This is a genomic window from Streptomyces sp. NPDC007088 (assembly GCF_042869355.1).
Classification (GTDB): domain Bacteria; phylum Actinomycetota; class Actinomycetes; order Streptomycetales; family Streptomycetaceae; genus Streptomyces.
In genome coordinates this window covers 1-55813 of record NZ_JBIAFO010000008.1, presented here as the reverse complement: position 1 = coordinate 55813, position 55813 = coordinate 1, and the positions used below count along the sequence as shown (strand labels likewise).

General features: G+C 70.1%; 65 protein-coding genes and 1 pseudogene (1 of these 66 cut by a window edge). 61 read left to right on the top strand and 5 right to left on the bottom strand.

Annotation, left to right across the window (positions count from 1 at the left end):
• Together ACFYMP_RS14825 and ACFYMP_RS14820 are read right to left on the bottom strand one after the other, a co-directional pair.
• Positions 1-303, bottom strand: partial view of a hypothetical protein gene (locus ACFYMP_RS14825; RefSeq protein WP_093542764.1) — the 5' end (the start) only. Its footprint begins 480 nt before the window's first position; 303 of the gene's 783 nt are visible here — the first part of the coding sequence; its start codon is at positions 301-303; its stop codon lies off the left edge, out of view.
• 1 nt (position 304) lies between these two features.
• Positions 305-838 (bottom strand): hypothetical protein, encoded by a 534-nt coding sequence (locus ACFYMP_RS14820; RefSeq protein ID WP_141718436.1) that lies wholly within the window; start codon positions 836-838, stop codon positions 305-307.
• An 838-nt stretch (positions 839-1676) separates the two neighbouring features.
• Here ACFYMP_RS14820 and ACFYMP_RS14815 point away from each other — a divergent pair.
• The 10 genes from ACFYMP_RS14815 to ACFYMP_RS14770 all read left to right on the top strand — a co-directional run bounded on the left by ACFYMP_RS14815 (position 1677) and on the right by ACFYMP_RS14770 (position 11307).
• Positions 1677-2846 (top strand): ParB/RepB/Spo0J family partition protein, encoded by a 1170-nt coding sequence (locus ACFYMP_RS14815; RefSeq protein ID WP_093542768.1) that lies wholly within the window; start codon positions 1677-1679, stop codon positions 2844-2846.
• 217 nt (positions 2847-3063) lie between these two features.
• The gene (locus ACFYMP_RS14810) at positions 3064-3357 is read left to right on the top strand and encodes a hypothetical protein (RefSeq protein WP_093542770.1); all 294 of its coding nucleotides are present in this window, start codon (positions 3064-3066) and stop codon (positions 3355-3357) included.
• 150 nt (positions 3358-3507) lie between these two features.
• Positions 3508-3921 (top strand): hypothetical protein, encoded by a 414-nt coding sequence (locus tag ACFYMP_RS14805; RefSeq protein WP_093542772.1) that lies wholly within the window; start codon positions 3508-3510, stop codon positions 3919-3921.
• Positions 3922-4052: 131 nt separating this feature from the next.
• On the top strand, positions 4053-5387 hold the full coding sequence (locus tag ACFYMP_RS14800; protein WP_093542774.1) for a hypothetical protein: 1335 nt from the start codon (positions 4053-4055) through the stop codon (positions 5385-5387).
• 2 nt (positions 5388-5389) lie between these two features.
• Positions 5390-6292: a ParB/Srx family N-terminal domain-containing protein gene (locus ACFYMP_RS14795; protein ID WP_093542776.1), complete on the top strand. Its 903-nt coding sequence runs from the start codon at positions 5390-5392 to the stop codon at positions 6290-6292.
• 25 nt (positions 6293-6317) lie between these two features.
• Complete coding sequence (locus tag ACFYMP_RS14790; protein WP_093542778.1) at positions 6318-6851, top strand: hypothetical protein; 534 nt, start codon at positions 6318-6320, stop codon at positions 6849-6851.
• Entirely contained in the window at positions 6848-8341 is a 1494-nt protein-coding gene (locus ACFYMP_RS14785) for a terminase large subunit domain-containing protein (RefSeq protein ID WP_093542780.1), read from the top strand. Before ACFYMP_RS14790 ends, ACFYMP_RS14785 begins: the two co-directional genes overlap by 4 nt.
• A gap of 446 nt (positions 8342-8787) precedes the next feature.
• Positions 8788-9156, top strand: coding sequence for a hypothetical protein (locus ACFYMP_RS14780; protein ID WP_388856151.1), 369 nt, complete (start codon positions 8788-8790; stop codon positions 9154-9156).
• The gene (locus ACFYMP_RS14775) at positions 9138-9509 is read left to right on the top strand and encodes a hypothetical protein (RefSeq protein WP_093542784.1); all 372 of its coding nucleotides are present in this window, start codon (positions 9138-9140) and stop codon (positions 9507-9509) included. Before ACFYMP_RS14780 ends, ACFYMP_RS14775 begins: the two co-directional genes overlap by 19 nt.
• Before the next feature lie 40 nt (positions 9510-9549).
• Positions 9550-11307 carry a hypothetical protein gene (locus ACFYMP_RS14770; protein WP_388856146.1) on the top strand — a complete coding sequence of 586 codons (1758 nt, stop codon included), beginning with the start codon at positions 9550-9552 and terminating at the stop codon, positions 11305-11307.
• Positions 11308-11336: 29 nt separating this feature from the next.
• Here the strand turns inward: ACFYMP_RS14770 and ACFYMP_RS14765 are convergent, their stop codons facing one another.
• Positions 11337-12389 (bottom strand): nitrilase-related carbon-nitrogen hydrolase, encoded by a 1053-nt coding sequence (locus tag ACFYMP_RS14765; protein ID WP_093542788.1) that lies wholly within the window; start codon positions 12387-12389, stop codon positions 11337-11339.
• A gap of 2 nt (positions 12390-12391) precedes the next feature.
• Here ACFYMP_RS14765 and ACFYMP_RS14760 point away from each other — a divergent pair, with 2 nt between their 5' ends.
• The 6 genes from ACFYMP_RS14760 (at position 12392) to ACFYMP_RS14735 (ending at position 16083) form a co-directional block, all read left to right on the top strand.
• A complete protein-coding gene (locus ACFYMP_RS14760; RefSeq protein ID WP_388856142.1) occupies positions 12392-13024 on the top strand; it encodes a transglutaminase domain-containing protein in 633 nt (210 codons plus the stop codon).
• A 66-nt stretch (positions 13025-13090) separates the two neighbouring features.
• Positions 13091-13798, top strand: a complete 708-nt coding sequence (locus tag ACFYMP_RS14755) for a hypothetical protein (RefSeq protein ID WP_093542792.1) — start codon at positions 13091-13093, stop codon at positions 13796-13798.
• A 103-nt stretch (positions 13799-13901) separates the two neighbouring features.
• Positions 13902-14318 (top strand): K structural protein, encoded by a 417-nt coding sequence (locus ACFYMP_RS14750; protein ID WP_093542794.1) that lies wholly within the window; start codon positions 13902-13904, stop codon positions 14316-14318.
• 15 nt (positions 14319-14333) lie between these two features.
• The gene (locus ACFYMP_RS14745; RefSeq protein WP_093542796.1) at positions 14334-15383 is read left to right on the top strand and encodes a major capsid protein; all 1050 of its coding nucleotides are present in this window, start codon (positions 14334-14336) and stop codon (positions 15381-15383) included.
• Positions 15383-15676, top strand: coding sequence for a hypothetical protein (locus tag ACFYMP_RS14740; RefSeq protein ID WP_093542797.1), 294 nt, complete (start codon positions 15383-15385; stop codon positions 15674-15676). The genes ACFYMP_RS14745 and ACFYMP_RS14740 overlap by 1 nt, the downstream gene beginning before the upstream one ends.
• Before the next feature lie 68 nt (positions 15677-15744).
• Positions 15745-16083, top strand: a complete 339-nt coding sequence (locus ACFYMP_RS14735; protein WP_093542799.1) for a hypothetical protein — start codon at positions 15745-15747, stop codon at positions 16081-16083.
• A 157-nt stretch (positions 16084-16240) separates the two neighbouring features.
• Here the strand turns inward: ACFYMP_RS14735 and ACFYMP_RS14730 are convergent, their stop codons facing one another.
• Together ACFYMP_RS14730 and ACFYMP_RS14725 are read right to left on the bottom strand one after the other, a co-directional pair.
• Complete coding sequence (locus ACFYMP_RS14730) at positions 16241-16501, bottom strand: DUF397 domain-containing protein (RefSeq protein WP_176729192.1); 261 nt, start codon at positions 16499-16501, stop codon at positions 16241-16243.
• Positions 16498-17463 carry a helix-turn-helix transcriptional regulator gene (locus ACFYMP_RS14725; RefSeq protein WP_141718438.1) on the bottom strand — a complete coding sequence of 322 codons (966 nt, stop codon included), beginning with the start codon at positions 17461-17463 and terminating at the stop codon, positions 16498-16500. Before ACFYMP_RS14725 ends, ACFYMP_RS14730 begins: the two co-directional genes overlap by 4 nt.
• A 284-nt stretch (positions 17464-17747) precedes the next feature.
• Between ACFYMP_RS14725 and ACFYMP_RS14720 the strand changes: the two genes are divergently transcribed.
• The 45 genes and pseudogenes from ACFYMP_RS14720 to ACFYMP_RS14500 all read left to right on the top strand — a co-directional run bounded on the left by ACFYMP_RS14720 (position 17748) and on the right by ACFYMP_RS14500 (position 55658).
• Entirely contained in the window at positions 17748-18197 is a 450-nt protein-coding gene (locus ACFYMP_RS14720; RefSeq protein ID WP_093542803.1) for an ATP-binding protein, read from the top strand.
• Positions 18194-18718 carry a hypothetical protein gene (locus ACFYMP_RS14715; protein WP_141718439.1) on the top strand — a complete coding sequence of 175 codons (525 nt, stop codon included), beginning with the start codon at positions 18194-18196 and terminating at the stop codon, positions 18716-18718. Before ACFYMP_RS14720 ends, ACFYMP_RS14715 begins: the two co-directional genes overlap by 4 nt.
• Positions 18715-19107, top strand: a complete 393-nt coding sequence (locus ACFYMP_RS14710) for a hypothetical protein (protein WP_176729193.1) — start codon at positions 18715-18717, stop codon at positions 19105-19107. Before ACFYMP_RS14715 ends, ACFYMP_RS14710 begins: the two co-directional genes overlap by 4 nt.
• 126 nt (positions 19108-19233) lie before the next feature.
• Positions 19234-19848 carry a DUF6624 domain-containing protein gene (locus ACFYMP_RS14705; RefSeq protein WP_388856133.1) on the top strand — a complete coding sequence of 205 codons (615 nt, stop codon included), beginning with the start codon at positions 19234-19236 and terminating at the stop codon, positions 19846-19848.
• Positions 19845-20219: a hypothetical protein gene (locus tag ACFYMP_RS14700; protein ID WP_093542806.1), complete on the top strand. Its 375-nt coding sequence runs from the start codon at positions 19845-19847 to the stop codon at positions 20217-20219. Before ACFYMP_RS14705 ends, ACFYMP_RS14700 begins: the two co-directional genes overlap by 4 nt.
• A gap of 3 nt (positions 20220-20222) precedes the next feature.
• The gene (locus ACFYMP_RS14695; RefSeq protein WP_093542808.1) at positions 20223-20705 is read left to right on the top strand and encodes a DUF6082 family protein; all 483 of its coding nucleotides are present in this window, start codon (positions 20223-20225) and stop codon (positions 20703-20705) included.
• A gap of 200 nt (positions 20706-20905) precedes the next feature.
• Complete coding sequence (fxlA, locus tag ACFYMP_RS14690) at positions 20906-21085, top strand: FxLD family lanthipeptide (protein WP_093542810.1); 180 nt, start codon at positions 20906-20908, stop codon at positions 21083-21085.
• Positions 21086-21193: 108 nt separating this feature from the next.
• Positions 21194-21325 carry an FxLD family lanthipeptide gene (locus ACFYMP_RS14685; protein WP_093542812.1) on the top strand — a complete coding sequence of 44 codons (132 nt, stop codon included), beginning with the start codon at positions 21194-21196 and terminating at the stop codon, positions 21323-21325.
• Between the two features lie 37 nt (positions 21326-21362).
• Positions 21363-21542: an FxLD family lanthipeptide gene (locus ACFYMP_RS14680; RefSeq protein ID WP_093542814.1), complete on the top strand. Its 180-nt coding sequence runs from the start codon at positions 21363-21365 to the stop codon at positions 21540-21542.
• An 82-nt stretch (positions 21543-21624) separates the two neighbouring features.
• Complete coding sequence (locus ACFYMP_RS14675) at positions 21625-24726, top strand: lantibiotic dehydratase (protein WP_388856127.1); 3102 nt, start codon at positions 21625-21627, stop codon at positions 24724-24726.
• The gene (locus ACFYMP_RS14670) at positions 24713-25972 is read left to right on the top strand and encodes a lanthionine synthetase C family protein (protein WP_388856124.1); all 1260 of its coding nucleotides are present in this window, start codon (positions 24713-24715) and stop codon (positions 25970-25972) included. Before ACFYMP_RS14675 ends, ACFYMP_RS14670 begins: the two co-directional genes overlap by 14 nt.
• A gap of 18 nt (positions 25973-25990) precedes the next feature.
• Entirely contained in the window at positions 25991-28081 is a 2091-nt protein-coding gene (fxlM, locus tag ACFYMP_RS14665) for a methyltransferase, FxLD system (protein ID WP_388856121.1), read from the top strand.
• Between the two features lies 1 nt (position 28082).
• Positions 28083-29189, top strand: coding sequence for a hypothetical protein (locus ACFYMP_RS14660; protein ID WP_093542821.1), 1107 nt, complete (start codon positions 28083-28085; stop codon positions 29187-29189).
• Positions 29190-29230: 41 nt separating this feature from the next.
• Positions 29231-29602, top strand: coding sequence for a hypothetical protein (locus tag ACFYMP_RS14655; protein ID WP_141718440.1), 372 nt, complete (start codon positions 29231-29233; stop codon positions 29600-29602).
• Positions 29592-30023, top strand: coding sequence for a DUF6093 family protein (locus ACFYMP_RS14650; RefSeq protein ID WP_141718441.1), 432 nt, complete (start codon positions 29592-29594; stop codon positions 30021-30023). Before ACFYMP_RS14655 ends, ACFYMP_RS14650 begins: the two co-directional genes overlap by 11 nt.
• On the top strand, positions 30023-30451 hold the full coding sequence (locus tag ACFYMP_RS14645; protein WP_093542827.1) for an HK97 gp10 family phage protein: 429 nt from the start codon (positions 30023-30025) through the stop codon (positions 30449-30451). Before ACFYMP_RS14650 ends, ACFYMP_RS14645 begins: the two co-directional genes overlap by 1 nt.
• Positions 30448-30891 (top strand): hypothetical protein, encoded by a 444-nt coding sequence (locus tag ACFYMP_RS14640; RefSeq protein WP_093542829.1) that lies wholly within the window; start codon positions 30448-30450, stop codon positions 30889-30891. Before ACFYMP_RS14645 ends, ACFYMP_RS14640 begins: the two co-directional genes overlap by 4 nt.
• A 134-nt stretch (positions 30892-31025) precedes the next feature.
• Positions 31026-31682, top strand: coding sequence for a hypothetical protein (locus ACFYMP_RS14635; RefSeq protein WP_093542831.1), 657 nt, complete (start codon positions 31026-31028; stop codon positions 31680-31682).
• 2 nt (positions 31683-31684) lie between these two features.
• Complete coding sequence (locus ACFYMP_RS14630) at positions 31685-32239, top strand: hypothetical protein (RefSeq protein ID WP_388856114.1); 555 nt, start codon at positions 31685-31687, stop codon at positions 32237-32239.
• A complete protein-coding gene (locus ACFYMP_RS14625; protein ID WP_093542834.1) occupies positions 32182-32580 on the top strand; it encodes a hypothetical protein in 399 nt (132 codons plus the stop codon). The genes ACFYMP_RS14630 and ACFYMP_RS14625 overlap by 58 nt, the downstream gene beginning before the upstream one ends.
• Before the next feature lie 34 nt (positions 32581-32614).
• Positions 32615-36883: a phage tail tape measure protein gene (locus ACFYMP_RS14620; RefSeq protein ID WP_388856109.1), complete on the top strand. Its 4269-nt coding sequence runs from the start codon at positions 32615-32617 to the stop codon at positions 36881-36883.
• The gene (locus ACFYMP_RS14615) at positions 36883-37830 is read left to right on the top strand and encodes a phage distal tail protein (protein WP_388856106.1); all 948 of its coding nucleotides are present in this window, start codon (positions 36883-36885) and stop codon (positions 37828-37830) included. Before ACFYMP_RS14620 ends, ACFYMP_RS14615 begins: the two co-directional genes overlap by 1 nt.
• A gap of 13 nt (positions 37831-37843) precedes the next feature.
• Positions 37844-38770 carry a hypothetical protein gene (locus ACFYMP_RS14610; protein WP_388856103.1) on the top strand — a complete coding sequence of 309 codons (927 nt, stop codon included), beginning with the start codon at positions 37844-37846 and terminating at the stop codon, positions 38768-38770.
• The gene (locus tag ACFYMP_RS14605; RefSeq protein ID WP_093542842.1) at positions 38770-39876 is read left to right on the top strand and encodes a hypothetical protein; all 1107 of its coding nucleotides are present in this window, start codon (positions 38770-38772) and stop codon (positions 39874-39876) included. The genes ACFYMP_RS14610 and ACFYMP_RS14605 overlap by 1 nt, the downstream gene beginning before the upstream one ends.
• Complete coding sequence (locus tag ACFYMP_RS14600) at positions 39877-40311, top strand: hypothetical protein (RefSeq protein WP_388856099.1); 435 nt, start codon at positions 39877-39879, stop codon at positions 40309-40311. It abuts the gene before it with no gap.
• A gap of 148 nt (positions 40312-40459) precedes the next feature.
• A pseudogene (locus ACFYMP_RS14595) lies at positions 40460-41398 on the top strand (peptidoglycan-binding protein); the annotation flags it as partial.
• Positions 41399-41723: 325 nt separating this feature from the next.
• A complete protein-coding gene (locus tag ACFYMP_RS14590) occupies positions 41724-41969 on the top strand; it encodes a hypothetical protein (RefSeq protein WP_093542849.1) in 246 nt (81 codons plus the stop codon).
• Positions 41970-42051: 82 nt separating this feature from the next.
• Positions 42052-42498 (top strand): hypothetical protein, encoded by a 447-nt coding sequence (locus tag ACFYMP_RS14585; RefSeq protein ID WP_387551816.1) that lies wholly within the window; start codon positions 42052-42054, stop codon positions 42496-42498.
• A gap of 154 nt (positions 42499-42652) precedes the next feature.
• Complete coding sequence (locus tag ACFYMP_RS14580) at positions 42653-43225, top strand: hypothetical protein (RefSeq protein ID WP_093542853.1); 573 nt, start codon at positions 42653-42655, stop codon at positions 43223-43225.
• An 86-nt stretch (positions 43226-43311) separates the two neighbouring features.
• Positions 43312-43515: a hypothetical protein gene (locus tag ACFYMP_RS14575; RefSeq protein WP_093542855.1), complete on the top strand. Its 204-nt coding sequence runs from the start codon at positions 43312-43314 to the stop codon at positions 43513-43515.
• A 110-nt stretch (positions 43516-43625) separates the two neighbouring features.
• Positions 43626-43970 (top strand): hypothetical protein, encoded by a 345-nt coding sequence (locus tag ACFYMP_RS14570; RefSeq protein ID WP_093542857.1) that lies wholly within the window; start codon positions 43626-43628, stop codon positions 43968-43970.
• A 15-nt stretch (positions 43971-43985) separates the two neighbouring features.
• Entirely contained in the window at positions 43986-44969 is a 984-nt protein-coding gene (locus ACFYMP_RS14565; RefSeq protein WP_388856093.1) for a recombinase RecT, read from the top strand.
• Between the two features lie 60 nt (positions 44970-45029).
• On the top strand, positions 45030-46172 hold the full coding sequence (locus tag ACFYMP_RS14560; protein ID WP_093542861.1) for a PD-(D/E)XK nuclease family protein: 1143 nt from the start codon (positions 45030-45032) through the stop codon (positions 46170-46172).
• 283 nt (positions 46173-46455) lie between these two features.
• Positions 46456-47367 carry a helix-turn-helix domain-containing protein gene (locus tag ACFYMP_RS14555; RefSeq protein ID WP_093542863.1) on the top strand — a complete coding sequence of 304 codons (912 nt, stop codon included), beginning with the start codon at positions 46456-46458 and terminating at the stop codon, positions 47365-47367.
• A gap of 60 nt (positions 47368-47427) precedes the next feature.
• The gene (locus ACFYMP_RS14550; protein ID WP_093542865.1) at positions 47428-47754 is read left to right on the top strand and encodes a hypothetical protein; all 327 of its coding nucleotides are present in this window, start codon (positions 47428-47430) and stop codon (positions 47752-47754) included.
• 90 nt (positions 47755-47844) lie between these two features.
• Positions 47845-48465 carry a hypothetical protein gene (locus ACFYMP_RS14545; protein ID WP_093542867.1) on the top strand — a complete coding sequence of 207 codons (621 nt, stop codon included), beginning with the start codon at positions 47845-47847 and terminating at the stop codon, positions 48463-48465.
• A gap of 214 nt (positions 48466-48679) precedes the next feature.
• The gene (locus tag ACFYMP_RS14540) at positions 48680-50170 is read left to right on the top strand and encodes a DNA cytosine methyltransferase (RefSeq protein ID WP_093543364.1); all 1491 of its coding nucleotides are present in this window, start codon (positions 48680-48682) and stop codon (positions 50168-50170) included.
• Positions 50171-50201: 31 nt separating this feature from the next.
• Positions 50202-50930, top strand: coding sequence for a hypothetical protein (locus ACFYMP_RS14535; protein ID WP_093542869.1), 729 nt, complete (start codon positions 50202-50204; stop codon positions 50928-50930).
• 19 nt (positions 50931-50949) lie between these two features.
• Positions 50950-51357, top strand: coding sequence for a hypothetical protein (locus ACFYMP_RS14530; protein ID WP_388856086.1), 408 nt, complete (start codon positions 50950-50952; stop codon positions 51355-51357).
• A gap of 33 nt (positions 51358-51390) precedes the next feature.
• Positions 51391-52200, top strand: coding sequence for a hypothetical protein (locus tag ACFYMP_RS14525; RefSeq protein ID WP_093542872.1), 810 nt, complete (start codon positions 51391-51393; stop codon positions 52198-52200).
• A 160-nt stretch (positions 52201-52360) separates the two neighbouring features.
• Complete coding sequence (locus ACFYMP_RS14520; RefSeq protein ID WP_161275612.1) at positions 52361-52708, top strand: HU family DNA-binding protein; 348 nt, start codon at positions 52361-52363, stop codon at positions 52706-52708.
• 61 nt (positions 52709-52769) lie between these two features.
• Positions 52770-53270: a hypothetical protein gene (locus tag ACFYMP_RS14515; RefSeq protein WP_237541496.1), complete on the top strand. Its 501-nt coding sequence runs from the start codon at positions 52770-52772 to the stop codon at positions 53268-53270.
• Positions 53267-54094 (top strand): phosphoadenosine phosphosulfate reductase family protein, encoded by an 828-nt coding sequence (locus ACFYMP_RS14510; RefSeq protein ID WP_256088742.1) that lies wholly within the window; start codon positions 53267-53269, stop codon positions 54092-54094. The genes ACFYMP_RS14515 and ACFYMP_RS14510 overlap by 4 nt, the downstream gene beginning before the upstream one ends.
• Entirely contained in the window at positions 54091-54720 is a 630-nt protein-coding gene (locus tag ACFYMP_RS14505) for a hypothetical protein (RefSeq protein WP_256088743.1), read from the top strand. The genes ACFYMP_RS14510 and ACFYMP_RS14505 overlap by 4 nt, the downstream gene beginning before the upstream one ends.
• A 299-nt stretch (positions 54721-55019) precedes the next feature.
• Complete coding sequence (locus ACFYMP_RS14500) at positions 55020-55658, top strand: hypothetical protein (RefSeq protein WP_093542878.1); 639 nt, start codon at positions 55020-55022, stop codon at positions 55656-55658.
• Positions 55659-55813 lie beyond the last annotated feature (155 nt).

The following is a 55813-nucleotide window of genomic DNA, read 5'->3' as shown; positions in this document are numbered from 1 at the left end:
CGGCAGGTCGCGGTACTCCCAGTCGATGATCATGACCTGGAGGCTCGCGCAGAAGATGATGGCCGCGATGTCCGAGATGAGAGAGGACAGTTCGGTCATCGTCGCCCGGTCCACGACCTCGGCCACAGCAGGGACCGCGAGCGTGGAACCGACGAAGCTGCTGCCCAGCGCCATGACGTGCGCGCGCCGCGCCGCGCGGAACACGTCGATGTTGCGTCTGCGCTGCGCGACGGCTCGACAGAGGGCGATGGCTGTGCTCAGCAATGTGAGCACGGAGCACAGGCCGAAGATCGGGCCGTCCACGTCAGCGTCCTTCCAGGTAGTCCGCTGCCCGCTCAGCGGCGTCGTGCAGGCTCAGACGGCGCGGTCGCCCCTCGCGGGGCTGGTCGACGCCGGGGGGAGGTGGGGGGATCGTCGGGACGTCTTCGGACAGTCCTCGTTGACGACGGATCTCCTGGAGCCGTGATCTGATTGCAAGAATGTCCTGCACTTCAAGACCCTGCATTAAACGCAGGACTTCGCGTGCCTCGGGTCTCGACACGAACACGGTGAGCGCCGTCAGGTCGTCCCACTCGGCCCCCTGTAGGAGGAAGGCGGCGGGAGCGCCGAGGGCGCTGGCCACCGAGCCGAGGGTGCCGGCAGTGGGGTTGCCGCTGGACCCGTTGAGCAGGCTGTTCACCTGACTGTGAGAGAGGGCGGGCCCGGACCCAGTTCGGGTGGCCTTGGAGATGTCCCGCGCACTGGGCGTGAAGCCGTCGCCGTCTCGGCGCAGCCTCAACAGGGCGAGGAGTTTCGCTCGAAGGCTCAGTGCCTGCCCGGTGTCGTGGGTGTCTGCCATGTCCGTCATCTCTGGCTGTGTCGTATGCTCCCGGCGGGTGTGACCGACCGGTAACAACCGCGAAGATCACACTACATCGCAGGTCGCGAGGGTTATAGGGTTTGTCGCACAGTTTCTCGGCGGAGCGACGACCGGTGAGCGGGCACCGGTTGCGCTCCCCTGCGCCTGCCAGTGGCGGGCGCCCCGAGGGAGTCGCATCAGGGCGGGCGGAGCGGCGCGCACGCCGTGCACGGGAGGAACCGCATTTCATGTCCGAGGTTGACGAGCGCCGGATTGCCGAGATTGCGAAGGAGGCCCCGCGGGTTCTGAGAGGCGTGCCGGGCAAGGCGGCGCGGGACGTCGCACGGAGGGCGGTCGAGGAGATGGCGTTCATGCGACGGGCGAAACGAGGTACCGGTGGCGGCGGGGGTGAGCCCTAACCCCGCGATGAGGGCGACAAGCCCTTGCCGATCGAGATAGGTGACATTCTTGATGAGCTGCTGTACGTTCTGTCGTGCCGGGCGGGTACAGCAGCCGCAGGAGCCCGCCTGGCAGCGTCGCGTGAGCGGCGTCCTTCCCTACTCCTCGCCGGGTGGCCGACCCCCCGCGCCCCGCCCGGCGAGGAGTCGGCCGTCCGGTGCGGTCGTCGGGGTGCGTGACGGGAGTCGGCCCGTCGTGACCGTTCGGTCGCGGCGGGCCCTCTCGCGTTCGCGCACCGAATGAGAAATACAAATGCGCCCCGAATTCATTTTCTGAATTCCTTTGAATTAAAAGAGTTCTGAACTTGCTTTGGCGGTATTCGCCATTAAGATATAAGTGTAAGAACAAAGGGAAACACCTTAACGGAAGGCGCGGGGAAATGACCGACACCAACAAGATTGAGTTCATCAACCTCAAGGTCAGCGAGATCGCTCCCAACCCGGAGCAGCCGAGGAAGTTCTTCTCGGAGGAGGCGCAGGACGAGCTGACCAACAGCATCAAGGCCAACGGCCTCCTCCAGCCGGTCGTCGTCCGGCCGGTCGAGGGCGCGAAGGTCCCCTACATGCTGATCGCGGGCGAGCGGCGCTGGCGCTCCTGCCAGGCGGCCGGCCTGGAGTTCATCCCGGCGAAGCTGGTCGAGGGGGCCACCGAGGAAGAGGCGTACGTCCTCAGCATCGCGGAGAACGTCAACCGCGCGGACATGACGATCATGGAGGAGGCCGGTGCGTATGCCGACCTCAAGGCGGCCGGGTGGGAGCCGGGCAAGATCGCCAAGCAGTTCGGGAAGACGGAGACGCACATCACCTGGCGGCTCGGCCTGCTGACCCTGCGGCCCGAGGTGGCCGAGATGGTCGACCAGAAGCAGATCAAGAGCAACTTGGCCTGGCACATCGCCCAGCTCAACCCGGCCAACCAGATGGTGGCGGCGATGCGCTACGTGCGCGGCGACTTCGACTCCGAGGCGGAGGCGCAGCACTTCGCCAACGGCCTCAAGATGATGGAGGCCCAGACCTCCCTGACCGGCGAGAAGGCCCCGACAGCCGAGGAGCAGGAGAAGCAGAAGAAGGCCAAGGCCAAGGCGAAGGACGGACTCGGCAAGGCCGAAGAGGTCCTGATCCCGCTGCTGGAGGAGCTGGCCGAGAAGAAGCCGGAGGACCTGGCCGTCATCCTCGGTGACGACCTCGCCCGCCACCTGCGGGTTGTCGGTCGCCTGTACGCCAAGGTCCAGATGGTGCGGAACCTGCTGTCCAAGGCGCAGGGCATACAGCGGGCTCAGGCCGAGGCGTTCAACAAGGCGGCTGTCGAGGTCCAGCAGGAGGCGGCGGCGAAGAAGCCCGAGGCCAAGCCGGAAGAGGCCGAGGCCGCGAAGCCCGCGCCCAAGCCGCGGCCGACGGCGAAGAAGGCGGCGGCCAAGCCTGAGGCGGCCCAGTCTGCGGCCGCCAAGCCCGCCGCCAAGCCCGCCGCCAAGCCTGCGGCGAAGACGGCCACGCCCGCCAAGCCCGCCGCCCGCCGGGCGCCCGCCAAGAAGGCCGACGCGGCGGCGAAGTAGGAAAGAGGAGGGGGCGCGGCGGAGCCCGCGCCCCCTCCTCCCCTTCCCGGAGGGCGGGGTGGGCGTAGCTGGAAGTTCCGGCTGCGCCCGCTTTCATGTGAATCCCTTTCCGTATCCATGTTCATGGAATTGCAATTGTCATAAGATATAAGTACGGGAAAGGGAAATTCCCTCCGAGAATGGAGATCTGGAAATGACAGAAAAGGAAACAGTCCCTGTGGACCTCTCTCAGGTCAGGCCGGAATACGTGGACTGGCAGTCCCACTCGGCCCACCCGGCGATCCGGCAGATCACGGACCACCTCTCCTCCCTCATGGCGGAAGCGCGGGAACTCGTACCCGGCCCTGCGTCGGAAGTGATCGGGGACGTCGAAGAGACCACGGCCTCCTCGTACGCCAACGAGACCAACCGGGTCATCCGGTTCACGGCCAACTGTGAGCAAGGCCCGGTGGAGTTCGACCTCATCGTCCAGTTGGCGGCCCGAACCCGCTACGTCTACACGGACGAGTAAACAGACTGGCCCGGACCCACAGGGACTTCCCGCGTGGGTCCGGCGCCCTCCGGCTCCCCGCTCCCGGACACGGGCGGGGCCGGCAAGCCCCCGGCCGCCAGCGTCACGCCACCACGGCCGGGGGGATCAGCAGTAAGGAAGGAAGCAAGAGTGCTCACCCTGTTCACCAACCGGATCCAGGAGTTCCAGCCCCCGCAAGGAGTGCCGGTGCGCATCACCCTGGGCGGCGTCCGGTTCAAGCTCCCCTATTCCCTCACCCACTCGGTGCGGGAGCTCGCGCCACGTCGCGACTACCTCCACGCGCCCGAGCCCGAGTTCACAAAGGCGTACCGCAGCGACCTCGATCAGCTCGGCCCCGAGCGGATCGCGGCGCGCCTCCAGCAGATCGCGGACGCCGAGGGCGACCACCGCCTGGTGCTGCTCTGCTTCGAGGACCTGGCCAAGCCGGGCCTGTGGTGCCACCGCCGGACGTTCGCGGCGTGGTGGAAGGACCGCACCGGGGACGACGTGCGGGAACTGTCCCCGATGGAGGACGACCACTACCAGCAGGGAACCTTGATGTGAGCGTCGGAACCGCGCTCCTGAGATAGGTGACATGATTCCAAGGGGCTGCGTGCTCCTGATGTAGGTTCCAGCGCAGCGCCCGGCCCGGCACCCCGCCGAGGCCGGGCGTTGTCGTTCGTTGGGAGGCGAAGATGTTCCAGGGCACCATCCCGGGCCCGATGCGCTCGATCGTGCGCGAGACGGCGAGCCTGTGGCCAAGCGGCCCGGTGTACGTCCCGTGCTGCGGGAACTTCACCATCGAACGGTCGCTGGCCGGCATGGGCTTCGGCCTCCACTCCTCCGACGTGTCCATCTACACCAGCGCGGTCGGCCGGTGGCTCACCCGGCAGCCGGTCGGCATCCGGCTCCGCGAGGAGAGCGCGGACGAACTCGGCTGGCTCGCGGACTCCTTGGACGACGGTGTCGGCACCGTGGCCACGCTCATGCTCGGCACACGGTTCCTGGCCAGCGTCGGCCGCGAAGGGCTGTGGCACGAGCGGGTGGTGCGCTCCTACCGGGAGCAGTGGAAGGCCAAGCACGCGGAGACCGTGGAGCGGCTGTCCGGCTCGGACGTCGAACTGGCCTCGTACGAGGTGGAGGACGTGCGCTCCTGGCTCCAGAAGGTCCCTGGCGACGCTCCCGTGTGCTCCTTCCCTCCCTTCTACGGCGGCGGCTACGAGAAGCTGTACGAGCCGCTGGAAGCTCACTTCACCTGGGACGCACCGCAGTACGAGCCGCTGTCGGACGACGACGTGGTCAGCGTGCTCGGCGCGATCACGGACCGGCCGTACTGGCTGACGGCCTCGAACCACAGCGTGCCCGAGCTTCAGCCGTACCTGCGCGGCGTGATCAAGGCGACGCCGCGCGCCGCTCCCTTCTACGTGTACGCCAGCGAGGCCCGGACGCGGATCGTCGCCCCGCGCCAGCCGATCGACCCGGTGAAGATCCCGCGCCTGCGCGAAGGCGAGGAACTGGTCGGCCCGCTCTCGCTCAGCCTGCTGAAGCCGGGCCAGTTCAACGCGCTGCGCTCCCGCTACCTCAACCCGAGGATCGCTCCGGGCGCGGCGAACCTGGCGGTCGCGGTGCGCGACGGCGGCGGGCGGCTGCTGGGCGTGTTCGCGATGGCCCCGAGCACGTTCACCCCGGACGAGGCGTACGTGCTCTCGGACTTCGCGGTCGCGCCGACGGACTACCCACGGTTGTCGAAGCTCATCGTGATGGCGGCCATGAGCGCCGAGACGCAGTTGCTGTGCCAGCGGGCGTTCTCGCGGCGCATCCGGCGGGTGGCGACGACCGCGTTCAGCAACAACCCGGTGTCGATGAAGTACCGCGGGCTGCTGCGGCTGAACAAGCGCAGCCCGTCGAACGAGGACGGCTGGCGATTCCAGCTCCAGTACCAGGGACCGATGGGCCAGCACACGCTGGCCGAAGCCCTTCAGATGTGGGTGAAGCGGTGGGGCGCCCCGACGACGAAGACGGGAGTCTGACCATGACCGAGTCCATTCCGCTTGCCCCGCCGCAGATGGTGCAGGGCGACCCGCGCACGCTGACGCTCCTCGACCACAACGCGAGGTTCCTGCCCCACGAGCAGTTCCGGCAGCTCGTCGCGAACATCGAGCGCGACGGGCACCTGACCTCGACGCCGCTGGTGTGGAACGACCGGGAGACGGGACGGCTGGTCGTCCTGTCCGGGAACCACCGCACGCTCGCCGCGGTCGAGGCCGGCCTGTCCACGATCTGGTGGATGCAGATAGACGAGCCGCTGCCCCGGCAGCGGCAGATCGCGCTCCAGCTCTCGCACAACGCGATTGCGGGTCAGGACGATCCGGCGATCCTCAAGGAGCTGTACGACGAGCTGGAGAACGTGGAGTGGCGGCAGTACACGGGCCTGGACGACAAGACGCTTGACCTGCTGGAGAAGGTGGACGTCGCCTCTCTGGGCGAGGCGAATCTCGACTTCGCGTCCGTGCAGTTCATGTTCCTGCCCGCCGAGCTGGAGCGCGCAGAGGCAGCGTTCGACGCGGCCCGCTCCACGGCGACGGCGGATGAGCGGTGGGTGGCCGGGCTGGAGCAGTACGAGCCGGTGCTCGATGCGCTGGAGACCTCCCGGGCCGCGTACAAGATCGGCAACTCCGCGACCGCGCTCGGGGTGATCCTCGCGGTGTTCGAGCGGCACCTGGGCGAGTTGGCCGAGGGCTGGTTCGACGCGGACACCGGGGAGCCGACGCGGGCGGGGACTGCGCCGCTGGAGTCGGTGTTCGGCGTGCGCGATCTGCCGGTGGAGACGGCGGCCGTCGTACGGGCCGCGATCGACCGGATGGTTCGGGATGGCACCGTGCCCGCCGACGAGCCGTGGCGGGCGCTGGAAGTCCTGGCCACCCAGAGCAACTAGACGGCCGTCGGCCAGGAGGTGAGCGGTGGCCGAGGGCACCGTGGAGCCCTGGGAACGGCAGAGCGGGGAGTCGCCCCAGGCGTTCGAGGCGTTCGCCGTGTACCGCGATCTCGGCCCGGCGCGCAGTGTCACGAAGGTGGCACGGGAGTTGGATAAATCCCGCGCGCTGGTGGGCCGGTGGTCGCGGCAGTTCGCATGGGTAATGCGGGCGATGGCGTACGACCGGGACCAGGACCGGGAGTTCCGTGCTGAGCTGGCGCAGGCGCAGCGGGATATCGCCCGCAGGCACGCGAAGTTGGCACAGGCTGCACAGAGCAAGGCCGTTGCCCGGTTGCAGACCCTCGACCCGCGGGAGCTGTCGCCTTCGGAGCTGCTGCGCTACATCCAGGTCGCCACCGAGATCGAGCGGCGCGCCGTGGGCGAGGCACCGGTGACCGGGCCCGCCGAGGACGGGGACCAGGGTGCGGACGTGGCCGGGCTGTCGGACGAGGATCGCCGGGCCCGGATGGAGCAGTTGCGCCGGGAGCTGGAGCGGCGGCTGTCGGAGGGCGGTTCGTGAGCCGGGGCCGGGCCAAGCGCGGCTTGGTCGAGGGGTTCGCGGACCCGTCGGTGATGAGCGAGGAGCAGCTTCGGGCCGAGGTCGCCGCGCTGGTGCGGGCCGATGAGGTGTCGGCGCGGCGGTGGGCGTGCGAGGTCCCGGACTGCGACGGGCTGCCCCATCCGGGGTGGCTGCACCACCATGCTCGTGCGGCGCAGCGGCGGCCGTTGTGGCTGTGGACGGTGTGGATGCTGCTCACGGGCCGTGGCTGGGGGAAGTCGCGGACGGCGGCGGAGGCGGTACGGGATTGGGCGAGGACGCCGGGGCAGCAGATCGCGGTGGTGGCGAAGAACGCCACGCTGGTGCGCGACATCTGCTTCGAGTCCCCCAAGAGCGGGTTGCTGTCGGTGTTCCCGCCGGAGGAGATCGTCAAGTACAAGTCCGGCTTGGGCGAGACGACGCTGTGGTTGACCAACGGGACCGTCATCAGGGGGTTCGGCGCGGAGACGCCGGACAACCTGCGCGGGTGGGCGTTCGACAAGGCGTGGCTGGACGAGTACGCGGCCTGGAACCGGATCGTGGCGCAGGCGGTCTACGACATGATCTGGTTCTGCCTGCGCGAGGCGGACGCTCCGCAGGTCGTGATCTCCACGACGCCGAAGCCGCTCCCTCACGTCAAGCGGCTCGTCGAGCGCGGCCGTGCGCAGGAGAAGAAGCACCGGGAAGGCGGTGCGCCGCCTCGGGTGGTGCTGACCCGCGGGCACATGCGGGAGAACGACGCGAACCTGAGCATGGCGGCCCGGGAGGAGCTGGAGGAGGAGTACGCCGGCACGCGCCTGGGACGGCAGGAGCTGTCCGGGGAGCTACTCGAGGACGTGGAGGGCGCGCTGTGGAAGGGCTGGATGCTGGAGGTCGAGGGCTTTAGGCCCCGCCCCGAGCACCTGCCCGACCTTCAGCGGGTTGTGGTGGCCGTGGACCCGGCGACCAAGAGCCACGAGAACGCCGACATGACGGCCTTCACCGTGGCCGGGCGCGGCTTCCCGGTGGAGTCGATGTTCGGGGACGACCGGCCGCGCGGGTATCTGCTGCACGCCGAGCAGGACCGGTACACGCCGACGCAGGCGATGAAGCGGGCCGCGCAGCTGTATCACGAGCACCGCGCGGACTGCGTGGTCATCGAGGCGAACAACGGCGGCGACTACCTGCCCGCGCTGCTGGAGCAGGTGGACCCGACGGTGAACTGGCGAATCGTTCATGCGACGCGGGGGAAGCGGGCGCGGGCGGCTCCGGCTGCGCAGTTGTACGAGCAGGCTCGGGTGTCGCACGTCGGTCCGGCGCGGGTGTTCGCTGAGTTGGAGGAGCAGATGACCACGTTCGTCGGTCAGGGTGAGACGGAGGACTCGCCGGACCTGTTGGACTCGGCGGTGTGGGCGTTGTGGGACCTGTTCCTCGATCCGGCGATGCCGCCTCCACGGGGCGGGAACGATCAGCGGTTGAGCGGTCGCCGGTGAGCTGGGTGCACCACATGCACTCCTTGGGGTTGTGGAGCGGCGAGCCGCTGAGCCAGTAGGCGCCGTTGAGTTGTGCGGTGGGCGCGGGTGGCGTGTCGGGGGCGTGGAGGGAGCGCATGTCGGGGTAACGACGAACGGCGTGGCGAGGAACGGGCGTTGTCACCGTGGGCGTGGGTGGTTCACCCGCTGTTGGGGTTGTTCTGGGGTTCGGGTTGCGTGCTGGCGGGGTGTGCGTCCGGACGCAAGCACATAGGGGTCATTCCTGCACGTAAGGGCATGATCTGGGTGTTTGGTTCCGCAACTTCTGGCAATTCTGAGGGAGTTCTCGGGAAACGCCCGCAAGTCTCGGCAATCGTCTTACGCCTGCTGTTACGCCTGGTCAGACTGCCGGTTGACTTGCCGTCTGAGACGAGGGGCGAATGGTGAACCGTGCTGCGATAGCGGGCGTGGTGTTGGTGGTGGTCGGGGCCTGGGCCGTCAGCGGCTGCTCGGAGGGTGGCCCCGCTCCGGCGGCGGAGGTGCCGTCGTACGGGCCGAGGCCGCCTGGGTACGTCGATCCGGTGACGGCGGCGAGTCGGCAGTTCAAGTGCTTGAAGGGCACGGAGTTCGACGCCCTCGAAGCGACGTTGACGACCACCCGCGTCGGTGATCCGGGCCGCGATGCACAGGAGATCGAGATCGGGGGCTGGGTGGTGGATGGCAAGCCCGAGCCGTCGCTGAAGCTGCGCCGCGCGTCCTGGAAGAGCGAGCTGAAGCCGATGGACGCCGAGTCGAAGCGCATCCTCACCGACCACAAGTGCCCGGTGACCTGGTGATGGCCGACGGCAGTACGGAGGCCAGGAAGGAGCTGACGAGGCGGCTCGACCGGATGCGCTCGGAGATGACCGCCACGGAGTGGGACCTGTCGGCGGGGCTGCTGCGGATGTGGGCGGTGCATGGCGGTGGGCGTATCCAGTTCCGGCTGGAGGCCGAGGACCGGCGCGTGTTCACCCCGGCGGTTCAGGCTGCGGTGCTGGAGGCGTGGGAGCTGGCACGGCCTGTGGTCAAGGAATCCGGCGGGGTGGCCGAGCTGCTGCTTCTGCTCGATCAGGTGGCCGGAGAGGCCGAGCGGGACGCGGCTGCACTGGAGGGTATCGCGCAGGTGAGCGGGATGGACGGGGACGCTTAGGCTGATGTGACGGCGCGGGGCCGAACTTCCTGGAGTGGACGTGGGCCTGCGCCAACTGGTGATCGACGCGTGGTCGTGGCTGAACTACAAGCCGGTGGTCGCTGAGGCCGGCCGCCCCGGTAGCCGCGCGTTTCCGGAACTGGCCAAGACGTGGATGCCATCGCACGAGTTGCGGCGGCTGGCCGCGTACAAGGTGTTGGCGTCGTACGACAACAACCAGGCCGGGCAGCTCGCGGCCTTCGGCGGCGATGAGAGCGCACTGGAGCGTCGGGAGCTGGGCGACGCGGCGAACCTCGTGGACACGGCGCTGGGCTACCTGCTCGGTTCGGAGCAGAAGGTCTCGGTTGAGGGCGCTGAGCACGCCGACGAACAGACGCCGACGCCGGGCGCGGCGGAGGCCGCCGCCGTGCAGAAGCGGCTGCGGGCGTGGGCGGACAAGGAGCTGCTGACGTTCCGGGTCCAGCAGGCCGAGCGGGCAGCGGTGCTCCTCGGGGACAGCGTGATGGTGCTGGCGTGGAACCCGGACAAGCAGCGGCCGACGCTCAGGGTGTACGACCCCGGGTTCTTCTTCCCGCAGTGGGACGACGACGCGGACGACGACTTCCCGACCCGGGTGCATCTGGCGTGGGAGCTGCCTGCGGACGACGACGCCGGACTCAAGGCGCGGGTCCGTCGGGTGACGTACGAGCTGGGCCCGATCTCCGAGGGAGACGAGGAGGGCTTGGCGGGGGCGCGGACATATCCGTGGGAGCCGGGCCGGGCGTCCAACGTGACGTGCTACCTCACGGACGCGGAGTGGCTGCTGGAGGACCTGAAGAACGGCGAGACGCTGGACCGGCTGCCGATGAGCAAGGCGAGCTTCCGGCTCGGCGCGGACGGCACGGAGCTGAACCGGCTCGACTTGCTGATCGACTTCGTGCCGGTGGTGCACATCGCGAACACCATCCCGGACGGCGGCGAGCACTGGGGCCGGTCCGTGCTCGCTCGGGTTCTACAGGCGCTCGATGAGCTGGCGGCCACGGACTCCGACGGCTCGGCGGCGTCCGCGACTACGGGCACGCCGATCATCGGTCTCGCCGGTGCGCGGCTGCCGGTGGACCGGGCGACGGGCAGGCCGCAGGAACTGGAGGTGAAGGCCGGGGCGGTGTGGCAGCTCGGTGAGACGGGACGGATGGATGCCCTGGACACGTCGCCGCAGTTGGCCGAGTTGCGGGCGCGGGTGGATCACCTGCTGGAGCGGATCGCCTCCAACTCGCGGGTGACGGCGGCCGGGCTGGGGACGCTGGACGCCACGGAGGTGCCGTCGGGGTACGCGTTGAAGTTGGCGCTGGGGCCGCTGGATGCGCTGATCGGCATGATGCGGCTGGCCAGGGAGCACAAGTACCGGCTGCTGTTCAAGATGGTGCAGAGGCTGTACCAGGCCGGGCGGGCAGAAGGCTGGACGGCCGGGGAAACGCTGCCGGCACGCCTGGCATGGGCGCCGCACACGCCGACCGACCGCGGGGCGGTGCTGGAGGAGGTCGTGAAGGCGTACGGGGCCGGGGTGCTGTCGCTGGAGACGGCGGTGACGATGCTGCTGGAGGCCGGGTACCCGATCAAGGACGCCTCGCAGGAGGTGGAGCGCATCCGGGCGAAGGCGCAGCAGGAGGCCGAGGTGCGGATGGCGGAGGCGGCTGCGCGGCGCGGGCGCGACGAGGATGAGGAGGACCAGGCAGACGACGCCGGTCCGGGCGCGGGCGAGGAGCGGAAGTCGGTGAAGAGGGAGAGCGAGCGGGAGCCGGTGGGCTCGGGCCGGTGACGCGGACGCCGGGGTGCGTGGGCGGGGAGTCAGCGCCAGATGCCGCGTGCGCGCATCAGCTCGATCTGGGGTTCGGTGACGTTCTCGCGGTACTCGGCGTGGTCGTACGGCGGTCGGTCGGCGTAGAGATTGGCCGGGTAGATGCGCTGGTCGTACAGGGCGCGGTACAGCTCGGTGCGCAGGTCCTTGGGCCAGTTCGTCCACGCGGCGGTGGTGCGCTGTCGGCGCAGGGCAGGCAGATCGATGGTGGCGGTGACGAACGAGGCGACGCCGCCGTGGTCGAGGTGGCCGACAGTGCGGCCGGCGTGGTCGGTGATCGTGGAACGGCCCCCGAAGAAGTCGACGCGCTGCCCGTCGCCGCCGGTGTAGGAGGCCGGGTTGGGGGCGAGGACGTACATGAGGTTGTCGAGGGCGCGGGCCCGGTTCTGGATGTCGAAGGCGTCGGAGGCGACGCCGGGCAGCGGGTAGCTGGTGCGGTAGGCGATCTCGCACCCGCTGAGAGCGAGACCGCGGGCGTTCTCCGGGTAGGACGCCTCGTTGGCCATCATGACGCCGAGGCGGCCGATGGCGGTGTCCGCGACGGGCCAGTAGGCGTCGGGGCCGTTGCCGTTCAGCTCGGTCCACTGGTCGAGGACGTCGTGCGGGCTGAGGCTGTGTTCCATCGGCGGTAGCGGGGTGAGCTTGTAGTGCCGCAGGACGATCGCGCCGGTCGGGGCGATGACGAAGCCGATGTTGAAGTACCGGTCGGGGAAGGCCGGGTGGAGGGCCTTGGCCTGCGCCATGATGTGGACGCCGAACTCGCGAGCCCAGCGGCTGAGTTCTTCGCTCTCCGCTCCGGGGAGGGTGATCGCGCAGGTGCGGGCGTAGGTGGCGTGGTCGAGGTCGTGGATCTCGTCGGTGAACCCCTGGAGCGCGCCTTCGGGCAGGGCGACCAGACGGACAGGGTGGTCCAGGCCGCCGAGGGCGACGGCGGTTCGGGTGAGCGAGTACAGGTGGTCCAGGTTGGTGGCGATGTCGTCGCGGTCCTGGATCTCGGTGATCTCCGGGATGAGTCCGACCGCGGTGTACGGGTTGATCGTCATGGGTGTGGCCTCCTTGTTCGACGCCATCCTGCGAGGGCAGTCGGACAACGGAAGTTGCGCCGGAGGGTATCGAGGTAGTCAGCGATGAGGGGGTGCCGGTGCAGGTTTCCAGGAGGGAATCATCCGAAGAGGGGCGTGTGCGGCTGTATGAGCAGGTGAGGGCAGTGCCGTACGCGACGGACGGTGCGCACGACGGTGAGTCGCTGCTCGTGGTCGGCCGTGGAGACTGCCTGGCGAAGGCCGGGTACTTGCTCGCTGGGCTCCGCGCACAGGGCTTGGTGGCACGCCCCGTTCGCTGGCTCTATCTGCTGCCGCCGAGACCCGACGAGGTGTACGGGCTCCGTTCTCGTGAGGACGTGCACACGGCAGTCGAAGTGTGGCTGGCGGGACGGTGGGTGATGGTGGACGCGACGTTCGATCCGCCTCTGGCGGCTGCGGGTTTCACCGTCGGACAGTGGGACGGGGCGACGGATACCGCTCCCGCCTGTGAGCCTGCCGGACCTTTGTGGCGTCCGGGTGAAGGACCGCCGCCTATGCCGAGAGGCCACGGGACGGGGCCCGACCCAGGAGGCCCCGCGTACCGCACCGCGTTCAATCGGTGGTTGCGCGATGTTCGGGCTGCGGGCGAAGCCTGAGCGGGGCGTGTCGGTAGTGGTGGCTACACTGATCGGCAGCGCGGGGGCGCGCTCTGGAGGAGATGCATGGTCCGGCCCCTGCCGCCTCGCCGTCCTGTCGGCCACCGCCGTGACGGACGGCCGATCTATCCCATCCTCGGTGCCTCCTCGGAGGACGAGACGAACGACCAGCTCGATGACGCCAACGACGACGGCGGGCAGGAGCAGCAGGTCACGTTCTCCCAGGACCGACTGGGCAAGATGCTCACCCGCGAGAAGGCCCAGGGCGAACGCGCGGCCATCAAGCGGCTGTTGAGCACACTCGGGTTCGACAATCCCAAGGCACTGACCGAGTTCGTGACCACGCAGCGGGAGGCCGAGCAGGCCGCGCTGTCGGAGATCGAACGCCGCGAACAGGCCGCGCAGGAGCGTGAGTTGCAGGCGGCGCGTCGGGAGGAGCTGGCCGCCGAGCGCGAGCGGGCGGCGCTTCGCCGGGCCGCGCTGGTCGCCCTCGGTGCCGAGGGCGATGACCTGGTGGACGCCGAGCGTCTGCTGGCCGTGGACGACGAAGACGCCGACGAGGCGCAGATCCAGTCGGCGGCCGAAGCCCTGCGTACCCGCCGTCCCGAGCTGTTCGGGGAGGTCCGTACCCCGGTGCCGGCGGCTCCCGCCGGTGCACCGGCCGGACGCGGCCCGACCCGTACGACGCCCGTGTCCAAGCCCGGCTCCGCAGGGCTGGAGATGGCCAAGCGCCGGGGCCTGATACCCGAGTTCAGCGACACAGCCGCCCGGTAGTTCCGGGCCCGCATCCAGGGGACCACGCCCCGCAACTTCGTGGACGTCACCGCCTCCGTGGGCGGTGTGCGGAAGTCACCGCAGCGTCCATGGAGACACGCACATGACCATCCAGCCCGTCTCGAAGTCCGAGTACACCACCGCCAATCGCGAGTGGCTGGCTTCCCTGCACGGCACCGACTCCGTCGACACCATCACCCTCGACCTGAACCTGTTCTGCGAGGGCACGCACTACGTGTGCGGCGACGGCTGCGACCCGTACGGCCGCGTCCTGTCCGGCGTGCCGGTCGGCCGCGTTGCGGAGTCCGGCCTCTACGGCCCGTACGACCCGGACGCCCACTGCGGCCGCCAGATCCTGCGCGGCTTCGTGATCGCTGAGGCCCCGTTCGCTCCGGGCCAGACCCGCGTCCCGGCCGCCCTCCTGTGGCACGGCGCGGTCAAGGCGTCGAAGGTCCCCGGCGGCATCGACGTGTCCCAGCTCGTGTGGCACCCGCGTGCCGCCCAGATCCGCTTCGTCTGAGCGGGGGCCTGAGCTGTGACGATTCAGGACCTCCTCAAGGACGTCTCGGTCATGGACCTGACGACGTTCGCCAGGGCGATCCCGTCCCCGAAGGACTTCCTCCTCACCCAGACGATCTTCCCGACCGTCGAGCTGCGCGAGGTGAAGTGGCGGACCAAGGACTCCGGCCGCTACGTCAACGTCGCCAAGTACCGGGCGTTCAACGCCTCCGTCCCGTTCGCGACCCGTGAGGCGTGGCAGACCTCCCGCGAGGGCGCGCTGCCTCCGCTGGGGCAGAAACTCGTCGTCTCCGAGCAGGAGCAGATCCTGCTGGAGGCGTCGCACGGCTCCGATCAGGACCGGCTGATCGAGCTGCTGTACGACGACGTGGAGCGGCATGTCGAAGCCATCCGCTCCCGGCTGGAGCTGGCCGCCGGCGACGTGCTCGCGGACGGCAAGTTCGAGCTGGAGCAGGAGAACGGGCTCACCCTCGAAGTCGACTGGGGCGTGCCGGTGGAGAACCGGCCGGTCGCCCGTATCCCGTGGTCGGACCCGGCCTCCGACCCGATCGCGGACGAACTGCGGTGGATTCAGCAGCTCGACGACATCGGCGCCCCGGAACCGGAGCTGGTGATCACGAGCCGGAAGGCGTTCTCGTACCTGGCGGCGAACAACGCGTACAGGGCGGCGTACTACGGGAGCGTGAGTCCGTCGACTACGCCGACGGCGACGCTCACCCCGCAGCAGATCAACGTGGTGCGCGGCAACTACTCGCTGCCGCCGATCACGTTCTACAAGGCGCAGGTCCGGGTCGACGGCAAGCCCCGCAAGGTGCTGCCCGAGGACCTGTGGATTCTGGTGCCACCGGAGCGGGAGAAGTGGGCGCAGACCATGTACGGGGTCACCGCCGAGGGCCTGGTCCTCTCGCGCGGCACGAACCCCGAGATCGTCCGCGAGGACGCGCCGGGCCTGATCATCACCCGAGGCGTCCAGGACGACCCCGTGCAGATCTACACCAAGGGCGCCGCGGTCGGGATGCCCGTCATGCACACCCCGGACGCCCACATCGTGGCGAAGGTCCTGTGATGGCGGGCCGCGGGCGGCTGAAGGCCGCGGTGTACGTACAGGACCCGTCCTCGCGGGAGGAGCTGATCCTGCTGCCGGGCGAGTGCCCGGACCAGGAGGTGGCCGTGCTGATCACCAACCCGGACGCGTGGGAAGAACTGCCGGAGGACGGCGACGAGCTGGTTTCGGTCGAGAAGTCGGAGCAGTCAGCCGACGAGGCCGACGGTCAGGAGGCGGCGGCCGGCGGGGGCGGCGCGAAGAAGTCCGCGTCATCGAGGCGGGGCGGAGGCCGGTCGGCGTCCGCGTCGTCGTGACGAACTCGAGGCGGCCCGCTGCCGGGGACAGCCCGGTGGCGGGCCGCGCCGCGTGGAAGGAGTAGCGGGTGGACGAGTTCCAGCGGTCGTGGCTGCTCGCGCAGCTCGGGCCGGACACCGATCCGGCCGACCTGGAGCGCCGCTACTTCCGGCTGCGGTCGGTGCGCGCGGTGGCGCTGGAGGTACTGGGCGAGCGGCGCGCGAAGCTCCTCGCGGACCCGCTGAAGGTCACCGTCGACGGGGTCGTGACGATGGACCTCCAGGAGAACCTTCGCGGGATCGAGAGACAGATCGAAGGAGTACGGCAGAGCCCGGCTCCTGACGAGCCAGGAGAGGGTGACGAGGCGGAGGACGCGGTGACGATCCTGGCGACCACGCAACTGGTTCCCGTCCGTCGCTACCGCTAGGCGCAGGGCCGGAGTCGGCATAGACCCTCCCGCGACGCCGGGTCTCTCTGCGATGCGGGCTGGCGGCCGAAAGAACCGTCAGTCAAGGTGGTGCCTACATGCGGAGTGGTCCTCCCCACATGCCCTGGGGAGGACCACTCGGCATCCAAAGGGCTGATCAGTCGACCACGCCGAAGTCGCCTTCTCCCGAGTGCAGAAGACCGACGAATCCCGTCCAGGCTGCGTGGGTGAAGGCGATGGCGGGGCCGCCCTTCGCCTTGGAGTCACGCACTCCGACCAGGCCAGACTCGGTGATGGTCGCCGAATTGACGGTTGTCTCGACGCAGTTGCCGTTGTCCTGTGAGCTGTACGAGGACTTCGTCCATTCCTCCTCGGACGCCAGGTCCGTGGAGACGGGGAAGCGGTTCTGATGAGTCATGTCCACAGTTTCTTTTCGAGGGCGTGCAGAATTTGCGGCGTCTGATTCGGTCCCGGCGCCGCCTTCACCATGGCATCGAACTGCCGCTGGTACTGCCCCACATCCGAGTCCTTCGACCACATGGTCGTGGCCTTGGCGCTGTCACTCTGAACCACCGGGCCGAGGTCCACAAACTCCAGAACCGTGAAGTTGAACGCTGCTCGGTAGGTGGGCAGGTCTTCGGGGATGATCTGGACCTCAACGTTGTCCAGGTCATTGAGGCGGATGATCTCCGCGTACTGCGCACGCATCACGTCAGGCGAACCGACGACCGTGCGCAGCGTGCTCTCTGTCAGAATTATGTGTACCTCGGCGTCGCCCGATGAGATGAGGTTCTTGCGCTCCATACGCGTCCGGACCCCTTGCTCGACGAACTCGGTAGTCCGCTCCTCCACTACCTTCGCGGACGCTCCGAGAGCCTTCGCGTAGGACTTCTCCTGGAGGAGTCCATGCACCACGTTGTTCTCGTACCCCCGGACCTTGATCGCATCTCGCTCCAGTCCGAGGTACATCGGCATGCCCGAGGGCAGGAGATTGCGGTACGAGGTGAAGGGCTCCTTGCTCAAGGAGTCTCGCTGCATCTTGAGCAGTTCGGCGCGGTCGTCCAGGTCCCGGACCTCGTAGTAGTCCAATAGCTTTTCGAGGTCCCCGAGCTTGGGCAGCGGGATGTCGCCGGCCTCCACTCGGCTGATCTTCGAGCGTGAGAAGCCCAGAGCCGTTGAAACCCCTTCGGCGGTCCGACCTGGTACGCGCTCGCGTAGAGCGCGGAGTTCTTTGCCGAGCATGACCCGCAGGTATGTCGGTCCTCGTCGTGCGCCCACCTGTCCCCTCACTTCGGTGTTCTGTTCGTCGGATCGAGGCCCCAGCCCGGCAGGACAGAGTATCTGTCCTGCCGACAAGGGCTTCAGTTCGGAGTCTGGCACGCGCTGCCTCCCGTGCAACACCCTCTGTCGGTTACGAGGCACTTGCCAATGTGGACGCTGACGTACTCACATGCGCAGGCTCCCTTGAATGTTAATTGGTGTGTGCGCAAGGCTGGTTGAGCCGCCGAGGAACCTGCCTCGTAGAGGGGGGAGGAGCTTGCGCGGTGAACCCGAACGCGCTGCTGCGAGAAGCCGACGAGCCGTCACTCGTCGGACATCTCTGATCGTAGCGGCGCGCTTCGGCCACAGCCTCACGTACCGCCAACTGTGACAGGTGCCGGACGATGACGAAGACGACCGATCGCGCAGATCGTCAACTTTGCGCCGACGCACGCCCGCTTCGCGGGCAGCCGTACCAGCAGGAGTTGACCCCGGACCCGAAACGTCTGGGCGCCATCCGACGCATCTTCGCTGCCCACATCCGTTGCTGGGGGTGGCCGGAGGTTATCGACGAGGCGGTCATGTGCGTGACGGAGATGCTGGCCAACGTTCACCACCACGCGGGGGGTGATTGCGAGCTGCTGCTTGAGCCGACGCCGTACGGGGTGCGCATCACGGTCAGCGACACCAGCTCGCAGTTGCCCGAGGTGCGAATGCCGAAGTGGGACTCCGGCAGTGGGCGCGGCATGTGGCTGCTCAGCACGACCGCCCACGACTGGGGCGCTGAGGCCACGCCTACCGGGAAAGACGTCTGGGTCGAACTGCGTCCCTCCACTGAGGAGGCCGCAGCGTGAACCCAACGCCGAGCCGCCGTCCGGTGAACGAGTTCAGCGTCGGCGCAAGGAGATTCATCAGTTCGCTGCGCGACTCCTTCCTCCGCGACGAGGACTTGGACAACGACTTAAACGCGGCTCTCGGAGCGGATGAGGGTCCGATGGGAGTGGCTGGCTCAAAGCGCCAGCGGAAGCAGCGACGTGGGCTGTTTCGCTGCACCGCACCGACGCGCGACCGCGGAACGATTCACGCGCTTGGCCGGTCCGTGACGCGCCTGGACCGGATGCTCGGCCACCTCGTGAGCATCGCAGAAGAACGCGAGTGGGAGCCTCCGTACCCGAACGTCGCGGATCTCATCAACCGGGGAAGGGATCTGAGGCGGCAAACACCGCGCATTGTCTGTGAGTTCGCGGCGAGCCAGGCGCATCTTCGTCTGATGGCGATGGTTGCTCTTGACCTCTTGGACGAGCTGAGCGATGACGAGCCGGAAGAGGCTCTCGCCATCAGCCCGTCACCGGGAACGGGCGGTGGCCGGGCATGAAGTATCTGCCGCGCACGTATTGGTGTCATGCGGACCACAGCGGTGCCGGGGCTGGCTCGGCTGTGCTGAACGACGTCATCACAGACTCGCCGGGCATCGCCGTCGAGTGGGTGCGTGAGTCCGTCCGCGCCGTCAGCGTGGCCCTGGACCGCGAGACCTTCCACGCCGTGTGGGGATGGCTGGGCGATCACCGAGCAGTTGAAGCGGCCGTGATCGAGCTGCGGCGCGGCAAGCCCTACACCTTCACTGCGGCCACTCCAGCGACGAAGTGGACGTGGACCGCGTATCCGGTATCGGTCCTACCGCTGCTGAGCATCTGTCCGAGAACGGCATCGCGCCCGCCCATTAGGGAGTTAGCCACTGCCGGTGCCAGCGGGACGCCTCCGTGACCGAGCACTCCCTGATCGCCCGAGCAGGTTCCACGAGCTGCCTCAGATGTACGGCACGCCCTCAACTACTCAACCTCGCAGGGGATGCGACGTGATCGTCTGCCCTGCCACGACAGTCGGAGCACCATGAACGCCTCCGTCCCGCACCGCCAGGACCTTGCCACTGAGCTGATCGACCGCGTCCGGGCCGCGCGGGTTCACTGGTCCCGCTTGGCCCGTACTACCCCCTCCGATCAGGAGATCGGCATGGGACGGCACAGGGACCACGCGAACGCCACGGTCCTGCGACGGATCATCGCTGATCACGGCTGGCCCGATGTTCCTCTCGTCGGCCAGGAGGGCGCAACGGCGGCCTGGCAGATCGCTCTGCACGCTGACACCCAGACGGAGATTCAACGTGTAGCCGCGCGACAGATGGCCAACGCCGTTGAGCGTGGCACCGCCAGCGTTCGACAGTGGGCCCATCTCCACGACAGGTGCCTCGTCAACGCCGGCAACCCTCAGTTCTACGGAACCCAGTACCGGCTCGGGCAGGGCGGGCCCGAACGGCTTCCCGTCCGCGACCCTGCGGCCCTCGACCGAATCCGCGCCGAGATCGGTCTCCCGGCCGCCGACATCGCACTGGAGGGTCTGCGCCGTCGGCTGTCGAGTGAGCCGTCCATACCGGCGGATGACGAGGAGCCGACCGGTGATGATGACCGAGACGTCACCCGCACCGCCGAGCTGGCCCGTGCCGCGTGACGGACATAGGCCACGCCGACGAGGCGGCGCTGGCCATCGAGGTCCTGGAGTGGGGGGCGTCCGGCTCAGCCTGGCCAAAGATGTGCGAGGCCAGGGCCGCTGTGGACAAGCTCAACTCGTTGGGCGAGCAGCTACGTGCGGACGTGCGGGCGGCCTTCACCTCGGGGAGGCAGCCGCCGGTGCTCGGGGAGGCAGATCGCCGCCTGGGCCTGCCGCTGGAACCGCTGTTGCCCATGCTGCCCAGGACCGTGGCCTCTGTCGTCCACCGAGCACAGAACCTCGCCCGTCTCGTCCAAGGACTGCAACGGGCGCTGGACGCGAGCAGTCCGGTCCAGAACACCGCTATTCCCCGCCACCGAAAGGGCCTTTGAGAAGTGAAGCTGACCACCGCCGCCGTACTCGCGGGCACGGCCATCTCCGCTGCCGTCACCGCCGTCGGCGTCGCACGCGTCCGCCAGCAGGAACGGCACCACGGCGAGAAGATCGAGGTCGCTGCTGCCCGCGTCCAGATGGATTGGCTCTCCCAGGTGTCCACGAACCACGACCTCGCCAAGCTGTGGGCGCCGGAGGACGTGGACCCCGAGGAGTACATGAAGCTCATGCACGCCAACCGGCAGCTCTGCGCCTTCAGCCTGCGCGACCGGCTGGGACTGGTCACCGACGAACAGCGGGACCTCTTCGCCTCCGAACTCATGAAGAACAAGGCGATCCGCGCGTACTGGGACCGGTTCCGCGGACTGCGCATTGAGGAGGCGGCGACAGCCAGGGACGGGCGCGCACTGGCGTTCACGGCCGCCTTCGACCGTGTCGCTCGGGAGCGCCAGACCCCGGCGACTACCACCTCGACCGACGCCTGACGGCATACCTCGGATGCTGCGCCTCTCAAGTGCTGTGTCCGTCGCCAACTCCTCTCGCAGGTACCGACTTGCGTCACGCGAGAGGTGGCCGAGAACAGCTCGACCGGGGCAGCCGCACGGCTACCGTCCGGCGGGCAGAACCGGCCGCACTGCAACACCCCGAATCCCGCAGATCCACGTATCGAATCAGGAGGGTCCACATGGCTCCCAGGGTGATCGACCAGCGCGCGAGGACCGTTCCGGCCTCTGCCGCGCAGGGCCCGTTCGACCTCGACATCAGCGTCGTCGTGTCGGGGGGCACGGTGGAGGCGAGTACCGCCTCCGACGGCGGCTGCGCCGCGACGTGCGGCAGCAGCGCGTGCATCTCCAGCGGCTCCTGACCGCACACCAGACCACCGGCAAGGTGCCCATGCCGTGCCGGCGCCGCCCACGCGGCACGTACCCCGCGGCTCGATCGGAGCCGCGCTCGACTACGGAGGAAACAACACATGGAGAACGACCAGTTCGACCTCGACATCAGTGTCCTGGAGTCCAGCGAGGGACAGGCCACGCTGATCAACCTCACCGACGACGGCTGCGGCAGCACCTGCTCCAGCCCGTGCGCCACCAACGTGGCCTGATCGTCTTCCGCCGCACGACGAGTAGGGAGAGACCCGTATGAACGCGAACACGATCAAGGGCCAGGCGCAGTCTCCGTCCGCGACGGTGGACGGGGACGCGTTCGACCTGGACGTCAGCGTCCTGGAGTCCGGCGACGGTTCCGCCACGGTGATCAACCTGACGGACGACGGCTGTAAGCCGAGCTGCCAGGGGTCCTGCGCCACCAACGTGGCCTGACCTCGGCGCGCCGATACGCCAGCCCGCGCGGCCTTCCGCCGCGCGGGCTGGCACCCCAGAACGCCACCACCAGGGAGGGTGCATGGATTCCAGGAAGGACGGCCCGCTGTACCGGTGCGCGGATGTTGCGCTGGTGCGCGCCGCCCGTTACTCGAGGCTGCCGCTTCCCGCGTGGCCGGACCTCACCGACGACACCCCGGCCCGGAAGGTGCGGTGGCAGACGTGGCTGCGCGACATCTGGTCGCTGTCCGAGGCCGCCGACTCCATCGAGCAGGCCAGCCCCCTGCTCGCGCAACAGGTTGAGACCCTGTGCTCGGCGGCCAGCCCCGATACGCGTCAGCTCCGCCGCACCGTGGTGTCGGTCATGCGGTATGTGCTGCGCATGACGGGCCGAGCGACCCCGAACGGTCTGTTCGCCGGCGTCGCGCCCGCCTCGTTCGGGGAACGGCCGGGATGGTCCTGGGGCGAGTGGCACCGTCCCGTCGTACGTGCCGACGGTGACTGGATCGCGGACCTGACCGCCCGCCTGGAAGAAGACCCCGACCTCCTGCGGCATCTGCATGTGATGGCCAACAACACCGCATTCGTACGGGGTGATCGGCTCATCGTCCCCTACCCGCCCCGCTCACGCCGCACGGAGGAGAGCCCGGCGGCCGAAGTATCCCTCCGATACACTAGCGCCGTACGCATCGCCGTCGACGCCGCCGCCTCGCCCGTCCCCGTCCGCGCGGTGGTCGAACTGATGCGGGCCGAGTTCCCCGACGTTCCCGTTGAGCGGGTGGAAGGGCTCGTCGGCAGCCTGGTCGAGCGCGGCGTGCTCATCAGCAGCCTGCACGCGCCCTCTGCCACCCTCGATGCGCTGGGCCACCTGGTCGAGCAGGCCGAAGCCGCCGACGCGCCGTCGACCACGGACCTCGTGGCCCATGTGCGAACGGTCCGCGATGCCATCGCCCAGCACAATCAGGTACTCGCCCCGGCCGACGGTCGGCGACTGCGTACCGCCTTGCGGCAGAAGATGACCACGTTGAGCACGGTCAAGGCCCAGCCGTTCACGCTGGATCTGCGCATGGACTGCTCCCTCACTCTGCCCCGGCAGGTTGCCCGTGAGGCGGAGGAGGCCGCCACGGTGCTGGCCCGGCTGAGTGCGTACCCCTTCGGCACTCCGGCGTGGAAGGACTTGCACAACCGGTTCTTCGAGCGGTACGGCATCAACTCGCTCGTCCCGGTCAGGGACCTGGTGGACCCGGACGTCGGCCTCGGGTTCCCGGCCGGATACCGCGACAGGGAACCTGAACAGCGTGAGGCCCTGACCTCCCGTGAACAGCGGTTGCTCGCCCTCGCCCAGGCGGCCGTTCTCGACGGCCGCGACGAAATCGTCCTGGACGAGGACCTGATCCGCACGCTGACGGTCGGAGACGGAGACGCCCCGCAGGTACCGGCCCACACGGAGCTGCGCTTTCAGATCCGCGCCACGTCACAAGAGGCTCTGGAGAGAGGGGACTTTGCCCTCCACGGCATCGCCCCCTCCCGGGGGATCGGCACCACGATCGGCCGAAGCCTCGGCTTGCTCGCACCAGACGACCAGGCCCGCGCGGCCGCCATGCTGGAGGAGCTACCGGTCAACGCGACCGGCTCGGTGCCCACGCAGGTCTCCTTCGCTCCTCTCGACCGAGGCGACACCAACGTCACCCGCGTTGCCGAACTCCTGCCGGCCGTCATCAGCCTGGCCGAGCACCGTCCGGTGGATGCGCGCACCATCACGCTCGACGACCTCGCCGTGGGCTGCGACCGACGCAGGCTCTACCTCGTCTCCCTCTCCCGCGCGTGCCTGCTGGACCCCATGACGCTGCACGCTCTGGACCTGCGCGGCCACACGCCGCCGCTCGCGCGTTTCCTCACCGAGATCAGCCGCTCCCAGACCGCCGTCCTGACCGTCTTCCCCTGGGCGTCCGCCACCGCCCTGCCGTACCTGCCGCGCGTGCGCTACGGGCGCGCGATCCTCTCCCCGGCCAGGTGGCGACTGGACCGGTCGGAATTGCCCGACCGCCATGCCGCCTGGGAGGAGTGGCACAAGGCGGCCGACGAGTGGCGCACGCGCCGCCGAGTTCCGGACGACATCGCGCTGGCCGAAGGCGACCAGCTCCTGCCACTGGACCTCTCCGAACGCGCGCACCTCGCGCTGCTGCGCGCCCACCTGGACACCCACGAATCGGCCGACCTGGCGGAAGCGGAATCCGACGGGGGCTGGTTCGACGGACGGGCACACGAGATCATCGCTCCGATGACGGCCGTCCGCCCGCCGCAGTGGCCAGCCGTCCCACCCGTGGCCGCCGACCAGCTCATCACCCGCGAGCACGGTCACCTTCCGGGCACCGCCTCCTGGCTGCTGGTCAAGCTGTACGGGCACGTCGAACGACAGCCCGAGATCCTGGCCGACCACCTTCCCGCGCTGCTCGGCCAGTGGGACACGCCGCCGACCTGGTGGTACATGCGCTACCGCGACCCCCGCTGGCACCTGCGCCTGCGCATCGCGGTCCCCAGCGAGCAGGACTTCCCCCTCACCGCGCAACGCGTGAGTGCCTGGGCTAACGGACTGCGCCGCGCCGGTCTCCTCACCGAGATGCAGTTCGCGACCTCCTACCCGGAGACCGGCCGGTGGGGTACCGGACCGCTGATGAGCCTGGCCGAGGACGCCTTCGCCGCCGACTCCCGAGCCCTGGCCGTCCAGTTCGCCCAGAACCCCCGCCCGCACCGGCAGGTCCTCGCCGCAGCGAACTTCGTGTCCCTCGCCTCCGCCTTCACCGGCAGCACCGCGGCCGGCATGGACTGGATGATCACCCACGGCCGAATCACCGACCCGCGCCCCCTGGACCGGACTGTGCGCGGTCAGGCGGTACGCCTGGCCGATCCGACCGACGACTGGGCGGCCCTGCGCGCGGCCCCCGGCGGCGCTGCCGTCGTCAGCGCCTGGAGCCAGCGCGACGCGGCCGTAGCCCGCTACCGGCAGAAGCTGGACGCGTCAGGTTGTGGCATCGACCCGGACCTCGTTCTCGACTCGCTGCTGCACGCCCACCACATCCGCGCCGTCGGCATCGACAAGGACGACGAGCGGACGTGCGTACGGCTGGCCCACGCCGCCGCAATGGCCTGGACTCACCGAGGAGATCACCATGAACCTGCGTGACAGCGCGCGGGCCGCCGCCGACACGATCGCCGAGCGGCTCGCCTCGCCGCAGGACGTACGGGGGCTGCATCACCGCCAGGGCTGGTGGCCGCAGTCGCTCGCGCACGGCGCGGTCGGTGTCGCGCTCCTGCACATCGAGCGGGCCCGCACCGACCAAGGGCCGTGGCAGCGCGCCCACGACTGGCTCGCCTGCGCCGCAGGCGAACCCACCGTCGGCGGCCCGGACAGCCACCTCTACTACGGGGCACCCGCGCTCACCTTCGCCCTGCACGCCGCTGCCGACCGCCCCGGACGCTACGCCCGCGCCCTGGACACCCTCGACCGGTACGTCACCACTGCGATCCGGGAACGGCTCGCGGACGCCCATACGCGCATGGACCGAGGCGAGATGGCGGCGCTGGCCGAGTTCGACGCGATCCGCGGCCTGAGCGGGATGGGCGGGCTCCTGCTGCACCGTGACGTGCACACCGACCTCCTCCGCGAGATCCTGACCTACCTGGTCCGGCTGACCGAGCCGGTCAAGCACGACGGGGAACTCCTGCCCGGCTGGTGGAGCCACCTCGCCCCCTCCGGCACGGCCTCCCCGGAGTATCCGGAAGGGCACGCCAACAACGGCGTCGCCCACGGCATCGGCGGCCCCCTCGCCGTGCTCTCCCTCGCGGCCCGCCGCGGTGTCACCGTCGACGGCCAACTCGACGCGATCACCCGAATCCTGACCTGGCTCGACCACTGGCAGCAGGACGGCCCAGCCGGACCGTGGTGGCCGTACTGGATCACCCGCGAGCAGCTACGCTCCGGCACGACCGGCCCCGGACCCTCCCGGCCGTCCTGGTGCTACGGCACTGCCGGATTCGCCCGCGCCCAGCAGCTCGCCGCCCTGGCCCTCAACGACCCGGTACGCCAACGCGCCGCCGAATTCGCCCTCCTGCGGGCCATGACCGACCCCGGCCAACTCGGCGCGACCGTGGACGTCTCCCTGTGCCACGGATTCGCGGGCCTGGCGCACATCACGCAACTCACTGCCGCCGACGCCCTCAGCCCCGGCCTCACCGAATGCCTGCCCCGGCTCCTGGCCCCGATCACGGACACCGCGCCCAGCACGCTGGTGGACTCCCTCATCGACTCTCCGGGCGGCGGCGACATCGGACTCCTCGAAGGTGCCGCAGGCACCGCCCTCGCCCTGAACGCCTTCCACACCGGAACGCCGTCCGCGTCCGGGTGGGACACCTGCTTCCTGACCAACTAGCCTGTGAAAAGAGGGAACATGGCTGCGGACGAATGGCCGCAACGTCTCATCCGGTTCACCGACTGGAGCCGCGCGGAGGCCACCGCCGTGGAGCATCTGCTCCCGGTGCTGACCGCCCAGGAGTCGGAACTGGCCCAGTGGTCCTTCCTGCGGAAGCACCCCTGGTGGCGGTTGCGGTACCGCCCTGCGGGCCCGGACTCCGCGAAGGGCCTGGACGCTGCCCTGGACGAGCTGGTCCACGCCGGCGTGCTCGCCTCCTGGACGCCGGGCATCTACGAACCGGAAGAGACGGCCTTCGGCGGTCCGGCGGGCATGAAGATCGCCCACACCCTGTTCCACTACGACAGCCGTCACCTGCTGGACGAGGCGGCCCGCCAGCAGACAGCCAGCGGCCCCCAGCTCGGCCGCCGCGAGCTGGCGGTCCTCCTGCTCAGCGTGGCGATGCGAGCGGCGGGACTCGACTGGTACGAGCAGGGCGACGTCTGGGCGAGGATCGCGGCCGAACGCCCCGGCGACGCGATCCGCAGTCCGCAACGGCACCGGGCCGCTGTCCACCGGTTGATGACGATCGACGTCAGCACCACCAGCCGCAGCGTCACCCAGGGCCGACTCGCGCCGCTGGCCGAGTGGATAGCCACCTTCGAGTGGTTCGGCCAGCAGCTCGCCGACCTCAACCGCCAGGGCCGCCTGGAAAGAGGGCTGCGGGCCGTGATCGCCCACCACGGCATCTTCCACTGGAACCGCCTGGGCCTCCCCGCGGAGGACCAGCACACCTTGTCAACGCTTGCGAAAGAGGTAGTCATGGGAACGAGCGACAACGCCGCGTCCACCCGAGCTGAGGAGGCGTCGAGCACTACGGTCAACGGGGTGAACAGTGACACCATCGAAGCCCCTTCCGCCGACCGTCTGCGCTCCCAGTTGATCGACCATCTGGTCGAGACGGGGTGCGTGCGCACACCCCGCGTGGAGGAGGCCATGCGGACCGTGCCCCGCCACCTCTTCGTCCCGAACGCCCCGCTGGTGAAGGCGTACGGCAACGCCCCCGTGGACACGAAGTTCGACGAGTCCGGCGCGTCCATCAGCTGCGCCTCCCAGCCCGACATCGTCGGCATGATGCTGGAACAGCTCGACGTCGAACCCGGCCAGAAGGTCCTGGAGCTGGGGGCCGGCACCGGCTTCAACGCCGGACTCCTCGGCTACCTCGTAGGCGAGACAGGGCACGTCACCACGATCGACGTGGACGAGGACATCGTGGACGGAGCACGCGGCGGACTGGCCGCCGCCGATATCCACAACGTGGAAGTGATCCTCGGAGACGGAGCCGTGGGCCACGCCCCCAACGCGCCGTACGACCGGATCGAAGCCACCGTCGGCGCGCACGGCGTTCCGCACGCCTGGCTCGACCAGCTCGCCCCCGGCGGGCGGCTCCTCACGCCGCTGCGCCTGCGCGGCAGCGTCTCCCGCTCGATCGCGTTCGAGAACAAGGACGGGGCCTGGCGCAGCGTCGGCAGCCAGATGAACACGTTCATGCCGCTGCGCAGGGGCATCGCCGACGACCCGCGCGTCTTCGTTCCCCTGGACCCCGACAACACCGTCACCCTCGTCACCAACGGAGACCAGAAGGTCGACGCGGACGCCCTGAGCGACATCTTCCGCCAGCCGCGCGCCGAGGCGTGGACCGACGTCACCTTCCGGGGCCCGGAGTCGGCCGAGTACCTGGAGCTGTGGCTCGCCTGCGCCATGCCGAACGGCCTGAGCCGGATGCCTGCCAGGGCCGAGGCCATCGAGAAGGGTCTGGTCACCGCGCCCTACCCGTCCTCGACCGCGGTCTTCGAGGGCGGCACACTCACCTACCTCACTCGACGCCCGTACGCGAAGAAGGCACCCGACGGCGCCACCCTGTACGAGTTCGGCGTCATCGGCCACGGTCCCGACGCCGAAGCCCTCGCCGGAGACGTCGCGGACCAGGTCCGCACCTGGGACCAGGACTTCCGCGCGCTCGACGTCGAGTTCGAGATCCAGCCGCTCGACGCGGCCCCGCTCGCGCCGAAGCCCGGCCGCTTCGCCTTCGACAACCCGCTGAACCGCATCGTCATCGAATGGCAGTGACATGGACGTCAGCCAGATAGCGAAGCGGTTTCCGCTCGTTGCCCGTCCACGTCCAGCATGCCCGCCCCTCGCTGAACGGGTCCGCGAGATCACCGACCTCGCAGCCGCCGCCGAGCGCGACGGCAACGTGACCTCCGCGACCGTCGCCCTGAACAAGGCGGCGCTGATCGCGAGCGACTGCGGTATGCCGGACCTGGCGGGCGCTCTGTGCTGGCGTCACGCCGAGGTCTTCCTGCGCGCTCAACCCCTGGGCGCGCAGGAAGCCCGGTACGCCCTGGAACCCCTGGTCAACCTGGCCCGGCTACGCATCCGCGACGGCGACGGGCCCGGCGCGTACCACCTGCTCGACTCCTTGAACCGAGCGGTGAGATCGCAGACGGAAGCGGTCATCGACGGTCGTCCCACGTCCTTCCAGCACCTCACGACCTCGACAGCCGATCACCAACAGGTGTGCCAGTGGCTGTGGGCCGTCCTCCTCGGCGACGGAACCCGCGCGCTCGTCGCAACAGGCCAATGGGACCGTGCGCGGGCGCACAGCGAGCAGCACCGCGGCGTCGGTCAACGTCTCCTCGACGGGCGGCAGGTGGAAGTGCTCGCCCGCTGCCTCGCCGGGCAGCCCCTCGAAGCACTGGGGTTCCTGAACAAGACCACCCTGGCGGAGAGCTGGGAACACCCAGTCGCCGCCTGCCTCGCCGTGCTCTGCCTCGCCGCCGCCGGAAGACGCCCGGACCGCCCTGTCCAGAAGATGGTCAAGCACTACCTCGAACTCGACACGGCTCCCGAGCTCGCCGTCTTCCGCTGCCGCGTCGGACTGGCCATCCTCGACCTCTCCCCGCATACACGGCAGGCCGAAGCACTGCGCCGCCTCACCCACGAGGCAACGACGTCCGGGGACGGATACGTCGCGCGTGATCTCCTGGCTCATCCCGTGTGCCGTCAGGAGATGAGCCACGACGACCACCAGTCCTTATCGGCCGCAGTCGCCTCCGCCGGCCTCGGCCAAGGGCACATCCCTGCCCCCTTGGAGAGGGAACTCCTGGACGCGGTCACGGCCAGCGCCAACGTGACTGAGCGGCACGTAGCTCAGCAGCTCACCGCCGACTCGTGATGGCCGTCGGCCTGTCCGACACCGGCCATAGCGTCGGCTGAATGGAACACGACGACAACTCCCAGCACCACGTGCAGATCACCGCTCACGGAGGTAGGGCCGACGTCACGATCGACGGCAAGCAGGTGGACCCAAGTGCCGTCAAGGCGTACTCGATTAGCCACCTCGCGGGCGAGCAGCCGGAGGTCCTTTTGCACGTCGCGGACCGGAACGATGCCCAGTGGTCCGGTACCGCCCGCGTCGCGGTGGCCGACCTTCCTGACCCGGGCCCGGCCGCGGCCGTGTTCCTCGACGCGATCGACCCGGAGGCACTGGAGCGGGCCGCGCTCGCTCGCCCCGACCTCGGCACGGAACCGTGCTCCCTGACGAAGGCCATGCTCACCCAGCTCGGAGAGTGGGCTCGTGGCCTTTGACGTGGACGGCGCTCGTCGCGTTGTCGCCCGCATCCTCGACGACAAGCTGGAGGTGTGGCGGGACAGCGCGGGCCGTACGGACGACGTGCTGGACGAGATCACCGGCAGACTGGTGCCGCCCGCGCCGGACGAGGAGCTGGTCTGGAACGGGCTCGGCGCGGTGATGCCGTTCGGCCGCCCAGCCATCACCCAGCCGGTCGGCGGGTCGGTCGCCGTCGAGCCGCCGACCACTGACTATCAGGCCGTGCTGCCGATCGATGCTCCGGCACTCCGGCGCGACGACGTGGTCCGGGTCGCCGGGTCCGTGCGGCCCGGAGGCCCCCGCGACCCTCAGCTGGTAGGCCGCCGCTTCCGGTTCTCCGACGAGTCGGTGGGCACCTACAGCGTGGTGCGCATCGTCCGAGTGCAGGTGATCGACTGATGGCGACGGCGAACCCGCACCCCAACGCACATCCGGACGCGACCGCGTTCCGCGACCCGATCGCGCTGGCCGCCGCGCTGGCCCGGATGGGTCCGGCGACCCGCGCCCGGACGCGGACGATCACGCGGCACCACGCCATGCTGCTGCGCGTCCGCGTCCAGCGGAACGCCAGCGGTCGGCCCGGCCCGAACGTGATCACCGGGCAGTACCGCGCCTCATGGGACGTGCGGATGCGCACCGGGGGCGGCGAGGTGACGGCTGAGGTGTTCTCCGATGCTCCGCAGTCGAGGCGGCTGGAGTACGGCTTCGTCGGCGTGGACTCGCTCGGACGGCACTACCGGCAGCCGCCGTTCCCCCACGTCGAGCCCGCCTTCCGGCAGACCGAACCGGCGTTCATCCAGGCCCTGGCCGACGGAGTGCTGCCGTGACCGACCGCCTTCCGGTGACCCGCGCGCTCGCCGCCCTCGTGGAGAAGACCACCGGCCGCCCGTGCGGCATCGGTGAGCTTCCCCGCGTCGAGGGCAAGTCGGGGTGGGAGCCCGCCGCCTCCCCGTACACCGTCCTCGACTCGCTGCCGGCGGAGTTCGGGGGGCCGCCGCTGTGGGACTGGCACGCGGATGCGGCCTGGTCGTACCAGATCACCTCGGTCGGGGAACGGGGCGATCAGGTCGAGTGGCTGGCGGACCGCGTGCGCAACGGCGTCGTTGGCCGGACCGATGGTGGGTGGGCCCATGACCTGCTGATTCCCGAAGCCCGTGTGATCGACCGGGAGTTGACCTATGACGCAGGCGGCGAGCCCTCGGTGTCGGCGGCAGGCGCTATCGTGTCCTACGTGCAACGGGTCACGATCACCGTGACACCAGCATGAAGAATCGTTTCTTCTGATCCTCACCGCGGAGGCCCGCGCGGACGCTGAGCCCCACCAGGCCAGGCGAACCCCCTTTGATCATCAAGGGGCAGGGCCTCGGCACGGGACGCTGCCCCAGAAGTGGGAGCGGACCTGTGTCCACGAGCACGAAGAAGAACACCCAGACCCGATTTCTGCGGCGCGGCATCTCCAAGATTCTCTGGGTGCCGGATCTCAACGATCCGAAGTACCCGAGCCGTCGAGAGATCAACGGTGCCTTCGTCCTGACCGATGCCGTCTCGGACATCGAGGGCTGGGCCCTGGAGAACGACCCCGTGGAGACCCCGGACATGGGGAGCACGTTCAACTCCTCGATCCCGGGCAACGACAAGGCGGAGAACTCCAGCCTGACGTTCTACGAGGACCGGTTCTCCGACGCGATCGAGCAGCAGCTCCCCAAGGGCGCGAAGGGCTACGTCGTCCTGCTCCGCAAGGGTGACCTGCCCGGTTCCCGCTCGGTCGACGTCTTCCCCGTCCAGGTCGCCACCCGCGCCGCGACGTATTCGACCGGTAATGAGGCGGCGAAGTTCAAGGTGGACTTCACGATCACCGACGAGCCGTCGCTCGACCGCCCCGTGCCGAAGGCGCAGCCCCGTCCGCTGCCGGACGAGGACTGCGACGACGACCACGGTCACGGCCATCACCACGGCGACCACGACGGTGACCACGTCGACGTGACCGTGGTCAGCACCACCAAGACGAAGACCGAGACCGAGGCCACGGTCCGCGAGCACGACGCCGACGAGGGCTGATCGTGTCGCGCCCCGCACAGGCCAAGCGCCCCACCCCCTCCGCCACCCCGGCGGAGGGGGTCTGGGCGGCCAAGATGGACCGCCTCCGCCGTCGGCGCAAGGCGCAGAATCGGCTCCGCGTCTGCGACGACAACGAGCTGCGCCAGCGGTACGACGAGGCCGAACAGGCCGCTCGCCGTGCTCGGTTCGTTGCCGAGGCCAACCCCGGTGACGAGCTGGCCGAGCGCCAGGCCGCCGACGCCGAATCGGCGCGCGACCAGGCCCTTGCCGCGCTCGATGCCGCGTCGGAGTTCTTGACCTTCCGCGCCCTGCCGCGCCCGGTGCTGGAGGACCTGATCTCCGAGCACCCGCCCACTGAGAAGCAGGCGGAGGAGGGGGCGATCTTCAACGCCGACACCTTCCCCGCCGCCCTGGTGGCGGCGGCCTCCGTGGACGGCATGAGCCGCGAGGAGGCCCAGGAGCTGCTGAACGGCTGGTCGGCGCCGGACGCGAACGCCCTGTGGGATGCGGCCTGGCAGGTCCAGCAGGAGAGCCGGGTCGAGCTGGGAAAAGGCTGAGCCGTGATGCCGGCCTGCGCGCGGAGCTGGAGCTGTGCGAGCGGTTCCAGATCCCGCACTCGCAGTTCCTGGGCGGTGACGGCCGCTGGTCCGACCTCGACCGGGCGAAGGCGTTGGCCTGGGCGGACTGGCAGCGGTCGGTGTGCCCGGAGTGCCGCACGCGGCTGGAGGAGTGGGACCGCACCCGCGGCGGCGACCCCCACGCCTACGTCACCGACACCCTGCGCTGCCCTGGCTGCGAGCTGATCGAGCAGGAGCGCGATCACGTCCCCCAGGACCGGTCTGGCTACGGCGTGAAGATCCAGCTCCTCCCGCGCGACCAGTACGAGCCGCGCCCCTGATCCACCCCGCACGTATGTAAGGAGGCCGCCAGCGGTGGCCGGGTTCACCCTCACGGTCGCGATGCGCGCCGAGGTCCGCGACCTGATCGCGGGAACCCGTGCTGCCTCCGCACAGATGCGGACCCTGGGGGACCGGACCGATGCCGCGAACCGGTCCCTGGCCCGCCTGGACGCCAACGGGGTCCGCCTCGCTTCGCAGTTCGCCGCGCTGAATCGTTCCGCCCGCGGTGCCGTCGGTGAGCTGAACCGGATTACCGCCCGCGCCGGAGCCGCCCGCGCGGCGCTGCGCTCGGCGGGAGACGACGGCGCCCGGTCGATGTCCCGTCTCCAGCGGGCGACCGCCGGTGCCGGTCGGCGCGGCGTGTCCGCCACCAACATGCTGGCGGGCGGCGCGCTCGTCCTCGGCACCGGCGAGGTCATCGAGGAGGGCAACCGCTACCAGCGGCAGATGAACCTCTTCCGCGCGGTGACCGACGCGACCGCCGGACAGATGAAGCGGGCCGCCGACGTTGCCCGTGAACTCGGCAACGACCTGACGCTGCCCACCTCGACGTCGGCGGACGCCGCCGAGGGCATGGTCGAGTTGAGCAAGGCCGGCTTCCGTGCGGACCAGTCGATCGACTCCGTACGCGCCTCGCTTCAGCTTGCCGCGGCGGCCGACGTCAACGCCGCCACGTCGGCAAAGTATCTCGGTGACATCATGGATCAGTACGGTCTTGGTGCTGATCAGGCGTCCCGCGCGGCCGACACCCTCGCCGCGACGGCCAACAACGCTTCGGGCTCGATCACCGACATCTACTACTCGATGCGGTACGCGGGCCCGGTCGCGAACGCGCTCGGCGTCACCCTCCAGGACACGGCCGCCGCCGTCGGAATGCTCGGCAAGTCCGGCATCCTCGGGCAGACGGCGGGCACGAGCCTGCGCGGCATTTTCGCTAACCTCTCCGCGCCGACGCCGATCATGAAGGGCGCTCTGCGCGACCTCGGGATCGAAGCCTGGGACGCGCAGGGCCGCTTCAAAGGCTTGCGCACGGTGATCGAGGGCCTGTCGAAGGCCGAACACTCAATGAACCAGCAGGACTTCGTTGCTGGTGTCACCCGCGCGTTCGGCAAGCCTGCGCTCAGTGGCGCGGTCGCGCTTGCCCACCAGGGCACCGAGTCCTTCGACGCGCTGTCGATGGCGGTCGAGCAGACCGGCTCGGCCGCCTCCATCACCGCCTCGCGCGGTGAGGGCCTGGCCGGTGCGATGACCCAACTGCGCACCCAGGCCCGGCAGACCGGCATCGCCCTGTACGAGGGGATGGCCCCCGGCCTGGAGTGGGTGACCCGACTACTCACCCGGGGGATGTCCGGGGCCACGCCGTACCTGACGACGGCGCTGGAGTACGGGAGGAACATCGCCACCTTGTTCGGCCCGGAGCTGAAGGCGCAGACGAAGGACGGCCTCAGCGGACTCATCGAGGAGGCCGAACAGCTCGTCGGTCCGCTCAAGGACATCGGCGAGCACTCCCTCGCCACCGGCCTCAACTTGTTGATCAACGCAGGTCGCACCCTCGGAGACGTCCTGTCGAACGCCGCCGACGGTGCGGAGCCGATCCTGGACGCCGTCTCCGGCCTCGGGGAGGAAGGCGGCGCGGCGGCCGGGACGCTCGACATCATCGCCACCGTCGCCAACCTCGCGATGGATGCGGTCTCGGGTCTGTCCCTGGTCCTCGTCCCGATCGGTCACGTCGTCGGCGGTCTGGTCAGCGCATTCAGTGCGCTGCCGGGACCGATCCAGTCCGCCGCCCTGGCCATGCTGCTGTTCCGCCGTGCCCAGCCGGCGCTGACGAACATGGCGACCACCATGTCCGGCCCCGCCCGTTCGGGCATCGCCGCGTTCAACCAACAGATGCGCGTCCAGCAGTCGTTGGCAGCATCCTCCGGTGTCGCGCTGTCTAGGTACGGCGCGGCATGGGCCGCCGTCCAGGCCCGATCCGGGTTCCTCGGCAACATGACTTCGGCGTTCCGCAGCGCGAACGGTGCCGGAGTCACCTTCACCGGCACGCTCAACGGAATCGGTAGGGCGGCCGGATCGGGACTGCGGTCCGCTCTCGGCGGCGTCACCAATGCGCTCGGCGGACCGTTCGGCGTCGTCATGGCAGGTGTCTCGGTCGGTCTGGGGCTGCTCGCCGCACGGCAGCAGAAGGCCGCCCAGGCTGCGGCCGAGCACCAGCAGCGCGTCTCCACGCTGACGTCCGCGCTGCGCGAGTCCGGTGGGCAGATCGACAGCAATGTCCGCAACGCGGCAGCCCAGTCCCTGTTGGACACGAAGACGGAACAGGGCCAGCTCGCCAAGGTCATGGACCAGGCTGGAGTGCCCCTCGCCTCACTCACGGACGCGTACCTCGGGCAGGGCACCTCGCTGGACGCGCTGCAGAAGCAGCTCCAGGCCACGGCCGACAAGCACAAGGTGTGGAAGGACACCGCCGGAGGCAAGGCGACCGTCCAGGACTACTCCGAGGTCGGCCAGCAGTACAAGGACGCCGCCGACGCGCTCGGGTCCGTCAAGGGTGAGATGGCCGGGGCGCTGAAGAACGCCAAGGACCTGGCCAAGGCCACGAAGGGCGCTGGGGACGGCACCTCGGCGTACGACCGGCTGAAGCAGGCCGTCGGCGGGCTGGCCGACCAGACGGCCGACGCCGACACCCGCACCCGGTCGCTGAAGTCCGCGCTCGATCTGCTGTCTGGCGGCCAGATCTCCCTCCAGGCCGCCGAGGCCAAGGTGAACTCGGCCGTCCTCGACCTGAAGGACGGCAGCAAGAACGTCGACCGCAGTCAAGGGTACGGCGGCAAGCAGCTCGTGAACGAGGACAAGACCCTCAACACGACGACCCGGAACGGGCAGGGCCTCTACACCCAGCTCACCGCGCTCTCCGACGCGGCGGCCGACGCGAGCGTGGCGACCTTCGACCTGGCCCAGCGCAACGGCGAGGACTTGCCGGCCGCGCTCGCGAAGGCCCGCGAGCAGATGAGCCGGGCCCGGTCCGAGGCGATCCAGGCCGCCCGCGGCTACGGGCTGACCAAGACCCAGGCCGAAGGCGTCGCGGACAGCCTCGGCCTGCTGCCGTCGAAGGTGTCGCTGCTGCTCCAGACCAAGGGCATGGACAGCACCCTGGCGAACCTCATCGCCGTACAGGCAGAGTTCCAGCGGCTGCCGAACGCGAAGACGATCAAGGTCGACTCGCTGTCCGACGGAGCGCAGAAGAAGCTGAGGAGCCTGGGCTTCACCGTGAAGACGGTGCCCGGTACACGGCAGATCAAGATCAGCGCGCCGACCGCCGGGGCGAAGAAGAACCTCGACACCCTGATCGACAAGCTCGGCCGCACCCCGAACAGCAAGAACGTGAAGGTCTCCGCGCCGACCGCCGCAGCGATCAAGAGCCTGGAAGGCGTGCAGGCGAAGATCCGCGCGACGCCCGGTGCGAAGTCCGTCGTCGTACGTGCGCCGACGGCCGAGGCTCGCAAGCAGTTGGAGGCGCTGGGCTTCAAGATCGAGAAGGTCCCAGGCTCAAAGAACGTGAAGGTCACGCTGCCCACGGGCGGGCCGCGCAAGGCCGCTGACTCCATCCAGGCGCGCATCAACGCCCTGCGTGGCAAGGAGGTCACGGTCACCACCCGGCACGTCACGATCTTCGACCAGCTCCGGCAGTCCAACAGCGACACCGCAGATGCCATCCGACGCCAGGCCGAGGCCCAGGCCCGCGCCGCCAAGAAGCACGCGGACGGCGCGGTCGTCGACTACTACGCGGACGGCGGCGTCACCGGCGGACCGCGCCGCGAGAAGCACGTCGCGCAGATCGCCCCGGCCGGGAGCTACCGCATATGGGGTGAGCGAGAGACCGGCGGGGAGGCATACGTGCCTTTGGCCGCCGCCAAGCGCGAGCGCAGCAAGGCGATCGTGGAGACCGTGGTCGACCGGTTCGGCGGCCAGGTCGAGTGGTACGCCAACGGCGGCGTCCGGAACGCCCGCGGCCGCGACTACAGCCCGATGCTCGCCAGCTCCTTCAAGAGCGCCCGCAGCGTCGCGGCGATGGCGGGCGTCGTCCGCAGCTTCGACCTGCGCACCGGCAGCGACCATGCCCGCACCCGCGTGGTCGACGCCCGCGCCGGCGGCCGGGTCCAGGTCGTCGTCGTACGCGAGCAGCAGCCGCTGATCGGCTCCATGCCGGTCACCGTCTCCGACAGCTCCGCCACCCCCGAGCAGATCGGCACCGAGATGATGCGCACCCTGCGCAACGCGCAGCGGGGCGGGAGAGTGTGATGACCACAGCACCGAATAAGAACCCCGAACTGGCCCCGTTTCAGTACGAGATCGGCGGCGTCGTCCTCGGCACCGGCAGCCTCGTCCCGGTCGGGAACATCGAAGGTCTGGGCTCCCCGGCCACCCGGTCGCAGGATGCCGACAACGCCAACGGCGACGGCACCGCGCCGGGCCGCGACTTCTACGGGCCCCGCCCCCTGCGCTTCGAAGCGGGCATCAAGACGCCCGGCGACCCAGCGAAGGCCGCCGAGATTCTCGCGCGGCTTGAGCGGGCTCTGGACGACTCCGCCGCCCGGACCAGCCCGGACGGCCGCCACGTTCTGCGCGGCCGGTGGCCCGGACACTCAACACGGCGCCTGTACGGGCGACTTCGCCGTGTGGAGGCCACCAGTTCCGCTACCGCCGTGCACGGGTGGATACCCCTGGACATCGAGTTCGTGGGCCTGGACAACCCGCGCTGGTACGACGACGAGCTGTCGGAGCTGACGCTCGGTCTCGACCAGGCCGCCCACGCGGACACCGACCGCACCGTGGACGAGGCGATGCGCGGCCCCGCCGTCTGCCGTCGCACTGCCGACCCGGAGCACCACCCGGCCGACGACCGGCCCGGATGGGTCACCAACCACGGGGACGCTTCGACGTACCCGAGCTTGCGCGTCCACGGCCCGGTCACCCGGCCACGGATCTGGAACACCGTCACCCGCCGCGTCCTCGAACTCGACCTGTCGCTGCGCGAGGGCGAGTGGGTGGAGCTGGAGACCCGGCCCAACACCTGCTGGGCGCTGCGCAACGGCACCGTCAACGTCGCCAACTCCTTGAGCCCCGAGAGCCGCCTCGACCTGTTCACCCTGCCGCCGGGCCGCTCCGAGATCGCGTGGACCGCGACCGACCCGTCCGGCACCGCGCGCCTCGAGGTGGCGTGGCGGTCCGCGTACACCACCCTGTGAACGGAGAGCACTCGTGACGCTGCAACCCCCCATGATGGTGCGCGGGGCCGACCACTCCGCCCGCGCGATGCGCCTGATGATCCGCGACCTCGCCCGCGGCCGGCAGGGCGTCGCGGAGAGCGAGGACCTGAAGGTCCGGCCGCTGGAGACGCCCGGCCCCGGCGTCCGCGTCGGTGACGGCTCGGCGCTCATCCACGGTGCCCGCCCGTGGCAGGGGGCCTACACCCAGAGCAACATCGGTGACGCCCGCGTGGACGTCGAGCCGACCGGCCCGTTCGCGCGCACCGACCTGGTCGTCCTGCGGATCGAGGACCCCGAGTGGGAAGGCGACCGAGACCCGCGCACCCAGGAGATCGGCTACTTCCACGTCGTCCAGGGCGTGGCCGCCGACGCCTCCGCCGTACCCGAAGGGATGACCGGCCTCGCCCTGGCCCGGGTCGCGTTGCCGCGCAACACCGCGTCGATCACCGCCGAGATGATCACCGATCTGCGGCAGGTCGCGAACCCCCGCACCGAGCGCATCCTGCGCACCGTGCACCCGACGAAGACGGAAGAGGCGCCCGGCAAGCACGGCCAGTGGGCGGCATGGCCGCAGGAAGCCGCCTGGGATCTCGACGTTCCCACCTGGGCGACGACGGCCACCGTCGTCGTCACGCTCTCCGGGCTGCGCGCGGAGGCGGGCTCGGTGTACGCCGAGCTGCGCACCCGCCTCGGGGAACGCGCCGCGAAGCCGACCGTTGTCGACGACGACGGGACCACCACCCGCCGCTCCTCCGCGACCCTGGCCGACACGCTCGCCGTGCCGCCCGCCTACCGCGGCACCCGCCAGCACCTGGCCGTCGAGATCAACCAGAACGACAAGTACGGCGACGGCAAGCTGACGGTGGCCAAGGGAACGACGGCCGTGCTCGACGTCGCCTTCACGGAAGGACCCGCGTGATGGCCGACTACCGCTACATCGTCGCGCGGGCCTCGACCGGCGACGTCCTGCACTGGAACCTCCCGCTCGGCGAAGTCGAGTACGGCCCGGAGATATCCGGGCCCGGCTCGCTGAAGGCGACCTTGCCGACCTCGTTCCGCCGCGCGCTGAGCGACACGCTCGACGCCGGCGACACCGTGCTCCTGGTCGAGCGCGACGCCCGCCTGGACTGGGGCGGGGTCCTGTGGCGCGCCGAGCCGGAGGGCAACACCCTCCCGGTCGAAGCCTCCGGGTTCACCAGCTACCTGCATAAACGCTTCGACCTGCACGGCAATCTCGACGGCCGCGGCCCGTACATCGAAGCCGACCCGTGCCAGGTCATCCGCGACGTGTGGGCGTACGCCCAGGACCAGCCGGACGGTGACCTCGGAGTGGTCGTGGACGACACCAAGTCGGAGGCGAAGACCGGCACGGCGAAGGACCCGTACACCACGGCCAAGACCGATCCGCGCAACCTTGGCGAGATGGTGGACGAGATGGCCGAGATCGATGACGGCCTGGAGTGGTCGGAGACCGTGGCCTGGCGCGGGCGCCGGGCCGAGCGGCGCATTCTCCTCGGCGCGCCGCGCCTCGGCCGGCGGCGCGAGGACCTGACGTTCACCACCGGCGCGAACGTCGTCGGCACGCCGCACGTCATCAAGGACGCCGACGCCTACGCCCAGTGGGTGATCGGGCTCGGCGCGGGCGAGGGCAAGAAGCGCAAGGTCGTCGTGGACGGCGAGCGCAACGGCCGCCTGCGCCTGGAGCACGTCCTGGAGACCAGCGAGAAGGACGAGGCGAAGCTGAAGCAGCGCACCCGCCGCGAACGGCTGGCCCGCCAGGTACTCCCTTCGCTGACCGAACTGGAGATCATCGACCACCCCGCGGCCCCGATCCACGCCCTGCGGGTCGGGGACGACGTACGCATCCGCCTGTTCGAGCCGCACACCGAGTTCGACGGCTGGTGCCGGATCGTCGGGTGGACCGTACGGCCGGGCGAGGGCGAGACCCCCGAGCGCGTGACGCTGAAGCTGGAGCGTACGAACAAGCCCGAGGACGAGGCGGGCGACGAAGGAACGGAGCAGTAGATGCCGGACACGATCGCCGTCCTCGGCCGCCGCATGGCGAAGCTGGAGCGGCGGGTGACCGCGCTGGAGCGCGCCCGCCGCGCCCCGTACCCGGAGTGGAGGGACCTTCCGCTCACCGGGGACACCTCTGTCCCGGACGAGGAGCAGCCGCCGCAGTTCCGGGCGAACCTGTGGGACACGACGGAGTTCTGCGGCCGGGTCGGGCTTGAAGGCGGCCAAGCCACCGACGAACAGCTCGTTGCCTTGCTGCCCGAGGGGTACTGGCCCGAGGCTCCGCGCACGGTCGACGTCGCCTCCGACGCGCGGCGTCCCCTCCAGCTCGACATCGACGTGAAGGGGATGGTGCGGCTACGTGTCCAGGGCGGGGGCACGGTCCGTGCGACCTGGATCAGCCTCGACAGCACGTCGATCCGTACCGACCGCGACGACGCCTGACCGAGCGGCGCACCGGCTGCGGCCCGGTGCGCCGCCGGTAGCATGACGACCTGGGTGACCCTCCACCCGCTTCGCACTCCCGAGGGACCGGACCGCTTCGGCGGCCACGGCCGACTGCCATCCGGCGCAGGGGAGATGGGCGAAGCGCGTGTCTACACCGCTGAGCGCGGACAGGTTCCTGTCCGTACTGAAGGGCGCCGGGCTCGGCGTGGTCGAGCACGGGAAGTGGCGCACCCACAACCGCAACACGCACGGCAACTGGGGCCCCGCGAACGGGATCATGATCCACCACACGGGGCCGTACAGCTCCGAGAAGGACATGGTGGAGCTGTGCCGGACCGGGTATCAGGACTTGCCCGGCCCGCTCTGCCACGGCGTGATCGACCGGTCCGGCACCATCCACCTCGTCGGATACGGGCGTTGTAACCACGCCGGCATGGGGGACACCGACGTCCTGCTCGCGGTCATCGCGGAGAAGAAGACCCTCCCGCGCGACAACGAAGCCGATACGGACGGGAATCGCCACTTCTACGGCTTCGAGTGCATCAACACCGGGGGCCAGCCGTGGCCGTCGGCACAGCTGGACGCGATGGCGCGGGCAGCGGCGGCGATCTGCCGCGCGCACGGCTGGAACCAGCACAGCGTGATCGGCCACAAGGAATGGCAACCCGGAAAGCCGGACCCGGGCGGCATCGACATGGACGACTTCCGCGCCCGCGTCGCCCGCCACCTCAAGGACGACGGGAAGCCGAAGCCCGATCCCAAGCCTGACCCGAAGCCGAAGCCGAAGCCGAAGCCGAAGCCGGACCCCAAGCCTGATCCGAAGCCCAAGCCGACGCCGAAGTACGCGGCGTACCCGGGCAAGGAGTTCTTCCGCGAGGGCCGGTCCTCCCCGGTGATCGCCGCGATGGCGAAACGGCTGGTCGCGGAGGGCTGCGACTCCTACGACTCCCCGCCGGGCCAGGTGTGGAACGAGGCGCACCGACGCTCGTACGCCGCCTACCAGATCAAGCGCGGCCACCACGGCGCCGACGCCGACGGCATCCCCGGCCCCGAGACCTGGGCGGACCTGCGCGTCCCGCACCAGGCCGGGGCTCCCGAACAGAATCCGACCACCCCGAACCAGGAGCACGACCCCATGCCGCAGGCCCTCGCCGACGTCGCGGAGCGCACCGTCGCCACCTACCTCCAGTCCCTCCTGGGCCTGATGGCCGCCTCCAGCACGACGGACATGGTGTCCCTCTCGGCGTGGCAGGCCGCAGCGGTCTCCGCGATACCCGCCGCGCTCAGCGCGCTGAAGTCCACGCTCGGCACGGTCCTCGGCAGGCCCGGCACGGCGTCGTGGCTGACGCTCAACCGCGACCCCGCCACGCCGAAGCACTGACGCCCCGGTGAGCAGAGAGGAGGACCTCGTGCCCGAGGGACAAGTCGCTCTCGCCCTGGCCGAACTCCGTTCGGCGCTGGAGGTCGGCTTCGCGCGGATGGACGGCCAGCTCGCGCTCCTCGTCCAGAGAAGTGACCAGACCGACAAGGCTCTGGAGGAGCTGGAGGCGCGGGTCGCGGCGCTGGAGAAGACCAGGTGGCCGCTGCCGACCGTCGCCGTCCTGGCGAGCATCACGGCGGTGGTGCTCACCGTCGTCAGCCTGATCCGTACGTGATCCGACGGATCGGTTGTCCAGAGCCCGTGTCCGACACGGTTCGTAGGGTGAGGCGAACTGTTTCTGCGGCCTGGGGGTCTTGATGGATACGACGTACCTGCACGTCTCCGACTTGGAGGTGGACACCGCGCTGGCGGACTCGACGGTCCCGCTCGCCATCCGCGCGGTGTGGCAGCTTCTGTGGGAGTCGGAAGTCCGACCCGACGAGGTCCTGGCACTCGACGTGCCGGACGCCGAGCTGGACGACCGGCTCATCGTCATCCGGCACTCGACGGAAGGCGACCTCTTCGAGACCGGGATCACCGCGGCGGCAGCCGGCGTGCTGCGCGAGCTGATCGGGACGCGCACCGAGGGGCCCCTGTTCACCGTGCAGGGTCACCGGCTGACCAGGGCCGAGGTGGCGGAGGCGTACCGTGCGGCCACCGGCGGGCGCACCCTCCACGCTCTGCGGTTCACCCGACAGCTCAAGGAGCGGGACCGAGCCCGGCGCAGCACCACCGCCAGGCAGACGGAGGAGAAGACCGCGTAGTGCGCGGCAACGCACACGGCCCCCGCCGAAGCGGGGGCCGTTGGTCCTCTTGGAAAGACCGCGGCCACCATAGCAGCGACCGCCGCCCCGCACGCGGGCGCCCACGTACGGCTACGCTTCCCCCGGCATCCAGGACGGCACAGCGGAGGACGGGATGAGTCGGCGCAAGCCGTATCTGGTCGGGCACCAGGAGTTCGCCAGGCTGTACCGCGTCGATCCGAAGCAGGTCGCGCAGTGGCTCTCCCCGAGCCGCGGCAGCGTGCTCGACCCGTCGACCGCCGTCGTCATCAGCGGCGTACGGTACTGGCCGCTCGGGTTCGCGGCCGGCTGGGGTGCGACGACCGCACGCTTCCGACAGGTCGATCACGACGCGAAGGCGCGGATCATCGCGGAGCAGGGCGAAGGGTGGGAGCCGCGCACCGCCGCCGAGCTGCCGCCGATCGTCGGCCAGCACGAGATCATCCAGATCTTCGGCCTGCCCGCGCAGGGGACTCTGGCCACGACGATCGGGAGCGGGCGCTTCCCCGAGCACGACTGGCTGCTGTCCGGTTCGATGCTCTGGATGCTGGACACCGTCCTCGACGCCGCCCAGATGCTGCGCGAGACCGCGCGGAGCCTGCCGTGGGACGTGAACGAGGCCGTGGTCACCGCCCTGCGCAATGGCACCTACGACGGTCCGGGCAGCCAGGTTCTCACCCGCGGCCGCCACGCCCGGAAGGGCTCCTGACCTGCGCAAACACTGTACTTTGTCCCGAATTGCCAATAAGATATATGTAATCCCCATCACGGGGCGGCAGTTTGAAGGAGGCAGTAGTGCAGTTCATCGTGACGCCCGGCGGCGACGAGATTGCGATCATGAAGGCGAGTGAGGTCCTGGTCCTGGAGGGCGCCCTCGTGCTGTACGTCGCGAAGAATCCGGACTCCAACCTTGCGGTCCGGTCGCTGCGTGAGATCTCGACGGCCAACGAGTCCCGCGAGGCTCGCATGGAGGCGGAGGCTGAGCGGGCCTGCGCCTGAACGGAGTTGAGGGCGTGAAGTCGCGCTCAGTCTCGGCGGGGTTGATCATCTGATCGCCAGCCCGCAAGATAGGTGACATTCTTGAAGTCGGTCACCATCAGGGGGTTGGCGTGGCATCCGTCCAAGACGAGCTTCCGGGTCTGGTCATCCACACCGTGCGGCAGCCGGAAGGCCAGCCCGCCTCGATACAGGCCCAGTTCGAGACGTTCCACCAGCTCAACCCCTGGGTTCTCCGGGCCCTGGAGACCCTGACCGCCGACTACCTCAAGCGCGGTGCACGCCGCGTCGGCATCGGGATGCTCTTCGAGGTCCTGCGCTGGCGCTACGTCACGGCGACCGAGGGCGACGAGTTCCGCCTCAACAACAACTACCGCAGCCGGTACGTCCGGCTGCTCATCGAGCGCCACCCCGAGTGGGCTCGCGCATTCGAGGTCCGCAGCCTGCGGACCGACTGACCTCTTGGAGAAGACGTGACCGACGAACCACCTGCCGAGCCCGCCGCCGTGGAGGGCACGGTGGTCGACAAGGCCCCGGCCGCCAGCACGGTTGTCCGGCCCAGCGCCATCGTCCTGCGCGCCGACCAGGACGAGTTCGACCACAAGCAGCTCTCGACGCTGGCCCTGATCAGCCCCGGCCTGGCCGCCGCCCCGCGCGGCCACCTGGCAATGTTCTTCCACTACTGCGTGCGGACCGGCCTCGACCCGTTCGCGCGGCAGATCTACATGATCGGCCGTACCAACTGGAAGGCGGCCGACAACCCCGACGAGCCCGAGAAGACCTGGACCATCCAGACCGGCATCGACGGCTTCCGTACCGTCGCCCACCGGGCGGCGGCGAATGCCGGAGAGTCCATCTCCTACGAGGACACCGTCTACTACGACTCCGAGGGCAACGCCCACGACGTCTGGCTGTCCAAGGCGTACCCGTCGGCGGTCAAGGTCACCGTGCTCCGGGGAACCAGCCGGTTCCCCATGATCGCCCGGTGGGACGAGTTCGCGCCGACGTACTACGACCGCAAGCAGGGCGCGTACGTCGTCGCGAAGATGTGGCAGCAGATGCCTGCCCACATGCTGCGTAAGTGCGCCGAGGCCGGCTCGCTGCGCATGGCGGCCCCGCAGGACCTGTCCGGCGTGTACGTGGACGAGGAGATGGAGCGGGCCGACGCCGAAGCCGTCGTGCGCGAGGCGGAAGAGGCGACGCGGCGGCTGCGCGCCGCCGCAGGGCTGGAAGCGGGCGACGACTCGGGCGACGGCGCGAAGGCCGAGACCGCGAAGGCTCCGGCCGCAGGCGACGAGGACGCGGATACGCCGAAGCCCCCGGCGCGCAAGCGGGCGCGCTCCGAGAAGAAGCCGAACCCTCCGGCAGAGCCGGACGTCGGCGACTCCGACGAGGCTCCGGCTCCGGCGAAGCGGAAGCCGCGCAAGAAGGCCGAGCCCGGCCGCGCCGCCTCCTGACCTGACGACACCGGGTGCCGCCCGTCGTCGGGCGGCACCCCCATCCTCTTGGAGAACACCATGACCACCCTGGCCATCGCGCCGGAGCGGCCGGTCAGCCTGTGGCCCGCCGCGCACGCGGCGGACTCGCGCCGTCCACGCTCTCAGCAGACCAAGCTCGGCGCCAGCGACACCGTGTGCGCCCGCCGGGCCGGATACCTCCTGCACGGCCGCACTCCCACCGACGTCGGCGAGAAGCGCAAGGCGATCCTCGGGACCTGGCTGCACGCCGGGATACTCGAGGCCGCCCGCGAGGAGTACGGATGGCTCGTCGAACGCCGCGTCGAGGACAAGACCGTCCGGGGTCACATCGACGCCGTCCAGCTCGACGCCACGACCGCGGCCCGGCTCCCGAAGCGGCTGCGCCCCGTGCTCCCGGCCGAGGAGACGACCGTCGAGGACGTGAAGACCAAGAGCACCTACCAATGGGACAACGTCCTGCGGTACGGCGCGAGCGAGGCCGAGCTGCGGCAGGTGTACCTGTACGCCGACCTGCTCGGCAGCGAGGGCTTCGCCAGCGTCCGGGGACAGCGCCAGCTCGCCTACCTCGGGCCCCTGCCCGTGGCGCGCATCCGGTTCCGGTTCATCAACCGCGACAACGGCGACGACTACGTCCAGGAGATCGCCTACGACGCCGACCGTGCACGCCGAGCCCGCTGGTGGGTCCAGCAGGTGCGCTCCGCCGATTCCCCGGAGGAGCTGCCGCGCACGTTCCAGGGGCCGGGCATCTCCGCGATCTGCGATCACTGCCCGTTCCGCACCGCGTGCTGGGGGCCGCTCGTCGCCGGGCGCTCGCCGCAGAGCCAGCTCATCCACGACGACGCCGAGCGCGCCGAGGCGCTGGCCGAGTACGCCGAGGTTTCCGAGCAGATCAAGCCGCTCAAGGAGAAGCAGAAGTTCCTGCGCGCCAAGCTCGACGGCTCCGAGCCGGGCGTCTACGGCGACAACGCGTTGAAGTGGAGCGGCGGCAACCCGACCAAGGTCGATGACGTCGAGGCGATGGTCTCGCTGTACCGCCGTGCCGGACTGGAGGTCCCGATGGCGCCGGACGTGACGGCCATGAAGGCGACGCTCAAGGAAGTCGGCGTCCCCGTGCCGACACGCCTCGACCACGACCGGCGAACCGCGGTGAGCATCAACGTCACCGCCAGCAAGAAGTCCTGAGACGCCAGTCGGGGGGGGGGGGGCCCCCCGGGGCCCCCCCCCCCCCCCCCCCCCCCCCCCCCGGCCCCCCCCCCCCGGGGGGGCGCCCCCCCCCCGCCCCCCCCCCCCCCCCCCCCCCCCCCCCCCGCCCCCCCCCCCCCCCCCCCCCCCCGGCCTCCCGGGGTCTACAACCCCCGCGGCGCCCGCGGGTGGGGGGCGCGCGGCGGGGGGGGGGGGGCGGCCCGCCGGCCCCCCCCCCACGCCTCCAGACGGCACGAGCAGGACGCGACACGGAGAGGTGCCGGTGAGCATCCAACTGATGGTTGTGGCCGCCTACCTGCCGAAGGAGGTGATCAACCAGACGCAGAAGGCGGTCCTGATGAAGATCGCGGACTCAGCCGACGACCAGACCCGGCTCGCTCGGCCGGGTCTGGAGCGGATGATGGCCTGGGCCGGCGTCGGGGAGAAGACCGTCGTCACGGTGGTCACGCAGCTCGTCGGCCTCGGCCTGGTCGAGCGGGTCACGGTCGGCCGGGTCGGCCTGCGTGCCGAGTACAGGGTCTTCCCGTACGGCGTGCCGCCCATCCCGTCCACGGAGGAGCTGATCGAGCGTCGGCGTGCGCAGCAGCGTGCTCCGAAGAACCCTCGACTGGCGAGGAAGGCCCCGCGCCGAAAGCCGTCGGCGGCTGCCCGTACACAGCAGGACGTCGCCGCGCGGGAAGAGGCGCGGGCCGCTGCCGAGGCCGCTGTCGAACCAGGGTTGCCCCAGGGGAACCCTGAATCGGGTCAGGGCAGGGTTGCCGTGGGGGAACCCAGTGGGTTGCCGCAGGGAAACCGGGCGGGTTCCCCTGGGGAAACCCCTTCTCTTCCACCTTCTTCCTCTTCTCTTCCTAACCCCCCTACCCCCACGGCTGACGCCGCAGGGGAGCCGGGGGCGGGGCAGAGAGCGCAGCAGCGGACCGGCTGCCCGAAGCACGAGCAGCCGGTGGCGAACTGCCGGGGCTGCGGCACCAACCCGCGTGCCGGGCGCGAGGAGGCACGGCGTGAGGAAGCAGACCGGACCCATCGCGGGCAGCAGGAGTGGCTACGGGAGTTCTTCGCCGAGCAGGAGCGCCGGGTGGCCGGGACAGACCCCGCAGCCGTGGAGGAGGCCCGCCAGCGGGTGCGCGCACTCAGCCGGATGGGGCGCGAGAAGTTCCACAACTCCCGCAGATAGCAGGGGCGTTCGCAAGATCACCAACATTGACGCCCCGGTGTACGCCATTAAGATATAAGCATGAGTTCGGAACTGGCCGAACTCACCGACCTCTTGGAGACCGACTTGACCTCATCAGCACTCGCCCCCGCCCCCGACGCCTATCTCGTCGTCGCGGAAGTGATCCACGGCCCCCACCTTCCTCCGCGACTCGGTGACGGCCTCTACTGCTCCGCCGAGTGCGCCGAGCACGGCGTCCGCGAACTCGTCGCCGAGCTGGCCAAGCAGGAGGGCGGCAGCGGCTTCGTCCTGCCCCACGAGGGCCGCATGATCGGCTGCGCCGTCACGCGCGGCGGCCGCATGTGGTCGGTGCAGATCCTCGCCCGGAGTGAACTGCCCGCCGTCTGAATCCCGCTTCACCTCAGATAGGTGACATTTCTAAACGGCGGGCGCTCATTCTGTGCGCCCGCCGTGCACACCCTCTTGGAGACCAGAATCATGACCACCACCATCGCGGCCCTGCCCGATCACAACCGCCTCAACGACCCTCTGTGGCAGCGGCTGTTCCACAACTACGGCCACGTCATCACGCCGCTGCGCTACGCGGGCTGGGTCACCGACGTGGAGACCTGCGGCGGCGAGTTCACCGTGCGCGCCGACCTGCGGGACGGCACGGAGGTGATCATCGCCTCGGAGCACAGCCTGCCCGTCGACGCGACCGAGGTGACCGGCTGGACCGCCGTCCGCCAAGGCGTGGAGGACCCCAGCACGCACACCGTCCTGTACGACTCCACCCCGAACGGCCCGCAGCGCCACCACGGCACCAGCCTCATCCCGCTCATGGCGCGCATCGACGGTCTCGACGTTCCCGGCCGGGCACCCCGGCTGATCGTGTCAGCCACGCACACGGCTCCGTACGGCGCGAACCACAACCAGACGGCCGGGATCGAGGAACCGGCCACCGCCGTCGCCCGCTTCGCGGAGTGGTCGTGGCGGCTCACCGGCCACGAGGGCTACCGCCGCGTGTGGCAGCGGCCCGAGCGCGAGGGCTACCCGATGGCGCTGTTCGAGAACGCCGGGCACATCGCCACCGTCCGCGTCACCCGCAGCAATGACTGACCGGCCGCGCCGCGCACCGCGCCCCACCGGGGGCGCGGACCGGTGATCTGGCTGCTGACCGTGTGCGCCCTCGGACTGCTGGGGTTCACCGCCCTCGGCATCGAGGACAGCCGCCACCACCGCGCGTTACGCGCCACCGACCAGTCCTGACTCACGGCCGCCCGGCCCGCGCACCGGGCCGGGCGGCCCCTCCCACCTCTTGGAGATCACCACCGTGCCCCGATCCATCCACCTGCTCTGCGGAGCGGGCGGAGACGCCACCGGCCTGTGGGAAGCCGGTTTCGACCCCATCCTCGGCATCAACCACTGGCAGACCTCCGTCGACACCTTCGGGCTCAACCACCCGACCGCAGAGGCGCGTTGCGCCGACATCCAGAACTACCCCATGCGCTGGCTCCCGAGGGCGTTGGTGCTGTGGGCCTCGGTCATCTGTACCGAGATCAGCCCCGCCGGCGGCCGCAAGCGTCCCGACCCGGTGCAGGACGCCCTGTTCGAGGAAGAGGAGCAGTGGCGCGAACTGCCTCCGGAAGCCTTCGAGATGACCCGCGTGACCGCCTGGTGCGTGCTGCGCGCTGCCGAGGCGAAACGGTTCCCCGCCGTCGTCGTGGAGAACGTCCTTGAGTTCGTCACCGACTGGCTGCTGTTCCCCGTGTGGATCGACGGTATGAAGAAGCTCGGCTACCGCGTCCAGATCGTCTCCGTCTCCTCCGCGCACATCGGCTCGGAGACCAACCCGCACGCCCCGCAGTGGCGTGACCGCGTGTACCTGGTCTTCACCCTCACCGGGGTTCGTCGCCCCGATCTCGCGCCGCGTCCGCTGGCGCACTGTTTCGCGTGCGGGCGGGACGTCAAGGCTCGACAGAGCTGGCGAGACCCGCAGGTGAAGGTGGGCAAGTACGGCGTCCAGTACGACTACCGGTGCCCGAACACCCGCTGCGGCCGCGCGCTGGTGGAGCCGTACGTCCGGCCTGCCTCCGACGTGATCATGTGGGACGACATCGGCCAGCGGATCGGGGACCGGGCCAAGCCGCTGGTGCCCAACACCATGAAGAGGATCGCGGCCGGGCTGGAGAAGTTCCCGTACGACCCGTCCGTGGTCACGCTGACGCATGGCAAGGACGGCACTGCCCGCGCCTTCGACCCGCACACCCGGCCGCTACCGACTCGTACGTCCAAGCTCGGTGAAGCCCTGCTGGTGCCGGTCGGCGGCTCGTGGAACGACACCGCGTCCTCGGCCGCCGAGCCGATGCGCACTCGCACCACCCGCGAGAGCGAAGCCCTCGTCACCGTGGACCCGTTCATCGTGGAGTTCCGCAACAACTGCGATGCGGCGTCCATCGACGCGCCGCTGAGCACCATTGCCACGGCCCGCCATCACGGCCTGGTCGTACCCGACGGCGACGTGCGCACCCGGGCCCGCAACACGCTGGTGATCCCGTACCGCAAGGCCGCGCCGAAGACGGCGGGGGAGCCCCTGCACACCCTGGCCACCCGCGACTCGGCCGCCGTCGTACGGAGCGCGCCCGCCATCGAGGACTGCTACTTCCGGATGCTCCAGCCCCGCGAGCAGCTTTCGGCCCAGCGGTTCCCCGGGACGTACGAGGTCGTCGGCTCCAAGGCCGCCCAGACCAAGCAGGCCGGCAACGCCGTCAGCGTCAACGTCGCGCGCTGGATCGGTGAACGCCTCAAGGCCGTCCTCGCCTGAACCCACCCACAGAAGAAGGGACACCCCTGCCATGACACCGGCAGCACACGACCAGTTGGCCATCCTCGCCGGACAGCGCGAGGAACTACATTCCGAGCGCCTGCGTACCGAGAAGGCGTACTGCCTCGCGGTGCTCGACCACATCACCGCGAAGATCCGCGCCGCCTGCCCTGAGGCGGTCTACGTGACATTCGCCTTCTACGGCTCCCGCACCCTCGACCTGCACGGCGTCCTGGGCGCAGAGCCCAGCCCGCTCAGCGCCTGCCCCTGGCTGTGGGACAACCGCGAAGGCGAGGAGGAGCACCCGCTCGACCACATCGCGGACGAGATCGAGTCCGACGTACAGACCGCCCTTGCCCCGCACTGCTCTCCGGCGTGGGCGTCCGTGCACCGCAACACCGCCTCCGACGGCAACTCGTGGTTGCTGGAGCTGCCTCCGGCGGACCGGGCCGCCCGCGTGGCCGAGCTGGTCCGCGAGTACCACCCGGAGGCGACCGCGCTCGTCGTGGACGGTCGCGCGGCCGGTCGGGTCATCGAGGTTTTCCACGGCGTCGACGACGACGGCGGCCCGGCGCGCACACCGCGCCCGCGGTGGTCGGCCGACTGCGACACGGCCATCGCCGGGCTGCTCGCCCAGGTGCTCGCCCTGCCCGCTCTGGCCGACCGGCACCTGATGCCGCTGCCCGGCGACTACGCCCACCCGTTCGGCATCAGCACCAGCGATCAGGTGTACCTGATGCCGCTGCCGCCGACCGCCTGAGCGCCGGGAGGAGGAGCAGATGAGCGGCAACGGGTGGGTCAGTGAGGCCCCCTGCGCCGGGGACTTCCGCTTCACGCCCGAGGAGACGACGGCCGAAGCCCCCACGGAGCCGCTGGTCGCCCTCCTCACCGTCTGCCGGGACTGCCCGTTCCGCGCGCAGTGCATCGACCTGGTTCTGCCGAACGCGAGCCTGTTCGACGGCATATGCGGCGGACGCCTCTGGCGCGACGGGCAGGTCCTGGCGACCTGCGACGACGCGCAGCCCGCCGAGCTGCGCGAGCGGGGGCGGCGCCCGATCACCCACGGCACCGAAGCCGGGGCCCGCGCCCACAACCGGCGCGGGGAGCGCGCCTGCTCCCTGTGCCGGGAAGCCGGACGGCTCGCCCAGCAGGCCCGCCGGGCCCGCAAGCGCGCCACCGGAACCTGATCACCACCCCTACAACTCCTGCGGAGACAAAGAATGTTCACCATCAAGGCCCGCGACCTGGCGGCCATCCTCGACCGCGTCGCCCCGCACCGCTTCCGGACGGACGACGACACCCACGACCTCGACACCCTGGTCCTCGACTGCACCCCCGGCCACCTGCACGCTGTGGGATGCGGTGAACGGACCCTCGCCGTCGCCCGCACCGCCGTCACGGGCGACGCGTGGACGGCCCCCGTCGGCTACGACGACGCCGCCGCGCTCCGCGCCTGGCTGGAGTCCTCCGACCACATCACCGTCGAGCACATCACCAGCGGCGGCCACCAGAAGCTCCGCTTCAGCGAAGGCGTGGCTGAGATCACCGTGCCCGCCGCCTGCCACTCCAGCCGCCTTCCCTGGCGCGCCCTGCTGCGCCTCGCGCTCGGTGCCCGCAACCACCCCTTGGCCGTCGGCCGCCCGGTGCAGATGACCGCCGACGACCTCGCGCTGTGGGGGAACGCCGGCGCGGGCGGCGAGGCGATCGAGTTCCGCTCCCTGGGCCCGGTGGGCACGGTGGTGACGGCCGGAGACGACTTCCTCGGCCTCCAGGCTCCCCACACCTGGGACGGTCCGACGCCCGGCGCGGGCTGGTCCTCCTCGCTGCGCACCCGCCTGTTCCTGTTCGCCGGGGCCTTCCTCGAGGTGGGGGCGCGGTACGCGGACCACACCGGAACGGCCTGGGTGGTGCCCGCCCGTCCCGCCCCCGGCGAGGAGCTGATGCTCGTCTCCGCCGACTGCGCGGCCGTCGCCGTGCCGATCTCCCAGGTGCTCGTGGGCGGAAACCTGCTGATCCGGCTCCCCGACTGACCAAAGGTAGATGACATTTATGCAAACCGTAGAGCAACCTCATGCTGCGGTGTGCGACCACGACGAGGACCTCGGGTTCGGGCTCAGCCCCCTGCCCGCCGCGTGGCGCGCCCGCTCCTCAACTCCTGCGGCACAGCGAGAGATCCGAGAGGAATGCCCAGTGAACAAGGCCCAGCTCATCAATGCCGTCACGGACAGGATCGGCAGCCGAGCGGAGGCGACGGTCGCCGTGGAAAGCGTGCTCGACGCCGTGGTGCGCTCCGTAGCCCGCGGTGAAGCCGTCTCCGTCACCGGTTTCGGGACGCTCCTGCCCAAGGCCCTGCCCGGCCGCACCGCCCGCAACCCGCGTACCGGGAGCGAGATGACTGTGGCTCCGACCCGCGTCGTGAGGTTCCGGCCCGGCACTCGGTTCCAGGACCTCGTGGCGGGCCGCCGACAGATGCCCGAATCCGGCAACTGCATTCAGAAGGACCCGAAGACGCCCGCCTCCAGCACCGCCCGCCCGTAACGCCCGCACACCAGGGGCCGCCCGGCGCACGCTGGGCGGCCCCGCCCAAGGAGCACGACAGATGAACGACCTTTCTGTGGGCGTCGAGATCGACGCCACCGCGAAATGGCTGGAAGCCCGCGGCATAACCGGCGCGGCGAACCTGCTGCGGCGCGTCGCCCGGCAGCGGGACCAAGCCGTGCAGCGGCTCGGCCTGCGTCCGGGCACATCCGCACCGGAGGCGAACGGTCCCGAGCACGCGGCCGTGCGCGACCTGGACGCCGCCGCCGAAGCGGCGACGCTGCGCACGGACATCGCCCGCCTCCAGTCCCTGGCGGAGCGTGCCGGATGGGTGGCGGACCCGACCGCGAAGCGCATGTTGCGCTGGCGCGACGGCTGGTGGGAGCTGGGGCACCGCCGCCGCAATCCGAGGGACGGTTACCACGACACCGGCTGGTACCTGTGGGGGCCGGTCGGCAGTTACGACGGCGAGTGGATCGACCGCCACAAGGGGACGGCCGTCGAGGAGGCCGAGCGGCTGATCACCCGGCACCGCGCCGCGAATCGCGGGGACGCCGAGTGAACGCCCAGATCGAACTGCTTAGCGCCCGCTCCGTGCTCGGTGCCGAACCCCTTCCCGACCTCGCGTCCGCCGACCGCCTGATCTTCAGCAACAGCGGCGGCAAGGACAGCATCGTCGCGATGGACGAGGGGGTGCGCCGGGCCGACGAGGCCGGGGTCCGCGACCGCATCGTCGTTCTGCACATCGACCTCGGCCGCACTCCGCGCGGGCACAGCGTGGAGTGGCCGGGCACCGTGGACCTGGCGCGCCGCCAAGCGGCCCACTACGGGCTGCCGTTCGAGGTCCGCCGCATGACGAAGTGGCCGTCGCTGGTCCACCGCATCCGGGCCCGCGGGCAGTTCCCGCACCTCATGACCCGGTTCTGCACGTCGGAGAAGCGAGGGGTGGCCCGCCGGTTCATGACCGAGCAGGTGAAGGACCTCGGCCCCCTGGGCCGCCCGGCGCGGATCGTGCACGTCATGGGCTTCCGTGGACAGGAGTCCCGCGCTCGCGCCCGGCGGCCCGCCGTTGAGGTCGACCGCCGGGCCAGCAACGGTCGGCGCACGGTGACCCAGTGGTACCCGGTGCTGCGCTGGAGCGAAGCCGAGGTGTGGCAGCGCATCCGGGAGAACGGGCTGCCGTACCACTGGGCGTACGACGCCGGCATGTCGCGGCTCTCGTGCAGCCTGTGCGTCCTGGCCTCCGTCCCCGACCTGGAGTGCGCGGCCCGGCTCCGGCCCGAGCTGGCCCGTGAGTACGCCGATCTGGAGAAGGAGATGGGCGTTCCGTTCCGCCGGGAGCTGTCGATGGCGGAGGTCATCCGGCGCGCGGGAGGCTCCGCGTGACCGCCGAACTCCAGAGCGCCCCGGTGACCCTTCCCAGTGTCCAGGAGAAGGGGGAGTGGCAGCCGCGCGTCGTCGGCCTCGACCTGTCGCTCACCTCGACCGGCGTCGCCGGTACGAACTGGGCGTACGCCTACCGGCCCGGACGCCGCCGCAGCCACGAGCGGCTGGACTGGCTGGTGGCGGCCATCGCGCTCAGCGTGAAGGACGGCGCGGACCTGGTGGTGGTCGAGGGCGCCGCGTACGCGCAGGGCGGGCAGGCTGGGCACCACGAGCTGGCCGGGCTGTGGTGGCTGGTCACCCAGTACCTGTGGCGCAACCGCATCCCGTACGCCGTCGTCACGCCGCACGGCCGCACGATCTACGCGACCGGCCGGGCGAACCCCGCGCAGGAGTGGCCGCGCAAGGACCGCTCTCGCGTCGCGAAGGGCATGGTGCGCTCGGTGGCGGTCGAGCGGTACGGCGTCGAGTGCGAAGGGCCGGGCCGGTACGACCAGGCCGACGCGACGATCCTCGCGGCGATGGGCCTGGACTGGCTGGGCTACCCGACCGTGCCGGTGCCCGACTCGCACCGCCGCGCGTTGGAGGCCGTCCGTTGGCCGGATCTCATTCCCCCGGCTGCGAATTAAAGGGAATTGAATTGCGGGAAATCAATTCGCATTCCGTCGGCCATACCTTGCTTCTGGGGTATTTGCCATTAAGATATAAGTAAGGAATTCGGGAAATGCCCGAACCCAGAAGGGAGTTGGAGTGAAGCCCCACCAGCACCACGGATGCGGCTGCGAGTGCAACAACGGCGGCTTCTGCGGAGGCTGCGGCCACGCCGGATGCGGCGGCCGACGCTAACCACCACCCCGAACACACCCCGCGCCCCCGGCCAACCGCCGGGGGCGCACCCATACGCGAAAGCGTCCTCTTGGAGACCCAGATGAACACCTACTCCACCGGAGTCCTCGAACTCGCCAAACAGATCGGACTCGAACCCGAACACGTCGCGGAGGGCCTGCGCCTGGCGTGCCGCTCCTTCAACCACATCCAGGCCAACACCGGCATGACCATCGAGCAGTTCCGCCGCGTCTTCACCCACAACCGGCACTCCATCGCCATCGTCGCCAACATCGCGATGCGCCGAGCCGGCCGCCGCGACGACGCCCTGCTCCTCATGGACATCTACAAGGCCAGCGTCGGCATCGCCCCGTACCTGCCGCCCATCCACACCGGGATCGGCACGCTGCCCGAGTACCACGACCACCCGCAGGTCCGGGACGCCATCCGCATCCTGACCGCCGCCGGGCTCCCGCCCATCCACACCGACGGTGTCCACGAACTCCACCCCGGCTTCCAGGTCCTGCCGGACACCACCGGCCACCTGCCCGGCTTCCTGTTCATCGCGCCCGACCCCGGAGCCAAGGGCCGGACCGGATTCGCGGGCGGCGACCTCGGCTACCTCGCCGTCATGCGCTGGGCCGGGTGGGGCGTCATCACCGAACGCCTCCCCGGCGGCCTGTACGCCGTCTGCCACCCCAGCCACCGCGACAACCCGTTCCCCGCCGCCCCCACCTCCTGACCCCGCCCGTGCCCGGCCGCTCGCGCGGCCGGGCACGGCCCCACCAGAAAGGCGCCACCCACATGAAGCTCCCCCTAGACGACCTCACGCTCGCGTCCTGGTACACCCTCCACCGCCACACCGACAAACACACCCCCCCGACCCACGAACACAAC

Excerpts from the sequence above, each read along its gene's own strand:
- ACFYMP_RS14820 (WP_141718436.1), bottom strand. The coding sequence starts at position 838 with ATGGCAGACACCCACGACACCGGGCAGGCACTGAGCCTTCGAGCGAAA.
- ACFYMP_RS14815 (WP_093542768.1), top strand. The coding sequence starts at position 1,677 with ATGACCGACACCAACAAGATTGAGTTCATCAACCTCAAGGTCAGCGAG.
- ACFYMP_RS14800 (WP_093542774.1), top strand. The coding sequence starts at position 4,053 with ATGTTCCAGGGCACCATCCCGGGCCCGATGCGCTCGATCGTGCGCGAG.
- ACFYMP_RS14795 (WP_093542776.1), top strand. The coding sequence starts at position 5,390 with ATGACCGAGTCCATTCCGCTTGCCCCGCCGCAGATGGTGCAGGGCGAC.
- ACFYMP_RS14765 (WP_093542788.1), bottom strand. The coding sequence starts at position 12,389 with ATGACGATCAACCCGTACACCGCGGTCGGACTCATCCCGGAGATCACC.
- ACFYMP_RS14755 (WP_093542792.1), top strand. The coding sequence starts at position 13,091 with ATGGTCCGGCCCCTGCCGCCTCGCCGTCCTGTCGGCCACCGCCGTGAC.
- ACFYMP_RS14750 (WP_093542794.1), top strand. The coding sequence starts at position 13,902 with ATGACCATCCAGCCCGTCTCGAAGTCCGAGTACACCACCGCCAATCGC.
- ACFYMP_RS14740 (WP_093542797.1), top strand. The coding sequence starts at position 15,383 with ATGGCGGGCCGCGGGCGGCTGAAGGCCGCGGTGTACGTACAGGACCCG.
- ACFYMP_RS14730 (WP_176729192.1), bottom strand. The coding sequence starts at position 16,501 with ATGACTCATCAGAACCGCTTCCCCGTCTCCACGGACCTGGCGTCCGAG.
- ACFYMP_RS14720 (WP_093542803.1), top strand. The coding sequence starts at position 17,748 with ATGACGAAGACGACCGATCGCGCAGATCGTCAACTTTGCGCCGACGCA.
- ACFYMP_RS14710 (WP_176729193.1), top strand. The coding sequence starts at position 18,715 with ATGAAGTATCTGCCGCGCACGTATTGGTGTCATGCGGACCACAGCGGT.
- ACFYMP_RS14705 (WP_388856133.1), top strand. The coding sequence starts at position 19,234 with ATGAACGCCTCCGTCCCGCACCGCCAGGACCTTGCCACTGAGCTGATC.
- fxlA (WP_093542810.1), top strand. The coding sequence starts at position 20,906 with ATGGCTCCCAGGGTGATCGACCAGCGCGCGAGGACCGTTCCGGCCTCT.
- ACFYMP_RS14685 (WP_093542812.1), top strand. The coding sequence starts at position 21,194 with ATGGAGAACGACCAGTTCGACCTCGACATCAGTGTCCTGGAGTCCAGC.
- ACFYMP_RS14680 (WP_093542814.1), top strand. The coding sequence starts at position 21,363 with ATGAACGCGAACACGATCAAGGGCCAGGCGCAGTCTCCGTCCGCGACG.
- ACFYMP_RS14675 (WP_388856127.1), top strand. The coding sequence starts at position 21,625 with ATGGATTCCAGGAAGGACGGCCCGCTGTACCGGTGCGCGGATGTTGCG.
- ACFYMP_RS14670 (WP_388856124.1), top strand. The coding sequence starts at position 24,713 with ATGAACCTGCGTGACAGCGCGCGGGCCGCCGCCGACACGATCGCCGAG.
- fxlM (WP_388856121.1), top strand. The coding sequence starts at position 25,991 with ATGGCTGCGGACGAATGGCCGCAACGTCTCATCCGGTTCACCGACTGG.
- ACFYMP_RS14660 (WP_093542821.1), top strand. The coding sequence starts at position 28,083 with ATGGACGTCAGCCAGATAGCGAAGCGGTTTCCGCTCGTTGCCCGTCCA.
- ACFYMP_RS14655 (WP_141718440.1), top strand. The coding sequence starts at position 29,231 with ATGGAACACGACGACAACTCCCAGCACCACGTGCAGATCACCGCTCAC.
- ACFYMP_RS14645 (WP_093542827.1), top strand. The coding sequence starts at position 30,023 with ATGGCGACGGCGAACCCGCACCCCAACGCACATCCGGACGCGACCGCG.
- ACFYMP_RS14615 (WP_388856106.1), top strand. The coding sequence starts at position 36,883 with ATGACCACAGCACCGAATAAGAACCCCGAACTGGCCCCGTTTCAGTAC.
- ACFYMP_RS14605 (WP_093542842.1), top strand. The coding sequence starts at position 38,770 with ATGGCCGACTACCGCTACATCGTCGCGCGGGCCTCGACCGGCGACGTC.
- ACFYMP_RS14600 (WP_388856099.1), top strand. The coding sequence starts at position 39,877 with ATGCCGGACACGATCGCCGTCCTCGGCCGCCGCATGGCGAAGCTGGAG.
- ACFYMP_RS14585 (WP_387551816.1), top strand. The coding sequence starts at position 42,052 with ATGGATACGACGTACCTGCACGTCTCCGACTTGGAGGTGGACACCGCG.
- ACFYMP_RS14580 (WP_093542853.1), top strand. The coding sequence starts at position 42,653 with ATGAGTCGGCGCAAGCCGTATCTGGTCGGGCACCAGGAGTTCGCCAGG.
- ACFYMP_RS14560 (WP_093542861.1), top strand. The coding sequence starts at position 45,030 with ATGACCACCCTGGCCATCGCGCCGGAGCGGCCGGTCAGCCTGTGGCCC.
- ACFYMP_RS14550 (WP_093542865.1), top strand. The coding sequence starts at position 47,428 with ATGAGTTCGGAACTGGCCGAACTCACCGACCTCTTGGAGACCGACTTG.
- ACFYMP_RS14545 (WP_093542867.1), top strand. The coding sequence starts at position 47,845 with ATGACCACCACCATCGCGGCCCTGCCCGATCACAACCGCCTCAACGAC.
- ACFYMP_RS14535 (WP_093542869.1), top strand. The coding sequence starts at position 50,202 with ATGACACCGGCAGCACACGACCAGTTGGCCATCCTCGCCGGACAGCGC.
- ACFYMP_RS14530 (WP_388856086.1), top strand. The coding sequence starts at position 50,950 with ATGAGCGGCAACGGGTGGGTCAGTGAGGCCCCCTGCGCCGGGGACTTC.
- ACFYMP_RS14525 (WP_093542872.1), top strand. The coding sequence starts at position 51,391 with ATGTTCACCATCAAGGCCCGCGACCTGGCGGCCATCCTCGACCGCGTC.
- ACFYMP_RS14515 (WP_237541496.1), top strand. The coding sequence starts at position 52,770 with ATGAACGACCTTTCTGTGGGCGTCGAGATCGACGCCACCGCGAAATGG.
- ACFYMP_RS14500 (WP_093542878.1), top strand. The coding sequence starts at position 55,020 with ATGAACACCTACTCCACCGGAGTCCTCGAACTCGCCAAACAGATCGGA.